Origin of the sequence: Rhodanobacter thiooxydans LCS2, from assembly GCF_000264375.1 — a bacterium.
GTDB classification, from domain to species: domain Bacteria; phylum Pseudomonadota; class Gammaproteobacteria; order Xanthomonadales; family Rhodanobacteraceae; genus Rhodanobacter; species Rhodanobacter thiooxydans.
Map to the genome: position 1 here is coordinate 1 of NZ_AJXW01000020.1, position 55,115 is coordinate 55,115.

General features: G+C 67.3%; 59 protein-coding genes (1 of these 59 running past the window's edge). 29 read left to right on the forward strand and 30 right to left on the reverse strand.

Going from position 1 to position 55,115, the window contains the following annotated elements:
* Nucleotides 1–47: 47 nt before the first annotated feature.
* The 15 genes from ccmE to UUA_RS04415 all read right to left on the reverse strand — a co-directional run bounded on the left by ccmE (nt 48) and on the right by UUA_RS04415 (nt 13,784).
* Complete coding sequence (gene ccmE / locus UUA_RS04345) at nt 48–497, reverse strand: cytochrome c maturation protein CcmE (RefSeq protein WP_193385122.1); 450 nt, start codon at nt 495–497, stop codon at nt 48–50.
* Nucleotides 498–521: 24 nt separating this feature from the next.
* Entirely contained in the window at nt 522–728 is a 207-nt protein-coding gene (gene ccmD, locus UUA_RS04350) for a heme exporter protein CcmD (protein ID WP_008434595.1), read from the reverse strand.
* Complete coding sequence (locus UUA_RS04355) at nt 725–1,483, reverse strand: heme ABC transporter permease (RefSeq protein WP_008434596.1); 759 nt, start codon at nt 1,481–1,483, stop codon at nt 725–727. The genes ccmD and UUA_RS04355 overlap by 4 nt, the downstream gene beginning before the upstream one ends.
* A gap of 6 nt (nt 1,484–1,489) precedes the next feature.
* Nucleotides 1,490–2,176, reverse strand: a complete 687-nt coding sequence (gene ccmB, locus UUA_RS04360) for a heme exporter protein CcmB (protein WP_008434598.1) — start codon at nt 2,174–2,176, stop codon at nt 1,490–1,492.
* Between the two features lie 75 nt (nt 2,177–2,251).
* Entirely contained in the window at nt 2,252–2,887 is a 636-nt protein-coding gene (gene ccmA, locus UUA_RS04365; RefSeq protein ID WP_008434599.1) for a cytochrome c biogenesis heme-transporting ATPase CcmA, read from the reverse strand.
* A 61-nt stretch (nt 2,888–2,948) separates the two neighbouring features.
* Complete coding sequence (locus UUA_RS04370) at nt 2,949–3,356, reverse strand: DUF3293 domain-containing protein (protein ID WP_008434601.1); 408 nt, start codon at nt 3,354–3,356, stop codon at nt 2,949–2,951.
* Complete coding sequence (locus UUA_RS04375) at nt 3,349–4,752, reverse strand: FAD-dependent oxidoreductase (RefSeq protein WP_008434603.1); 1,404 nt, start codon at nt 4,750–4,752, stop codon at nt 3,349–3,351. Before UUA_RS04375 ends, UUA_RS04370 begins: the two co-directional genes overlap by 8 nt.
* Before the next feature lie 192 nt (nt 4,753–4,944).
* Nucleotides 4,945–6,492, reverse strand: a complete 1,548-nt coding sequence (locus UUA_RS04380; protein WP_008434604.1) for a M4 family metallopeptidase — start codon at nt 6,490–6,492, stop codon at nt 4,945–4,947.
* Nucleotides 6,493–6,683: 191 nt separating this feature from the next.
* Nucleotides 6,684–7,445 (reverse strand): acetoacetyl-CoA reductase, encoded by a 762-nt coding sequence (gene phbB, locus UUA_RS04385; RefSeq protein WP_039953581.1) that lies wholly within the window; start codon nt 7,443–7,445, stop codon nt 6,684–6,686.
* A 112-nt stretch (nt 7,446–7,557) separates the two neighbouring features.
* On the reverse strand, nt 7,558–8,055 hold the full coding sequence (phaR, locus tag UUA_RS04390; RefSeq protein ID WP_008434607.1) for a polyhydroxyalkanoate synthesis repressor PhaR: 498 nt from the start codon (nt 8,053–8,055) through the stop codon (nt 7,558–7,560).
* 94 nt (nt 8,056–8,149) lie between these two features.
* On the reverse strand, nt 8,150–9,712 hold the full coding sequence (locus UUA_RS04395) for a DHA2 family efflux MFS transporter permease subunit (RefSeq protein ID WP_008434609.1): 1,563 nt from the start codon (nt 9,710–9,712) through the stop codon (nt 8,150–8,152).
* A gap of 11 nt (nt 9,713–9,723) precedes the next feature.
* On the reverse strand, nt 9,724–10,926 hold the full coding sequence (locus tag UUA_RS04400; protein ID WP_008434611.1) for an HlyD/EmrA/EmrK family protein: 1,203 nt from the start codon (nt 10,924–10,926) through the stop codon (nt 9,724–9,726).
* On the reverse strand, nt 10,913–12,385 hold the full coding sequence (locus UUA_RS04405; RefSeq protein WP_039953582.1) for an efflux transporter outer membrane subunit: 1,473 nt from the start codon (nt 12,383–12,385) through the stop codon (nt 10,913–10,915). The genes UUA_RS04400 and UUA_RS04405 overlap by 14 nt, the downstream gene beginning before the upstream one ends.
* An 11-nt stretch (nt 12,386–12,396) precedes the next feature.
* On the reverse strand, nt 12,397–12,921 hold the full coding sequence (locus tag UUA_RS04410) for a MarR family winged helix-turn-helix transcriptional regulator (RefSeq protein WP_008434614.1): 525 nt from the start codon (nt 12,919–12,921) through the stop codon (nt 12,397–12,399).
* Nucleotides 12,922–12,998: 77 nt separating this feature from the next.
* Entirely contained in the window at nt 12,999–13,784 is a 786-nt protein-coding gene (locus tag UUA_RS04415) for a TatD family hydrolase (protein ID WP_008434615.1), read from the reverse strand.
* A 157-nt stretch (nt 13,785–13,941) separates the two neighbouring features.
* On the opposite strand from UUA_RS04415, the gene UUA_RS04420 reads away from it, so the two are divergent.
* Complete coding sequence (locus UUA_RS04420; protein ID WP_008434617.1) at nt 13,942–14,529, forward strand: glycine zipper 2TM domain-containing protein; 588 nt, start codon at nt 13,942–13,944, stop codon at nt 14,527–14,529.
* A 29-nt stretch (nt 14,530–14,558) separates the two neighbouring features.
* Entirely contained in the window at nt 14,559–15,062 is a 504-nt protein-coding gene (locus tag UUA_RS04425; protein ID WP_008434619.1) for an outer membrane lipoprotein, read from the forward strand.
* Between the two features lie 155 nt (nt 15,063–15,217).
* Here the strand turns inward: UUA_RS04425 and UUA_RS04430 are convergent, their stop codons facing one another.
* The gene (locus tag UUA_RS04430) at nt 15,218–15,652 is read right to left on the reverse strand and encodes a cell wall hydrolase (protein ID WP_039953568.1); all 435 of its coding nucleotides are present in this window, start codon (nt 15,650–15,652) and stop codon (nt 15,218–15,220) included.
* 476 nt (nt 15,653–16,128) lie between these two features.
* Nucleotides 16,129–17,064, reverse strand: a complete 936-nt coding sequence (gene ygfZ, locus UUA_RS04435; protein WP_235605843.1) for a CAF17-like 4Fe-4S cluster assembly/insertion protein YgfZ — start codon at nt 17,062–17,064, stop codon at nt 16,129–16,131.
* Here ygfZ and UUA_RS18740 point away from each other — a divergent pair.
* The 14 genes from UUA_RS18740 to lpxK all read left to right on the forward strand — a co-directional run bounded on the left by UUA_RS18740 (nt 17,063) and on the right by lpxK (nt 30,039).
* Nucleotides 17,063–17,230, forward strand: coding sequence for a DUF1674 domain-containing protein (locus tag UUA_RS18740; RefSeq protein WP_008434622.1), 168 nt, complete (start codon nt 17,063–17,065; stop codon nt 17,228–17,230). The genes ygfZ and UUA_RS18740 overlap by 2 nt on opposite strands.
* An 86-nt stretch (nt 17,231–17,316) precedes the next feature.
* Complete coding sequence (sdhC, locus tag UUA_RS04440) at nt 17,317–17,709, forward strand: succinate dehydrogenase, cytochrome b556 subunit (RefSeq protein WP_039953570.1); 393 nt, start codon at nt 17,317–17,319, stop codon at nt 17,707–17,709.
* Nucleotides 17,706–18,119, forward strand: coding sequence for a succinate dehydrogenase, hydrophobic membrane anchor protein (gene sdhD / locus UUA_RS04445; protein ID WP_008434625.1), 414 nt, complete (start codon nt 17,706–17,708; stop codon nt 18,117–18,119). Before sdhC ends, sdhD begins: the two co-directional genes overlap by 4 nt.
* Nucleotides 18,120–18,123: 4 nt before the next feature.
* A complete protein-coding gene (gene sdhA / locus UUA_RS04450; protein WP_008434627.1) occupies nt 18,124–19,911 on the forward strand; it encodes a succinate dehydrogenase flavoprotein subunit in 1,788 nt (595 codons plus the stop codon).
* Nucleotides 19,912–19,931: 20 nt separating this feature from the next.
* Entirely contained in the window at nt 19,932–20,714 is a 783-nt protein-coding gene (locus UUA_RS04455) for a succinate dehydrogenase iron-sulfur subunit (RefSeq protein WP_008434630.1), read from the forward strand.
* A gap of 104 nt (nt 20,715–20,818) precedes the next feature.
* Nucleotides 20,819–21,067, forward strand: coding sequence for an FAD assembly factor SdhE (locus UUA_RS04460; protein WP_008434632.1), 249 nt, complete (start codon nt 20,819–20,821; stop codon nt 21,065–21,067).
* The gene (locus UUA_RS04465; protein WP_008434633.1) at nt 21,039–21,476 is read left to right on the forward strand and encodes a protein YgfX; all 438 of its coding nucleotides are present in this window, start codon (nt 21,039–21,041) and stop codon (nt 21,474–21,476) included. The genes UUA_RS04460 and UUA_RS04465 overlap by 29 nt, the downstream gene beginning before the upstream one ends.
* Before the next feature lie 96 nt (nt 21,477–21,572).
* Nucleotides 21,573–22,814 carry a lipoprotein-releasing ABC transporter permease subunit gene (locus tag UUA_RS04470; RefSeq protein WP_008434635.1) on the forward strand — a complete coding sequence of 414 codons (1,242 nt, stop codon included), beginning with the start codon at nt 21,573–21,575 and terminating at the stop codon, nt 22,812–22,814.
* Between the two features lie 7 nt (nt 22,815–22,821).
* Nucleotides 22,822–23,520, forward strand: coding sequence for a lipoprotein-releasing ABC transporter ATP-binding protein LolD (lolD, locus tag UUA_RS04475; RefSeq protein ID WP_039953572.1), 699 nt, complete (start codon nt 22,822–22,824; stop codon nt 23,518–23,520).
* A gap of 227 nt (nt 23,521–23,747) precedes the next feature.
* Complete coding sequence (locus UUA_RS04480; RefSeq protein WP_039953573.1) at nt 23,748–26,048, forward strand: DNA internalization-related competence protein ComEC/Rec2; 2,301 nt, start codon at nt 23,748–23,750, stop codon at nt 26,046–26,048.
* Between the two features lie 107 nt (nt 26,049–26,155).
* Entirely contained in the window at nt 26,156–26,809 is a 654-nt protein-coding gene (locus UUA_RS04485) for a MotA/TolQ/ExbB proton channel family protein (protein WP_008434640.1), read from the forward strand.
* 9 nt (nt 26,810–26,818) lie between these two features.
* A complete protein-coding gene (locus UUA_RS04490) occupies nt 26,819–27,250 on the forward strand; it encodes an ExbD/TolR family protein (protein WP_008434642.1) in 432 nt (143 codons plus the stop codon).
* The gene (msbA, locus tag UUA_RS04495) at nt 27,247–29,028 is read left to right on the forward strand and encodes a lipid A export permease/ATP-binding protein MsbA (protein ID WP_008434643.1); all 1,782 of its coding nucleotides are present in this window, start codon (nt 27,247–27,249) and stop codon (nt 29,026–29,028) included. The genes UUA_RS04490 and msbA overlap by 4 nt, the downstream gene beginning before the upstream one ends.
* 9 nt (nt 29,029–29,037) lie before the next feature.
* Nucleotides 29,038–30,039 (forward strand): tetraacyldisaccharide 4'-kinase, encoded by a 1,002-nt coding sequence (gene lpxK / locus UUA_RS04500; RefSeq protein WP_008434645.1) that lies wholly within the window; start codon nt 29,038–29,040, stop codon nt 30,037–30,039.
* Here lpxK and hutI read toward each other — a convergent pair.
* Nucleotides 29,976–31,238: an imidazolonepropionase gene (gene hutI, locus UUA_RS04505; protein WP_008434647.1), complete on the reverse strand. Its 1,263-nt coding sequence runs from the start codon at nt 31,236–31,238 to the stop codon at nt 29,976–29,978. The two genes, lpxK and hutI, sit on opposite strands and share 64 nt — an antisense overlap.
* A gap of 859 nt (nt 31,239–32,097) precedes the next feature.
* Nucleotides 32,098–33,657, reverse strand: a complete 1,560-nt coding sequence (locus tag UUA_RS04510; RefSeq protein ID WP_008434648.1) for a bifunctional GNAT family N-acetyltransferase/carbon-nitrogen hydrolase family protein — start codon at nt 33,655–33,657, stop codon at nt 32,098–32,100.
* Nucleotides 33,658–33,750: 93 nt separating this feature from the next.
* Here UUA_RS04510 and UUA_RS04515 point away from each other — a divergent pair, with 93 nt between their 5' ends.
* The 5 genes from UUA_RS04515 to UUA_RS04535 all read left to right on the forward strand — a co-directional run bounded on the left by UUA_RS04515 (nt 33,751) and on the right by UUA_RS04535 (nt 38,710).
* On the forward strand, nt 33,751–35,187 hold the full coding sequence (locus UUA_RS04515) for a formimidoylglutamate deiminase (protein WP_008434649.1): 1,437 nt from the start codon (nt 33,751–33,753) through the stop codon (nt 35,185–35,187).
* Between the two features lie 109 nt (nt 35,188–35,296).
* Nucleotides 35,297–35,701, forward strand: a complete 405-nt coding sequence (locus UUA_RS04520) for a DoxX family protein (protein WP_008434651.1) — start codon at nt 35,297–35,299, stop codon at nt 35,699–35,701.
* Nucleotides 35,702–35,842: 141 nt separating this feature from the next.
* A complete protein-coding gene (locus UUA_RS04525) occupies nt 35,843–36,829 on the forward strand; it encodes a DMT family transporter (protein ID WP_039953574.1) in 987 nt (328 codons plus the stop codon).
* Nucleotides 36,830–36,909: 80 nt separating this feature from the next.
* Nucleotides 36,910–37,380, forward strand: coding sequence for a hypothetical protein (locus UUA_RS04530; protein ID WP_008434654.1), 471 nt, complete (start codon nt 36,910–36,912; stop codon nt 37,378–37,380).
* Between the two features lie 82 nt (nt 37,381–37,462).
* The gene (locus UUA_RS04535) at nt 37,463–38,710 is read left to right on the forward strand and encodes an MFS transporter (protein WP_008434655.1); all 1,248 of its coding nucleotides are present in this window, start codon (nt 37,463–37,465) and stop codon (nt 38,708–38,710) included.
* Between the two features lie 169 nt (nt 38,711–38,879).
* Here the strand turns inward: UUA_RS04535 and UUA_RS04540 are convergent, their stop codons facing one another.
* A complete protein-coding gene (locus UUA_RS04540; protein WP_008434656.1) occupies nt 38,880–40,163 on the reverse strand; it encodes an alkaline phosphatase family protein in 1,284 nt (427 codons plus the stop codon).
* A gap of 51 nt (nt 40,164–40,214) precedes the next feature.
* Here UUA_RS04540 and UUA_RS04545 point away from each other — a divergent pair, with 51 nt between their 5' ends.
* Nucleotides 40,215–40,628, forward strand: a complete 414-nt coding sequence (locus UUA_RS04545) for a hypothetical protein (protein WP_008434659.1) — start codon at nt 40,215–40,217, stop codon at nt 40,626–40,628.
* Between the two features lie 110 nt (nt 40,629–40,738).
* Here the strand turns inward: UUA_RS04545 and UUA_RS04550 are convergent, their stop codons facing one another.
* The 4 genes from UUA_RS04550 to UUA_RS04565 form a co-directional block, all read right to left on the reverse strand.
* The gene (locus UUA_RS04550; RefSeq protein ID WP_008434661.1) at nt 40,739–41,251 is read right to left on the reverse strand and encodes a methylated-DNA--[protein]-cysteine S-methyltransferase; all 513 of its coding nucleotides are present in this window, start codon (nt 41,249–41,251) and stop codon (nt 40,739–40,741) included.
* On the reverse strand, nt 41,248–42,753 hold the full coding sequence (locus UUA_RS04555; protein WP_008434662.1) for a DNA-3-methyladenine glycosylase 2: 1,506 nt from the start codon (nt 42,751–42,753) through the stop codon (nt 41,248–41,250). Before UUA_RS04555 ends, UUA_RS04550 begins: the two co-directional genes overlap by 4 nt.
* 316 nt (nt 42,754–43,069) lie before the next feature.
* Nucleotides 43,070–43,396 carry a carboxymuconolactone decarboxylase family protein gene (locus UUA_RS04560; protein WP_008434664.1) on the reverse strand — a complete coding sequence of 109 codons (327 nt, stop codon included), beginning with the start codon at nt 43,394–43,396 and terminating at the stop codon, nt 43,070–43,072.
* A gap of 146 nt (nt 43,397–43,542) precedes the next feature.
* Nucleotides 43,543–43,959, reverse strand: a complete 417-nt coding sequence (locus UUA_RS04565; protein WP_008434666.1) for a cupin domain-containing protein — start codon at nt 43,957–43,959, stop codon at nt 43,543–43,545.
* A gap of 85 nt (nt 43,960–44,044) precedes the next feature.
* Between UUA_RS04565 and UUA_RS20290 the strand changes: the two genes are divergently transcribed.
* Genes UUA_RS20290 through UUA_RS19240 form a run of 4 tightly spaced genes read left to right on the forward strand, consistent with a single transcriptional unit; the run spans nt 44,045 to nt 48,637 of the window.
* The gene (locus tag UUA_RS20290) at nt 44,045–44,275 is read left to right on the forward strand and encodes a GntR family transcriptional regulator (RefSeq protein ID WP_201029846.1); all 231 of its coding nucleotides are present in this window, start codon (nt 44,045–44,047) and stop codon (nt 44,273–44,275) included.
* Nucleotides 44,272–44,979, forward strand: a complete 708-nt coding sequence (locus UUA_RS04570; RefSeq protein WP_050981803.1) for an aminotransferase-like domain-containing protein — start codon at nt 44,272–44,274, stop codon at nt 44,977–44,979. Before UUA_RS20290 ends, UUA_RS04570 begins: the two co-directional genes overlap by 4 nt.
* Entirely contained in the window at nt 44,979–46,649 is a 1,671-nt protein-coding gene (gene hutU, locus UUA_RS04575; RefSeq protein WP_008434668.1) for a urocanate hydratase, read from the forward strand. The genes UUA_RS04570 and hutU overlap by 1 nt, the downstream gene beginning before the upstream one ends.
* 44 nt (nt 46,650–46,693) lie before the next feature.
* On the forward strand, nt 46,694–48,637 hold the full coding sequence (locus UUA_RS19240) for an NACHT domain-containing protein (RefSeq protein WP_155943233.1): 1,944 nt from the start codon (nt 46,694–46,696) through the stop codon (nt 48,635–48,637).
* Between the two features lie 286 nt (nt 48,638–48,923).
* Here the strand turns inward: UUA_RS19240 and UUA_RS04580 are convergent, their stop codons facing one another.
* The 4 genes from UUA_RS04580 to UUA_RS04595 all read right to left on the reverse strand — a co-directional run bounded on the left by UUA_RS04580 (nt 48,924) and on the right by UUA_RS04595 (nt 51,388).
* Nucleotides 48,924–49,328, reverse strand: a complete 405-nt coding sequence (locus UUA_RS04580; protein ID WP_008434670.1) for a GFA family protein — start codon at nt 49,326–49,328, stop codon at nt 48,924–48,926.
* Between the two features lie 377 nt (nt 49,329–49,705).
* On the reverse strand, nt 49,706–50,458 hold the full coding sequence (locus UUA_RS04585; RefSeq protein ID WP_039953575.1) for a cytochrome b/b6 domain-containing protein: 753 nt from the start codon (nt 50,456–50,458) through the stop codon (nt 49,706–49,708).
* Entirely contained in the window at nt 50,430–50,921 is a 492-nt protein-coding gene (locus UUA_RS04590; RefSeq protein WP_202946892.1) for a diheme cytochrome c, read from the reverse strand. The genes UUA_RS04585 and UUA_RS04590 overlap by 29 nt, the downstream gene beginning before the upstream one ends.
* 38 nt (nt 50,922–50,959) lie before the next feature.
* Complete coding sequence (locus UUA_RS04595) at nt 50,960–51,388, reverse strand: DUF1924 domain-containing protein (protein WP_008434676.1); 429 nt, start codon at nt 51,386–51,388, stop codon at nt 50,960–50,962.
* A 157-nt stretch (nt 51,389–51,545) separates the two neighbouring features.
* Here UUA_RS04595 and UUA_RS19245 point away from each other — a divergent pair, with 157 nt between their 5' ends.
* From UUA_RS19245 to UUA_RS04605, 3 genes are all read left to right on the forward strand, one after another.
* On the forward strand, nt 51,546–51,686 hold the full coding sequence (locus UUA_RS19245; RefSeq protein ID WP_155943234.1) for a hypothetical protein: 141 nt from the start codon (nt 51,546–51,548) through the stop codon (nt 51,684–51,686).
* 103 nt (nt 51,687–51,789) lie between these two features.
* Entirely contained in the window at nt 51,790–52,749 is a 960-nt protein-coding gene (locus UUA_RS04600; protein WP_202946893.1) for a cation diffusion facilitator family transporter, read from the forward strand.
* Between the two features lie 193 nt (nt 52,750–52,942).
* Nucleotides 52,943–53,479 carry a GNAT family N-acetyltransferase gene (locus UUA_RS04605; RefSeq protein ID WP_039953576.1) on the forward strand — a complete coding sequence of 179 codons (537 nt, stop codon included), beginning with the start codon at nt 52,943–52,945 and terminating at the stop codon, nt 53,477–53,479.
* Between the two features lie 45 nt (nt 53,480–53,524).
* On the opposite strand, the gene UUA_RS04610 is transcribed toward UUA_RS04605, so the two are convergent.
* The gene (locus tag UUA_RS04610) at nt 53,525–54,913 is read right to left on the reverse strand and encodes a chloride channel protein (protein WP_008434681.1); all 1,389 of its coding nucleotides are present in this window, start codon (nt 54,911–54,913) and stop codon (nt 53,525–53,527) included.
* A gap of 137 nt (nt 54,914–55,050) precedes the next feature.
* Nucleotides 55,051–55,115: the 3' end of a glutathione S-transferase family protein gene (locus UUA_RS04615; RefSeq protein ID WP_008434683.1), read on the reverse strand. It continues 580 nt past the right edge of the window; 65 of the gene's 645 nt are visible here — the last part of the coding sequence; its start codon lies beyond the right edge, outside the window — the gene reads right to left on this strand; the stop codon is at nt 55,051–55,053.

A 55,115-nucleotide genomic window follows, 5' to 3' on the forward strand; every position in this document is an offset into this window, starting at 1 on the left:
GAAAGCATTAGACCAGTACAGATAGCGCGCATGGCTGTTCCGATTCCCTATTCGCGATTCTCGATGCCCTTCTGTTCGTGGGCCTTCGCCATGGCGTCCTTCAGTTCCTTCGGCATGTAGGTCTCGTCATGCTTGGCCAGCACCTCGGTGGCGACGAAGCGGGCGCCGTCCATGTGGCCGGTGGCGATCACCGACTGGTTGTCGCGGAACAGGTCGGGCAGGATCCCGGTGTATTCCACCGGCATCGCGCCGCCGGCGTCGACCACGGTGAAAGTGACCTTGAGCGAATCGCTGGAGCGCTGGATCGAGCCGGCCTTGACCATGCCGCCGAGCCGGAAGGTGTTGTAGCTGGCGGCCTCGCCCGACTGCACCTGGCTCGGGGTGAGCAGGTAGTTCATGTTGTTCTGCAGCGCCAGCACGACCAGCACGGCCGCGACGGCCGCCGCGGCGAGGATGGCCAGCACGATGGTGAGTCGGCGCTTGCGGGTGGGGTTCATGGGCATGGTGGTCGACCGCCCCGCTCAGGGGGACGCTGGAGTGGAAAGGGGTTTGCGTTCCTGTCGCGCGCTCTGACGCGCCAGGCGGGCACGAAGTTCCGCCAGCACGCGGCGGCGACGCAGGCGCGGCGCCAGGGTGTCGGCGAGCAGCACGGCGAAGAACAGCGCGTAGGCCGGCCACACGTAGGCCGCGTAGCCGCCCATCGCGAGAAATTGCTGCAGGGCATTCATCGGCTGGCCTCGTCTTCGGCGATCTTGCGCACCCAGTCCTTGCCGCCTTCCAGCGCCAGCAGGTCAGTGCGTGCACGACTGAACAGGCTGGCGAGGTAGTAGAACTTGGTCGCCAGGGTCATCGTCAGCAGCGGCCACAGCATGTCCGCGGAGATCTTCGACTGGCCGAACACGTTGACCGTGCTGCCCTGGTGCAGGGTGTTCCACCAGTTCACCGAGAAATGCACGATCGGCACGTTGATGATGCCGATGATGGCCAGGAACGCGGCGGCGCGCGCGCCCTGGCGGCGATCCTCGAACGCGTGGTACAGGCCGATCACACCCAGGAACAGGAACAGCAGCACCAGCTCGGAGGTGAGCCGCGCGTCCCAGGTCCACCAGGTGCCCCACATCGGCTTGCCCCACAGCGAGCCGGTGACCAGGGTGATGAAGGTGAACGCCGCGCCGATCGGCGCCGACTCCATCGCAACCACCTCGGCCAGCTTGATCCGCCACACCAGCGCGACGAACGAGGCCACGCCCATCACCGCATAGATGAACATGCTCATCCACGCGCTGGGCACGTGGATGAAGATGATCCGGTAGGCATCGGCCTGCTGGTAGTCGGCTGGCGCCAGCACCAGCCCGCCGTACAGCCCGATCGCGCCGAGCAGCAGCGCCAGCGCCATCGCCCACGGCTGCAGCGCGCCGGCGAAGCGGTAGAACGTCGGCGGCGAGCCGAGCTTGTGCAACCAGAGCGGAATCCAGCTAGCCATAACCGATCAAGCGTCCAGGGCAATACGAAGGGCCGCCGCGCAGGCCAACGGCGCCAGCACCACGGCCAGCACCAGCGCGGCCGCGAGCCAGGCGACCGGCGCGAGCCACGGCAAACCCTGTTGGGCGGCCGCCACGGCGCCGGCGGCAAAGATCACTGCCGGCACGCAAAGCGGCAGCAACATCAAGGCGAGCAGCATACCAGAGCGCCGGGTGCCGGCCGTCAGCGCGACCAGTACCGCACCGAGCAGGCTGAGCAGCGGCGTGGCCAGCACCAGCGCCAGCAGCAGCACCGGAATCACCACGCCGGGCAGGTGCAGCATCGCGGCCATCAGCGGCGCGATCACGATCAGCGGCAGCGCGGTGGCAAGCCAGTGGGCGAGGATCTTCATGCCCAGCATCAGCGCCAGCGGCTGCGGCGCCAGCACCAACTGCTCCAGCGAGCCGTCCTCGATGTCGCTGGCGAACATCGCATCCAGCGCCAGCAGCATCGCCAGCAGCACGGTGACCAGCACCACGCCGCCGGCGATCCGCTGCAGCAAGGTGTCTTCCGGCCCCAGCGCGAACGGGAACAGCATGGTCACGATCAGCGCGTACAGCACCGGCATCGCGATGTCACCGCGTCGGCGCCAGGCGAGGGTGAGGTCGCGGCGCAGCATCGCGGCGCAGGCGCTGGCGAGGCTGGGGCGGTTCATCATTGTGCTCCTCCACCTGCTTGTCCGAATTCCTTCGGTCGCAGGGGAGGGAGTCTACGCATGGAATTCCCGGCGTTAATCATGCATACGGATCCGTCGCGGCTCGCCGCCGTGGAAGCTCACCGTGCCGTGGCTGGTGACCATTGCCGCGCCGCCGGTGTCGGTGTGGCTTTCCAGCAAGTCGTTCACCAGGGCGATGCCGATGCGGTCGAGGTTCGCGTACGGCTCGTCGAGCAGCCACAGGCTGGCCGGCAGCAGCAGCAGGCGGGCCAGCGCGGCGCGCTTCTTCTGGCCGGCGGACAGCCGGCGCACCGGTTCGTCTTCGTAGCCGCGCAGGCCGATCCGCGCCAGTACCGAGGCCGCGCCGGCGCCTTCGCGCATCCCGTGCAGGCCGGCGGCGATACGCAGATTTTCCCGCGGGCTGAGATCGGCTTTCAGGCCGAGCTGGTGGCCGAGGAACAGGATCTCGCCGGCGCAGCGGTCGCGCTGCATCGGCTCGCCGCGCCAGTGCAACTCGCCGGCGCTGATGTGCAGCAACCCCGCCAGCATGCGCAGCAGGGTGGTCTTGCCGCTGCCGTTGTCGCCTTCGACCAGGGCCAGCTCGCCCGCATGCAGACGAAAATCCAGCGGTGCGAACACCGGCTCATCCTGGCGAAAGAAGCTCAAGGCCCGTGCTTCGAGCAGGGGCAGGGCGGTATCGGCGGCGGTCATCGCCTTGATTGTCCGCAATGCCGAGGGCGCTTGTCCATGCGGCGCACCGCCGCTGCGCAGGTCAGTCCAGCAGCCTCAGCCGGGCGACGCCACCGGCTTCGCCGTGCACGTAGGCCAATTGCCCGTGGATACGGGCCAGCCGGTCCAGGGTTAGGGCGTCCGCCCCGATGGCGAACAGGCTGGGTTCGCTCCAGCCGGAGGCGCCCACCCCGATGGCCGGGCGGACGTCGACGCCGGGCTGGGCCTGCAGCGCGGCCAGCAGTTCGCGCTGGGCGGCGAGGTTCTCCGTCGGCGGGCGCCGGCGCGCCTGCGGATTCCATGCCGTGATGAAGGCCCAGGGGCGCGAACCGACCGCGTCGGCGAGCTGGGCCGGCAACGGCAGGTCCACGCGAATCGTCGCCCACGTCACGGTGTCCAGGCAGACGTGGTAGGCGGTGGCGTGAAACGCCTCGAGCAGGGCCTCATCCATGGCGCAGCCTCGGCAGTGGCTCCAGCTTCGCCTGGAACAGCCGCGCCGCAGCGTCGAGGTCGACCTCCGCCGCGTTCGGCGTTTCGCGCAGCAGCTGTTCCAGCAACTGGTCTTGCGCACGACCGCGTTCGAGCGCGTAGGCGTAGGGCACGTGGGTGAAGGTGACCAGGCGATAGCGCGCCATGTAGTGGCCGGGGATGCGCTCGGCCAGCTTCGCGCCCAGCTCGCGCTTGGCCAGGTAGTGCGGATCGGCCACCGAGTCGCGCATCTCCACGTAGTTCTCCAGCGCCATCGCGGCGATCGCGTCGGCGTTCGGCTGGCGCACGCGCTGGAATTCGGCGAACACCCCGGCGCTGTCGTCCGGCGCCGCGGCCAGCAGGTCGGCCAACACCACGGTGTCCTCGAAGCCGCAGTTCATGCCCTGGCCGTGGAACGGCACGATAGCGTGCGCGGCGTCGCCGACCAGCAGCGCGCGGCCATCCAGGTGCCAGCGTTCGAGGTACAGCGTGGACAGCGTGCCCACTGGATGGCTGTCGAAATCCTCGTCGAAGCGCGGGATCAGCGGCAGCAGGTCGGGGAAGTCGGCGGCGAAGAAGGCGCGCGCCGCGGCGGCGTCGGGCAGGCTGGCGAAGCTCGGCGCGGCGCCCTGTGCTGGCAGGAACAAGGTGACGGTGAAACTGCCCTCGCTGTTCGGCAGCGCGATGCACATGTAGCCGCCGCGCGGCCAGATGTGCAGCGCGTGCGGCTCCAGCGCGAACTGCTCGCGGCCGCCGGTGCGCTGCGCCAGCCCGGGTGGCAGCTCGCCGGCCGGGGGGATCTCCAGTTCCTTGTAGCCGTGGCCGAGCGACTCGATGCGCTCGCCCAGCGGCACCTGCGCGTTCATCGCCGCGCGCAGCGCGGAGCCGGCGCCGTCGGCGCCGATCAGCAGGCCGCCGTCGCGTTCGCGGTGCACGCCGGCCTCGTCGGCAAGCCGGATGCGCTGGCGCCCGAAATTGGCGCCGACCAGCGACTGGCCGAAGTGGAAGCTTGCGCCGGCTGCCTCGGCGGCATCCAGCAGCAGCATGTTCAGCGCGCCGCGCGAGACCGACCAGATCACCTCGCTGTCGTCCACGCCGTAGCGCTGCAGGCCGCTGTGGCCACCCGGTGCGTGCACCATGCGCCCGCGCATCATCACCGCCTGCTGCAGCACGTCGTCGGCCAGGCCGGCACTGCGCAACGCCTGCAGGCCACGCTCGGCCAGCGCCAGGTTGATCGAGCGGCCGCCAAGGAAACCACTCAGCCGCGGGTCGGGTCGCTTCTCGAACACCTTGACCGCAAAACCGCGCCGGGCCAGTTGCTGCGCCAGCAACGCGCCGACCAGGCCGCCGCCGATGAGGGTGATGGTTTGCTGCGCCATGCTGCGGTCCGTAGAAGGAGTCCGCACACTGTTCCGCAAGCGCCGCGGGACTGCAATCCCGGGTAAACCACGAGTTGTGCCGGAGGAGTTCAGTCCGGGGGAGGGTGTCCGGATGAGCCGGCATGGCTGCCACGGCAACGAAAAGGGCCGGCCCTGGTGGGCCGGCCCTTCCTGGTCACACTTGCCGGTTGCTTACAGGCAGGTCACGCCGACGGCGTTGAACGCCGCCGCCACGTCGCTGCGGGAGTACGCGTAGTCGACTGCAGCGGTTTGCACGCCGCAGGCGCCGGAGTTGAACGTGGAAGTGGCCGTCCAGTACATCGCGTTGGCGCGCGCGAACACCTCGAAGGCCTTCTTCGTGTTCCAGTTGGCCGTCTTCGCCAGCGTGCAGAACGCCTTGTTGTACACGCCGCTGGAGTAGTGCACGTCCATGGTGGAGGTGAAGTTGGCGGCGTTGTCGATCGAGCGGCCGTCCTGGGTCGGCGTGCACATCCAGCGTAGCGCGGTGCCGGTTTTCATGATGTCGGCGCCGACCAGCCAGTCGTTGCCGCCGCGGTCGTAGTATTCGGCCGCTTCGCCGGCCATGTCCGAGAACGCCTCGTTGATGCCGCCGGACTGGCCGGAGTACTGCAGGTTGGAGTGCTGCTCGGTGAAGCCGTGGCTGACTTCATGGCTGGTCACGTCCAGCGAGGTCAGCGGGTAGAAGTAGCTGGCGCCGTCACCGAAGTTCATCGACGAGCCGTTCCAGAACGCGTTCTCGTAGTTGCGGCCGTAATGCACGTTCATCACCAGCGAGAAGGTCAGCGGCGGCGCGCCGAGCCAGGTATTGTACATGTCGTGCACGACGCCGCCGAAATGGTGTGCGTCGTTGATCGGCGAATAGGCGCCGTTCACGCCGTCGCCGCTGCTGTTCGGGCAGATGAAGCTCCACAACGTACCCGTGCGGGTGCTGCCGGCCATGTTGTTGGTCTTCACGTTCGCGTTCTGCATGTAGCAGGTGGAGCCGGACTGGGTGACCGCCAGCGAGGCGTAGTTGGTGCCGTAGAAATACTGGCCGGTCTTCAGGTTGCCGCCGGCGCCGGTGGCGAGCGCGGGAGTGCCGGTGACGGTGCCGCCGCCCGGCTTGCCCTTGGTGGTGAGCCCTTCCCAGGCCTGGATCACTTCGCCGGTGTTGGCGTCGATGATCGCCATCGGGCGCGTCGGGCCGTTGCCGCGGTCGACGAAGAACGAGCTGAGGTAGGCGAGGCGGGCGCGGTTGCCCTCGGCATAGACGTACAGATCGTTCTTCGCGTTCTGGATGTCGCTGTCCTGGATGCCGTTGACGCCGATGCCAAGCGGCAGCAGGCCGGCGTGTTCGCGCAGCAGGGCCGTGGCACGGGCACCATTGATGGCGGGGGCGACCGATGCGACGTCGCGGCCGATACCGCGAGAAATTTCGCCGCTGACGCCGAGCACGTTGCCGCTGCCGTCGCGCTCCACCACGACCTGGCGGCCGTACACGGGCACGCCGCGGAAAGTCTGTTGCTCGCGGGTCTTGAAGGTCCCGTGGGCGGTCCGCGCCTGCAGGCGCGGCGACAGCGAGGCATCGGCTTCCAGGCCGATGCGGCTGGCCAGGGCGGCAGGCGCGATCTGGCCCATGGATTGGGCCTGGACGCGGGCATGCGTGGCAGCGCCGGCGTCGGACATGGCGGCCAGGCCGACGGCGCCCAACAGCGCCGCGGCGAGTGGTTTGTGCATCATCTGTGTTTCCCCTCCTCATGATTGGAAAGACGCACCCGCTGGGTGCGTCTTGCGGTCCGGCGTGCGAGAAGTCCCCCCCAGGACGGCAACCGGATCGCAGGAAGTTACGGCCATGGCCGGTCCGAGTCAATGCAGCCGGTCGGCGTTGGCGGTGGCCGGCGGCGTGGCGGCGCGGGTTCCGACCGGCTGGCTCAGAAGCTCATGAAATAGCCGCCGTTCACCGGCAGGTTGACGCCGGTGAGGTAGCCGGCGTCGTCGGCGGCGAGGAAGGCCACGGCGCGGGCGATGTCGGCGGGCGAGCCGAGGCGGCCGACCGGAATGGCGGCAATGATCTGCGCGCGGATCTCGTCCGCTACCGCGGCCACCATCGGGGTGTCGCAGTAGCCGGGCGAGACGGTGTTGACGGTGACGCCCTTGCGCGCAGTCTCGCGCGCCAGCGCCATGCTGAAGCCGTGCACGCCGGCCTTGGCGGCGGAATAGTTGGTCTGGCCGAACTGGCCGGTCTGGCCGTTCACCGAGCTGATGTTGACGATGCGCCCGAAGCCGCGCGCGGTCATGTCCTCGACCACCTGGCGGCACATGTTGAACACGCCGTCCAGGTTCACCTGCAGCAGCTCGTGCCACTGCTGCGGAGTCATCTTGCGCAGGCTGGCGTCGCGGGTGATGCCGGCGGCGTTGACCAGGATGTCGATGCCGCCGTGCTGCTGTTCGACCCGTTCGACCAGTTGTCGGCAGCCGTCGAAGTCGCTGACGTCGACCGGCTCGAACGCGATGGCGCCGCCGAAGTCGGCGACCTCATCGTGGAAGGCGGCCACGCGCTCCGCGCGCGAAGCCAGGTCCAGCGCGATCACCTTGCGCCCGGCGCGGGCCAGCTGACGGCAGATTTCCGTGCCGAGGCCGCCGATGCCACCGGTGACCAGGGCGAGGCGTGAAGAAGGGTCGGTGCGAGTCATGTTCGGGGTCATCGGTGCGCTCATGCCGCATGGCAGCACGTGCTGTGCTGCAGCGACCAGAATGGGGTGCAAACGAACGGCGCGCCGAAGCGCGCCGTGGGAGTCAGGTGCCTCAGCCGGATTTCTTGCCGCTGCGGCTGGGCGCCGCCGGGGTGGGCATGACCTTGGCGGCGGTATCCATCAGCCCCCGCTGCAGCGCCTGGAACGCGGCGAGGTTGCGTTCGGTGAGATCGTTCAGCGTGTTCCAGGGGGTTTGCCCCATCAGGCTGTTGAGCTGGCTGCGGAACTGGTTCTGCTGGTCGAGGAAGACCTGCAGGCTGCGCTCCAGGTAAGGACCCATGAAACCCTGCAGCGAGTCGCCGTAGAAGCGGATGATCTGGCTGAGCAACTGTGGCGACAGCATCGGCTGTCCCTTGTCCTCGTGCTCGGAGATGATCTGCAGCAGCACCGAACGGGTCAGGTCCTCGCCGGTCTTGGCGTCGCGGACTTCAAAGTCCTCGTTGTCCAGGACCAGCTGGCGGACCTCCTCCAGCGTGATGTAGCTGGAGATCTCGGTGTCGTACAGACGCCGGTTTGGATACTTCTTGATAGTGCGCTTTGTTTGTGCCATGCGGCGAACGCTAGCAGAAGATATTGCGCCGCACCAGCCGGCGGCGATTTTTCATGCTGCGGCCGTTGGCCGCAGCATTTTCAGGGCAGGCACCTCAATGACCGACCGCGCCGCCAGCGCTGCCGAACGGCGGCCGGGCGAACCACAGCACCGGGATCAGCAGCATGAACAGGATCGCGCAGGCCCAGAACACGTCGTTCACCGCCAGGGTCAGCGCCTCGCGCGTCAGCAGCTGATCGATCAGGCCCAGGCTCTGCGTGTGCGACAGTCCGCCATGCGTCAGCTGGCCGAGGAACCCGGTGGTGGCCGGGTGGCCCGGGCTGACGTACTCGGTGAGGCTGGCGTGGTGCGAGTCGCCGCGGTGCTGCCACAGCGTCACCATGGCTGCGGTGGACACGCTGGAACCGATCGTGCGGCAGAAGTTGGCCAGGCCGGTGGCGCTGGCGATCTGCTCCATCGGCAGGCCGGACAAGTAGACCTGGTTCAGCGGGATGAAGAAGCACGGGATCGCCAGACCCATCACGAAGCGCGGCGCCACCAGGGCGGCGAACGAGGCCGAGCTGTCGAAGGTGGAGAACCAGTACGCGGTGCCGGCGAACACCAGGAACGAAAACGTCACCACCGCGCGCAGGTCCAGCCGGTGCATATTCTTGCCCAGCACCGGCGCGATCAGGAACGCCAGCACGCCAACCGGCGCGGTGGCCAGGCCGGCCCAGGTGGCGGTGTAGCCCAGGGTGATCTGCAGCCACAGCGGGAACACCACGTTGATGCCGAAGAACGCGAACATGCCCAGCGACAGGCTGACCACGCCGACGGTGAAGTTGCGCTGCTTGAACAGCGACAAATCCACCACCGGGTGCTTGGCGTGCAGTTCCCACACGATCAGGAAGGTGATGCAGACCAGCGCGACCAGGCCCAGCGTGAGGATCATCGGCGAGGCGAACCAGTCGTGGTCGTTGCCGTTGTCCAGCATGAACTGCAGGCAGCCCACGCCGACCACCAGCAGGGCCAGGCCGATCATGTCGATCGGTGCCTTGACCGTCTTCGTCTCGCGCTTGCGCAGCAGGCCCCAGGTGACCACCGCCGCCGCCAGTCCAACCGGCAGGTTGATGTAGAAGATCCACGGCCAGGAGAAGTTGTCGGTGAGCCAGCCGCCCAGGATCGGGCCGAAGATCGGCGCCACCACCACCGTCATCGCCCACAGCGCCAGCGCGATGCCTTGCTTTTCCTTCGGATAGTTCGCCAGCAGCAGGGTCAGCGACAGCGCCACCATCGGGCCGGAGCCGGCACCCTGCAGCAGGCGGCCGATCACCAGCACCGGCATGCTGGTGGCCATGCCGCACAGCATCGAGAAGATCACGAACAGCAGCACCGAGCCGACGAAAGTCTTCACTTCGCCGAAGCGGCGCGCCAGCCAGCCGGTCAGCGGCTGCATGATCGCGCTGGCCAGTGCGTAGGAGCTGATCGTCCAGGTGCCTTCGCTGGGGCTCACGCCAAGGCTGCCGGCGATGTGCGGCACGGAGACGTTGACGATCGTCATGTCCAGCACCTCCATGAAGGTGCTGAACGCGACGGCGACGGTGAGCAGCGCCAACGGTGCGCCGCGCAGCGGCTTCAGCGGGGCGTCGGGTGCGGCATCGTTCGGCGTGGCGGCCATGAGGGTGCGGCTCAGTTCGCGGCGGCGGGTTGGGGCAGGTTGGCGCGGATGATCTGCTCCGTTTCCACGTCGGCCTTGCTGGCCATCTGGTCATACACGTCGGTCTGCGCCACCGGTTGCTGCGCCGGCGCGTTCGCCAGCACGCCGCCGCGGTCGTTGCGGATGTCGACGGTGACGTCGGTGGACAGGCCGATGCGCAGCGGGTGCCGCTCCAGCTCCTGGTTGTCCAGCGCGATGCGCACGGGCACGCGCTGCACCACCTTGATCCAGTTGCCGGTGGCGTTCTGCGCCGGCAGCAGCGAGAACACGCTGCCGGTGCCGGCGCCCAGGCCGACCACCTTGCCGTGGTAGACGGCGTTGCCGCCGTACAGGTCGGAGACGATCTTCACCGGCTGGCCGATGCGGATGTGGCGCAGCTGGCCTTCCTTGAAGTTGGCGTCGATCCACAGATCGTGCAGCGGCACCACGGTCATCAGCTGCTGGCCCGGCTGCACGCTGTTGCCCAGTTGCACGCTGCGCTCGGCCACGTAGCCGGAGACCGGCGCATAGATCGCGTTGCGCTGCGCGGCGACCCAGGCGGCGCGGAAGTTCGCGCGGGCCTGCAGCACCACCGGGTTCTGTGCCACGTCGGTGCCTTCGATCGCGGCGTGCGCGGCGGCGGCCTGCGCCTCGGCGGCGTTCACCGCGGCGCGTGCCTGCTCCACCCCGTCGCGCAGGTGCTGCACGATCTCCGGCGATTCGGCCTGGGCGGCGATCAGCGGCAGGCGCCGCTGCAGGTCCGCCTCGGCCTTCTTCAGGTCGAGCTTGGCGGCGACCACCTGGGCGTCGGCGCTGCTGGCCGAGCTGGTCTGCTGGCGCACCCCGCGCACGGCCTGGGCCAGCGCGCTGCGTGCCTGCGCCAGGCGGGTGTCGGCGTCGGTGCTGTCCAGCTTCACCAGCACCTGGCCGGCCTCGACGTGCTGGGTGTCGTCGGCGAGGATCGCCACCACGGTGCCCGGCACCTGCGCCGAGATCGCCACCTGGTTGCCGCCGACGTAGGCGTTGTCGGTGGTCTCGCGGGTGGAGAGCACGAAGAACCACAGCAGAAACCAGGCCAGCGCGGCAAGGATGAACACGCCGGCCACGATCAGCAGCGTGCGCCGGCGCTTGGCCGGATCCTTCGCGGCCATGCCGCTGTCGTTGGCGGAGCTGGTGGCGGAATCAGTGGCGCTCATGGAGAGTGGCTCCGGCGGTAACAGAAGAGGAGGCGGCGGCATCGGCGACGCGGTAGCCGCCGCCAAGCGCCTTGATCAGGGCCAGGTCGGTGCTCACCGCCTGCGCCTGCAACTGGGCAGCGGCGTCGCGTTGCTGCAGCAGCGCGGCTTGTGCGGCCAGGCTTTCGCGCAGGTCGCGCACACCCTGGCGGGCCCGCGCCTGAGCATTCGTCAGCAGTTGCTGATCGGCGTCGAGCTGGGCCTGCTGTTCGCGCCGGCGCGCGGCGAGCTGTTCGGCGCCCAGCGCCTGCGCGGCCACTTCGCGTGCGGCGGCCAGCACGGCGCCGTCGTACTGAGCCACGGCGGCGTCGAGCTGGGCCTTGCTCACGCCGTGGTTCGCCTCGAGCGCGCCGCCAGTGAAGATCGGCAGATGCACCGCCGGGGTCAGTTCGAAGGCGCGGCTGCCGGCGGTGAACAGCTTGCCCATGTCGATGCTGGACAGGCCGGCCAGGACGGTAAGGCTGATGTCGGGGAAGAACTCGGCGCGCGCGGCGTCGGTCTGCTTCAGCGCGGCCTCGACCTGCCAGCGGCTGGCGGCGATGTCGGGGCGGCGCGCGATCAGGTCCAGGCCACCGTTCGCCGGCACGCCGCGTTCGATCGCCGGCAAGGGACGCGCCTGCAGTTCGGGCAGTTCGACCGGCGCCACGCCGAGCAGCGAGGCCAGCGCGGCGCGGCGGATCTGCGCCGAACCGTCGAGCGCCACGCGCATCTCGCGCACCGCGGCCAGCTGGGCGCGGGCCTTCTGCGCTTCGTCGGGCAGGTCCACGCCCTGCCGCACGCGCAGCTCGGCGATATGGGCGAACTGCTGCTGGGTGGCCAGCAACTGGTCGGCCAGTTGCAGCCGCACCTGGTCGGCCTGCCAGCCGAAGTAGGTGTCGGCGACGGCGTACTGGATCGCCAGCGCGGCGGCGCTGCGCTGCGCTTCGGCGGCGCGCGTCTGGTCCAGCGCGGCTTCCATCGTCGCGCGCTTCTTGCCCCACCAGTCGAAGTCGTACTGCAGCTGCACGCCGAGGTCGGCCTGGTTGTACCAGCTGAAACCGAGGAACTGGTTCGGGATCAGGCCGTGGTCGCTCAGCCGCTCGCGCATCACCTGCGCGCTGCCGTCGACCGTGAGCCCGAGTTGCGCGGCGGCCAGCTTTGCCGACTGCTCGGCACTGCGCACGCGGCTCTGCGCCAGCGCCAGGTCCGGCGACTGCCGCATGGCGCGCTCGATCAAGCCGTCCAGCTGCGGGTCGTCATACTGGCGCCACCATTCGGCGGCCGGCCAGCCGGCGCGTGCGGGAGCCTGCAGGCCTGCCAGCGGCACCTCGTCGCGCAGCGCGGGTTCGCCCAGCCGGGCCGGTGCGGCGGCACAACCGGCCAGCACCAGCGCCAACGCGGCGACCAGCACCGTGCGGGCGCGGAGCGGGGCATGCTTCATCGGGATGTCCTTCATGGGAGGCGACTTTCGTCCAACTGGTCGAGGTTGCCGGCCAGCTTGCGCAGCAGACGATCGAGATGGCGTTTGTCGGTGTCGCTGAAACCGGTGAACATGGTGGCGACGCGAGGAAATATCGGCGGCAGCATCTTCTGCACGAAACGCCGTCCGGCCGGCGTGATGCGGATCAGCACGCGGCGGCGGTCCTCCTCGCTGCCGCCGCGGATGATCAGCCCGCGCTTGACCAGCGCGTTCGCGATGCGGGTCATGTTGGTGGCGCCCTGCGAGGTGTACTCGCACAGCTCGCCCGGGGTCGAGCTGCCGTCCGGGCGGCTGTACAGGATCATCAGGGTCAGGAATTCGCTGTGGTTGAGCTTGTGCGGCTTCAGCTTGAATTCGAGCTCTTCCTCGATGTCCTCACCGAGCATCATCATCAGACGGCATAGCCGCGCTTCGAGCGCGGGTATCTGCGGGATGATCCGGCTCACCCGGTCGACGCCTTCGTCCATCATCGAGATGCAGTTGGTCAGACGCGCCATTTCACTGACTCATATTCCACCAATGAAATAAAAAGTAACAAGCCCGCGGCGAGGCTTGCAAGTGACGAATGGCACGGTCAGCCGAGCCCGAACAGGCGGCGGGCGTTGGCGCTGGTGGCGGCGGCGACGTCGGCCTCCGTTTCGCCGCGCAGCATGGCCACGCAGTGCAGCACCTCGGCGACGTGGGCCGGTTCGTTGCGCTCGCCCCGATGAGCGGCGCCGGGCTGGTCCGGGGCGTCGCTTTCCAGCAGCAGGTGCTCGATCGGCATGCCCGCCACGATCCGGCGCAGACGCTGCGCGCGTTCGTAGGTCACCGGACCGCCGATGCCGAGGTGGAAGCCCAGCTCCCACAACTGTCGTGCCTGCTGCTCGCTGCCGGAAAAACTGTGCACCACGCCGCGCCGGTTGCCGCTGCGGCGCAGGGTCAGGGTGACTTCCTCCAGTGCGCCGCGGGCATGCACGATCACCGGCAGGTCGTGCTCGCGGGCCAATTGCAGCTGGCGCGAGAAGTAGCGGCGCTGCAGCTCATGGTCGGGAGTGTCCAGGTGGAAATCCAGGCCGATCTCGCCGACCGCCACCGGATGGTTTTCGTTCAGCCAGGCGGCCAGCGCGTCGACCTGTTTTGGCGCGTGCGCGGTCAGGAACAGCGGGTGCAGCCCGTAGGCGGGGTAGGCACCGGGGTGGCGGGCGCAGAGCTGGCGGATCCGCGGCCAGCTTGGGGCATCGACGGCGGGCACCACCAGCGTGGTGACGCCGCTGCGCCGGGCGCGTTCGACGACCGCCTCCTGGTCGTTGGCAAACGCCTCGTCGTCGAGGTGCACGTGGCTGTCGACGAGCGGGCACGGGTTGCGTTTTTCGTGCACTGGCAGAGAGTCCCGCGTGGCTGGCGTGAAGATAATGTAACGAGCGTGAGCTAGCTGCGATTCAGTTGTATAACCGTTCAATGGCCACGCAGGTATTTGCGCCGGTGCCGAGGGGCATCCCGCCATGCCGCCAAACAAAACAGAGGAGAGGATCGTGATGAACAGGTTGACAGCCAATGTACTCAATGTCGCCATCGCGGCGGTACTCGCGACTGGCCTATCGGCCTGCAACCGCAATGCGGATGCGGGCGCTTCCAATGCCTCTGCCGACGCGGGCAGCAGTGCGGGTGCGGATGCCGGGGTGAAGTATGCCAAGGTGGTCAGCGTCGACCCGGTGCGTTCGACGGTGAACAATCCGAAGCAGGTCTGCCATGACGAGACGGTCACGCACACCGCGCCGCCGAAGGACGAGAACCGCATCGCGGGTACCGCGATCGGCGCCGTCGTTGGCGGCCTCGTCGGCAACCAGGTCGGTGGCGGCAAGGGCAAGACGCTGGCCACGGTGGCTGGTGCGGTCGGCGGCGGCTATGCCGGCAACCGCATCCAGGCCAGCCGCCAGCATGCCCAGGTCAGTTCGACGGTGGAGCGCAAGTGCGAAACCGTCAACAACACCAGCAGCAAGATCGTCGGTTACGACGTCCGTTATGAATACAACGGCGTCACCCGCACCGTGCGGATGGATCATGACCCGGGCGACCGGGTGCAGGTGCAGGAAGGCGTGACGGCTGTGTCCGACGCCCACTGAAGCAACCCATGACATAAGGAAGCGACCTCATGAATGCTCTGACCAGCAAGTTCGCCCTGGCTGCCGCGCTGACTGCCGGCCTCGCCCTCGCCGGCTGCGCCACCTCGCCGTATGGCACCAATGGCAACTACAACCGCGGCTACCAGGGGCAGCAGGGCAGCCAGGGTTACGGCGACCGCAACGCGCGCTGCCAGGTTTGCGGCGTGGTGCAGGAAGTGCAGCAGGTCTACCTCGACGGCAGCAGCGGCAACGGCGGCACGCTGGGCGCGATCATCGGCGCGGTGGCCGGCGGGGTGCTCGGCAACACGGTCGGCAAGGGCGATGGCCGCAAGGCCGCCACCGTGGCCGGCGCGGTGGCCGGCGGCGTCGTCGGCAACCAGGTCGGCAAGCGCAACAGCGGCAGCGACGTCGCCTGGCGCATTGTGGTACGACTGGACGACGGTCAGTACGCCACGGTGACCCAGCGCGAGAACCCCGGCGTCCGCAGTGGCGACTATGTCGAGGTGCGCGGCGATCATGTCTATGCGCGCTGAGTAGTTCACGTACGGACGTCTGGGCGTCCAAATGAAAAGGCCCTCGGAAGAGGGCCTTTTTTATTCACGGTTGATCGCAGGATTGTTGGGAGGTGCAGTCAGGGACGGCTGTCCGTTTGACTCTCGCGATCATGGGTGATCGCAAAGGCGAGTCCTCAGTTCACCGCGTAGAATGCATGCTCGCCGATGGTCACGCTGGGGCGGTTGTGCGACCAGGCCGGCGAGACTGCGGTCGTGGCGAAGTGGTCGGCGCGGGGCACCAGTATGCGGCGCTGCGCCACCGGCAGTTGCCAGTTCTGGATCGACATGCCGGCCACCTGCCACGCCTTGCCGAAGGCTTCCAGGTTGGTGATCTCGAACGAGCCTGGTGTGGTCGTGGTGGCGAACTGGTGAGGCGAGCTCACCACCTTGCACACGGTGTTGCCCCAGCGACCGCGGTCGCGGCGACGCAGCGCCACTTCCGCCACGGCGAGCTGACCGTTGGTCGACTCGCTGCGCGCCTCGAGGTAGACAGTGGTGGCCAGGCAAGCCTGGTCGGCGACGGGCTGGGGCATCAGGGTCGTCAGCCACAACAGCATGGAAAGTTTCATGGTTCTGCCTCCAACGTGCTGTACGCGCGAAGCAGACCGCGGCTTCGAACGCCGTTGCGGTGGACGGGCGGGCAGGCCGTTCCACCTGGATCAATCGCCATGGCCGAAACTTGTGGCCATGACGCTTTGCCACGGGACTGTGGCGGGTCGAGCGGCAGGTCATGCCGATCGGGGGAGCTTGATGTTGTCGGGCGTTGCGCGGCCGTTCGGCCGTGTTGCCTTCGACACGACGCACTCGTTGGCTGCGAGGCGATGTTCCATCCGGCGTTGTTTCTGCCGGGTCGCGCCGATTCGGATTCTTCCGGTTCGTCGCGTGTATCGGCACCCCGTGTTCCGGGTGCCGCGATATTCGATCGGCGGAGCCTAGTGGCGGAATTCGCTGCTGGCAAGTGCCGAGGAAGCGAAGTTCAGTCGACGCTCACGATCCGTTGACGAGTGCTGCACGCGCGATTCACCTGCGTCCACAGTTTCATCGCTCACGCTGGCCACGACGTGACGATGCCGAGTGCGAGATCATCGTCGAATGGCTGCGAATGCGCGTCGGAAAGCTGCGCCGCGATGTCGTCGGCAAGTACGACGAGTGCCTCGCTGCCGTCGTTCATCGCGACCACGTCGAGCACGCAACCGACCATGCGCCCGTCACGATGCAACGCGTTGCCGGCAGTCGTTGCTTGCGACAAAGTGACGCGATGCAGATGGCGTTTGTGTCCCCCGCGAAAATGCAGCCGCGCGACGATTTCCTGGCCCGGGTAACAACCCTTGTCGATGGCGACGGCCTGCAGGCGGTGCAACGACAGGGCCGGCGGCAACAGCTCGCCCAGCAAAGGCGTCGGCAGCCACGGCCAGCCAGCATGCAGTTGCATCAGGCGCCACGCGTCGTCGCCCGCACCGACGGCGCCGATGCGCAGGCTGTGCGTGTCGCCACCGAGCGACACGCTTTCGCCGTCGTCGATAACCGCATGCAGCGACAATGCCGGGCCGGTGGCGAGTGCGCGCGGCGGCAGCGCCGTCACGGCAAGTTTCGCGCGGAACACGAAGCGACGCAGTGCATCGGTCATCTCCGCGGCATCGCCTCCACGCAGCAGCAGCAGGTAGCGCTCGTCGGCGAGCCGGGCCAGATGGAACAGTGCGCGCACGCGTCCTTGCGGATCGAGCCATGCACTGAATTGCCAGTGGCCGGTGGCGAGTGAGTTGACGGCGCTGCTGAATTGCGCCTGCGCAAAAGCCGTCGCGTCGGGGCCTTCGAGCAGCAGGGTTTCGGCGGGAAGAAGTGTCGGCATGAGGTTGACGGAGTTGGGGGCAGGCGGATCGCGCCACAAGTGGTGACGCGATGGTTCGGTGTCGTCGATGCGGCGTGCATGGTTGTACTGCATTGCCGCAAGTATTAACCTTTGCCGGCTTTCAAAAACCATGTCCGATACCTCCTCTCCAGCCGAATCCACACCAGTTTCCGTTCCGGCGGAAACGACAGCCGTGCCTGCGGGCCCGGCAGCGGGCAAGGCGTCGGAGGAGCGACCGGCTCCGGATCCCACGCGTTACGGTGATTGGGAAAAGAACGGACGCTGTATCGACTTCTGAACGGTCGCGCGGCGCATGTCGCCGTCGCTATCAGGACAGGGGAAGGTGCGGCATGGGCACCAGCGATTCCACACAGGATAGCCGCCATGGCAGATACGCAACGACCGCTCTCCCCCCATATTCAGGTCTATCGCTGGCAAGTGCAGATGGTGAGTTCCATCCTGCATCGCGCCACCGGCATCGCGCTGGCCATCGGCACTGTGCTGGTGGTGTGGGGGATTCTGGCGCTGGCCTCCGGAGAGGCGGCTTTCGTGCAGTTCAGAACCTGCATCGGCAGCCCGCTTGGCCTGATCCTCCTGCTGGGTTGGAGCTGGGCGCTCAGCTATCACCTGTGCAACGGCATCCGCCACCTGGTGCAGGACACCGGCGCGGGCTACGCGATCCCGCAGTTCGTGCGTTCGAGCTGGTTGTCGGTGATTGGCAGCGTCGTGCTGACGGTCGTCATCTGGGCCTTCGTACTGATTGGAGGTGCGGCATGAACCTGCGCGTGGGTACCGACGACGTGCGCAGCCAGCTGCGCCATCCGATGAAGTTCGCGCGAGGCCTCGGCTCCGCGAAGCACGGCGTGGATCACTGGTGGGTGCAGCGCGTCACTGCCGCGGCGCTGATCGTGCTCGGCCTGTGGTTCCTCATCACAGTGCTGTCGCTGCTGCATGCCGACTACGCCGTGGCGAGGGCTGCGGTGGCGAAGCCGTGGAATGCATTGCTGCTGATTCTGTTCGTGGTCACCGCGTTCTGGCACGCCGTGCTCGGCCTGCAGGTGGTGATCGAGGATTACGTGCACACCCGCTGGAAGGAAGTGGTGCTGCTGGTGGCGATCAAGTTCCTCGCGGTGCTGGGCGCGCTTGCGGGCGTGCTGGCCGTGCTGCGCATCGCATTGGGAGTCTGAGACCGTGGAAAGCTACAAGATCCAGCAGCACAAGTATGACGTGGTGGTGGTCGGCGCCGGCGGCGCCGGTCTGCGCGCTACTTTCGGCCTTGCCGAGAAGGGCCTCAAGGCCGCCTGCGTCACCAAGGTGTTTCCCACCCGTTCGCACACCGTGGCGGCGCAGGGCGGCATCGCCGCCGCGCTCGGCAACATGGGCGAGGACGACTGGCGCTTCCACTTCTACGACACCGTGAAGGGCGGCGACTGGCTGGGCGACCAGGACGCGATCGAATACATGTGCAAGAACGCGCCGCAGTCGGTGATCGAGCTGGAGCATTACGGCGTGCCGTTCTCGCGCACCGAGGACGGTCACATCTACCAGCGCCCGTTCGGCGGCATGACCACGCATTATGGCAAGGGCACCGCGCAGCGCACCTGCGCGGCCGCAGACCGCACCGGCCACGCCATCCTGCACACGCTGTACCAGCAGGCACTGGCGCATGACGCCACGTTCTTCGTGGAGTACTTCGCCACCGACCTGATCTTCGACGAGGAAGGCGTGTGCCGCGGCGTGCTGGCGCTGGACATGAACGAGGGCACGCTGCACGTGTTCCGCGGCCAGGCCGTGGTGCTGGCCACCGGCGGCTATGGCCGCGCCTATTTCAGCGCCACTTCGGCGCACACCTGCACCGGCGACGGTGGCGGCATGGTGCTGCGCGCGGGCCTGGCGCTGCAGGACATGGAGTTCGTGCAGTTCCATCCCACCGGCATCTACGGTGCCGGGTGCCTGATCACCGAGGGCGTGCGCGGCGAAGGTGGCTACCTCACCAATTCCAACGGCGAGCGCTTCATGGAGCGCTATGCGCCCAGCGCCAAGGACCTGGCCTCGCGCGACGTGGTCAGCCGGGCCATCACCATCGAGATCCGCGAAGGCCGCGGCGTAGGCGAGCACAAGGACCACGCCTTCCTCAACCTGATGCATCTGGGCCCCGAGGTGATCCACGAGCGGCTGCCCGGCATCGCCGAATCGGCGCGCATCTTCGCCGGCGTGGACGTGACCCGCGAGCCGATCCCGATCCTGCCCACCGTGCACTACAACATGGGCGGCATCCCCACCAACTACCACGGCGAAGTGGTGCAGAAGAAGGGTGACGACGTCGACGCCGTGGTGCCGGGCCTGTTCGCCATCGGCGAGGCCGCCTGCGTGTCGGTGCACGGCGGCAACCGCCTCGGCTCCAACTCGCTGCTCGACCTGGTGGTGTTCGGCCGTGCGGTCGCGCACCGCTGCGCCGAACTGATCCAGCCCGGCGCCGCGCACAAGGACCTGCCGGCCAGCGCGCTGGACCAGGCGCTGGCGCGCTTCGACGGCCTGCGCCATGCCAACGGCGAGCTGCCCACCGCGCAGATCCGCCTCGACATGCAGCGCACCATGCAGGCGGACGCCGCGGTGTTCCGCACCGGCGAGACACTGAAGGAAGGCTGCACGAAGATCGACAAGGTGCATGACTCGTTCAAGCAGGTGAAGGTCAGCGACCGCTCGATGGTGTGGAACTCCGACCTGATCGAGACGCTGGAGCTGGCCAACCTGCTCGACCAGGCGGTGGCCACCATGCACTCGGCCGAGCAGCGCCCGGAGAGCCGCGGCGCCCATGCGCGCGAGGACTTCCCCGAGCGCAACGACGCCGAGTGGATGAAGCACACCCTGGTGAAGGTGGACGAACACGGCAAGACCAGCTTCGACTATCGCCCGGTACATATGTTCACCCTGACCGACGAGGTCGAGGTGGTGCCGCCGAAGAAGCGCGTTTACTGATACCGGACTGGAGAGCTACTGTGGCAGAGTTTTCGCTACCCAAGAATTCCAAGATCCAGCCGGGCAAGCACTGGCCGGCGAAGGACGCGAAGAAGCCGCGCACCTTCCGCGTCTACCGCTGGAGTCCGGACGACGACCAGAACCCGCGCATCGACACCTACGAGGTCGACCTGGCCGCGTGCGGCCCGATGGTGCTGGACGCGTTGCTGAAGATCAAGAACGAGATCGACCCCACGCTCACCTTGCGCCGCTCCTGCCGCGAGGGCATCTGCGGTTCGTGCGCGATGAACATCGACGGCACCAACACGCTGGCGTGCATCTGCGCGATCGACAAGATGGCCGCGGGCGACGTGAAGATCTACCCGCTGCCGCACATGCCGGTGGTGAAGGACCTGGTGCCCGACCTCACCCACTTCTACGCGCAGTACGCGTCGATCAAGCCGTGGATCCGCACGCAGAGCGCGGTGCCCGACAAGGAGCGCCTGCAGTCGCCGGAAGACCGCAAGAAGCTCGACGGCCTGTACGAGTGCATCCTGTGCGCGTGCTGCTCCACCAGCTGCCCGAGCTACTGGTGGAACGGCGACAAGTACCTGGGCCCGGCGATCCTGCTGCAGGCCCAGCGCTGGATCGTCGACTCGCGCGACGAAGCCACCGGCGAACGCCTGGACGACCTGGAAGACCCGTTCAAGCTGTACCGCTGCCACACCATCATGAACTGCACGCGCACCTGCCCGAAGGGCCTCAACCCGGCCAAGGCGATCGCGGAGATCAAGAAGCTGATGGTGGAGCGCCGCTCGGTCTGAGCGCGCTGCCCACGTTCCGCACGCGACAGGCCGCCAAGCGCGGCCTGTCGCGTTCTGGCGCAACGGCTACACTTCGCATGCATGGACAACGACCGAGCCTGGTGATGGATGAAGCACGCATCAAGCGCCTGCGCTGGCGCGCCCGCCGCGGCACCCGTGAGCTGGACGCCCTGTTTGGCGGCTGGCTGGACGATCGCTTTGCCGGTGCCGACGAAGCGCAGCGGCAGGCATTCGACGAACTGCTCGACGTGCAGGATCCGGACCTGTGGGACTGGGTGATGGGCCATGCGCGTCCGCAGCGGGCGGACTGGCAGGCGATCATCGATGACATCCGCGCCCGCCATCGGCTTTGAGTACCGGCCGTCGCGATGGCTGCGGCGCGCCCTCGTGCTGGTGGCAGCGCTGGCCCTGCTCGCAGTGGGGTTGAGCGCACTGCCGAGATGGCTGGAACTGCTGCTGGCGATGCTGGTGGTGCTGACGACCTGGCAGGCGCTGCGCCGCGTGGCCGGCAGCCCGGTTGTGGCGGCCGGCTGGAGCGCCGGGCATGCCTGGACCTTGCGCCTGCGCGATCATGCCGACGTCCCGGCCACGCTGTCCTCGTTCCGCGTGCTCGGCGTATTCGTGCTGCTGCGCCTGCATACGGCGGAGCGCGGCACGCAGGTGCTGCTGCTGGCGCCGGACAACAGCGACGCGGACATTCGCCGGCGCCTGCGCATGCGGCTGGCCACGATCCAGCCGGGCGAGGCGCTGCCGCGACTGTGAGCGGCCGGCAACTTTGCCGCTGCAGCACGGTCCGAGCGAATGCCCGATAATGGGTGACCGGGCAGCCGCCCTGCGATTCCCACCAGCGACCCGCCCATGTTCCGACCGCTCGAACTTTTCATCGGCCTGCGCTACACCCGCGCCAAGCGGCGCAACCAGTTCATCTCTTTCATCTCCACCGTGTCGATCGTGTGCATCGCGATCAGCGTGATCGCGCTGATCACGGTGATGTCGGTGATGAACGGCTTCGACTACCAGATGCGCTCGCGCATCCTCGGCGCGATCTCGCATGCCACCGTGTCCGGCGTCGGCGAGAGCGTGCAGGACTGGCCGCGCGCGCTGAAGATCGCCGAAGCCAACCCGCACGTGCTGGGCGCCGCGCCGTACGTGGAGAGCGAGGCGATGCTGCTGGCACGACGCTCCAGCGGCGCGCTGGTGCGCGGCGTCGAGCCGACGCAGGAACCGAAGGTCGTCGACATCGACAAGCACATGCTTGAAGGCAAGCTCGGCGAACTGACCCCGGGCAGCTGGAACATCGTGCTGGGCCGCGAACTGGCGATGACGCTCGGCGTCACCGTGGGCGACCGCGTCACCATGGCGGTACAGCAGCTGCGTGCCACGCCGATGGGCAGCGTGCCGCGGATGCGCAGCTTTCACGTGGTGGGCACCTTCGAGCTGGGCATGGAGCAGTTCGACTCCGGCCTGGCGCTGGTCAACATGAGCGACGCCGAGAAACTCAACGAATTGAGCGGCCCCACCGGCATCCGCCTGAAGCTCGACGACCTGTTCAACGCCCGTCCGGTCGCGCGCGAGCTGGCCGACCAGCTCGGCCAGGTCTACCGGGTGCAGACCTGGATGGACACCAACGCGAACCTGTTCGCCGCGCTGTCGATGGAAAAGATGGTGATGTTCATCATCCTGTCGCTGATCATCCTGGTGGCGGTGATCAACCTGATCTCGATGCTGATGATGCTGGTCACCGACAAGCAGGCCGACATCGCGATCCTGCGCACGCTCGGCGCCACGCCGCGCAGCATCATGGGCATCTTCATGGTGCAGGGCGTACTGGTCGGCTTCGTCGGCATCGGCTTCGGCGTGGGCTTCGGCTCGCTGCTGTCGTGGAAGCTGCCGGGCATCATCAAGTGGATCGAGCACACCTTCCACGTCACCTTCCTGTCGCCGGACGTCTACTACATCAGCGAGGTGCCAAGCCGGCTCCTTTGGCACGACGTAGGCTGGACCGCGCTGCTGACCTTCGCGTTCTCGCTGCTGGCCACCCTCTATCCCGCGTGGCGCGCTTCGCGCACGCAGCCGGCGCAGGCGCTGCGCTATGAATAAGGCCGTCATGAAACCCGCCACCGAACATGTGCTGCGCGCCAGCGGCGTTGCCAAGACCTACGCCGAGGGCGGCCTGCGCACCGAGGTGCTGAGTGACGTCAACTTCACCCTGAGGCGCGGCGAGACGATGGCGATCGTCGGTGCTTCCGGTTCGGGCAAGAGCACCCTGCTGCACATCATCGGCGGCCTGGATACGCTGACCGCCGGCGAGGTGGAAGTGGACGGCCGCGTGCTGTCGAAGCTGTCCGACGCGGAGCGCGGGCGCGTACGCAACCGCTCGCTCGGCTTCATCTACCAGTTCCACCATTTGCTGCCCGAGTTCACCGCGCTGGAGAACGTGTGCATGCCGCTGCTGATCCGCGGCACCGCGATCGCCGAGGCGCAGAAGCAGGCCGCAGCCTTGCTGGAACGTGTCGGGCTGGGTGGTCGCACGCACCACAAGCCGTCCGAACTGTCCGGCGGCGAGCGCCAGCGCTGTGCGGTGGCGCGCGCGCTGGTGACACGCCCCGCCTGCGTGCTCGGCGACGAGCCCACCGGCAACCTCGACGAGGGCAATGCCGCGCAGGTCTACGCGTTGATGCTGGAACTCAACCGCGAGATCGGCACCAGCTTCGTGCTGGTCACCCATGATCCGCACCTGGCGGCAAAGATGGATCGCACCCTGGTGCTGCACAACGGCGTGCTGCGGGAAAGCCCGGGGGCCTGACGCTGCGCTCCTCACCCTGTATGCAGGGGGAGGCTGGTTGGGGTAACCCGGGCTTGCGGCAGGATCAAGAGCCACCCCTCCCGGACCCTCCCCTGCTGGGCAGGGGAGGGGACCCATCCTGACGGGTTCGGCAAGTCGTCTGGGTGAGCGCCTACGCGTTTTTCATCCTCATCGTCGCGCGCGTCACGTTAGGCTCGGCTTCTTCCAGGAAGGGACGGGCCGGCGGCATGACGCGAACGACGGCAATCATGGCGGCGCCGGCCTTGCTGGCCGGCGTGCTGCTGGTGCAATGGTTGCCGCAATTGCCGCCGTCCTGGTGCCTGGGCTTGCTGTTGCTGATGGCCGGAGGGCTGGCCTGGCGCTACCCGCGCTGGCGCTGGCTGGCGTGGCTGCTGGCCGGCATCGCCTGGGCGGCCTGGCGTGGTGGTCTGGCGATGGAGGCACGCCTGCCGCGGGCGCTGGAAGGGCGCGATCTTGCGGTCATCGGCACGATCGCCGAGCTGCCGCTGGCGCAGCCGGACGCCAGCCGCTTCACGTTACAGGTGGAGCGGGCCACGCTGGATGGCCAGCCGGTTGCGCTGCGCGGCCGCGTCACGGTGGCCTGGTACGAGGATGCGCCGCCGCTGCAGCCGTGCTCGCGCTGGCGGCTGTCGCTGCGCCTGAAGCGGCCGCGCGGGCTGCTCGACCCCGGTGGCGCCGACAGCGAGCGCTCGGCGCTGGAGCGCGGCATCGTCGCCACCGGCTACGTCCGCGACGATCCGGACAACGCGCCGCTCGCTGGCGCACGCTGGTGCGTCGACGGCGTGCGCGACGCGGTGGCCCGTGGCATCGCGGCGCGCGTGCGCGACCGGCATGATGCCGCCTTGCTGCAAGCGTTCACGGTTGGCGACACGCGCGGGCTGCGGCAGCGCGACTGGGCGGTGGCGCGCGCGAATGGCGTATCGCATCTGATCGCGATTTCCGGCTTCCACGTCGGCGTGGCGGCGGTGTTCGGGGTGGGACTGGCCTGGCTGGTTTACGCGTTGTGGCCGCGGCTGGGCCTGCGCCTGCCGCGACCGCAGGCGCAGGCTGCCGCGGCGTTGCTGGTGGCCGCGCTGTACAGCGCGCTGGCCGGCTTCGGCTTGCCCACGGTGCGCACCCTGCTGATGATCGCGGTGGTGACGCTGGCGCGCTGCAGCCGCCGCGGCGCGAGCGGTGCGCATTCGCTGGCGCTGGCGCTGATTGCGATCCTGCTGGCCGATCCGCTGGCGGTGCTGGCGGCCGGATTCTGGCTGTCGTTCGTGGGCGTGGCGTTCCTGATGCTGTGCCTGCAGTCGCGCGGCCGCGGCCTGCGCGCGTTCCTGCACGAGTTGTCGGCGGGGCAACTGCTGATGACGGTGGCGCTGCTGCCGCTGACCCTGTGGTTCTTCGGTCAGGCCTCGCTGGTGGGCGCGTTGTCCAACCTGGTCGCGGTGCCGCTGGTCAGCTTCGTGATCGTGCCGTGCGCCTTGTCCGGCATGCTGCTGCTCGGCCTGTGCCCGCCGCTGGCCGCGCCGGTGCTGTGGCTGGCCGCGCGCATTGCGCACGCGCAATGGTGGCTGCTGGAGCAGATGGCAGGTTGGCCCGGCGCGCAGTGGTACCTGCCGGCGGTGCAGGCGCATGCGCTGCTGCTGGCCGTGCTCGGCGCGCTGTGGCTGTTCCTGCCGCGTGGCGTGCCACTGCGCTGGCTTGGCCTGCTGCTGTTCCTGCCGCTGCTGTGGCCGCCGAACCCGTCACCGCCGGAGGGGGCGTTCAAGGTCTGGGTGCTCGACGTGGGGCAGGGCCAGTCGGTGCTGCTGCGCACCCGCAGTCACCTGCTGGTGTACGACGCCGGCGCGCGCTACCCGTCCGGCTTCGACCTGGGCGAGGCGGTGGTGCTGCCGTCGATCCATGCGCTGGGCTTGGATCGGGTGGACATGCTGATGGTCAGCCACGGTGACAACGACCACGCCGGCGGTGCCGAGGCGGTGGCGAAGGCGTTTCCGCGGGCGTCGCGCTACGCCGGCGAGCCGTCGCGGCTGCAGGTGCCGATGCAGCAGTGCGTGGCCGGTCAGGCGTGGCAGTGGGACGGCGTGCGCTTTCGCGTGCTGAACCCGGTTCCCGGTGCGGGCGATCGCGACAACGACAGCTCCTGCGTGCTGCTGGTCGAGGGCGGCGGCGGACGCCTGCTGCTGACCGGCGACATCAGCGCCGCGGTGGAGCCGCAGGTGGCGGCGGCGCTCGGCCCGGGGCCGCCGACGGTGCTGCTGGTACCGCATCACGGCAGTGGGACCTCATCCGGCGCCGCCTTCATCGCCGCTGTGCAGCCGCGTCTGGCGCTGGTGTCGGCGGGTTGGCGCAACCGTTTCGGCCACCCCAGGGCGCAGGTGCTGGCGCGCTACGCCGACGCGCAGGTGCCGGTGTTCGACACGGCCCGGCAGGGTGCGATGGCGCTGGATTTCTCCGCCGACGCGCCGCCGCGGCGCGAGCCGGGCTGGCGTCAGCGACAGGCGCGCTACTGGCGCGAATGAGCCGCGGCGGGGAATGCCACGCATGCCGCAGTACGACGGGGCGACGCTGCTATCATGCGCGCTCCTGTCAGGTCGCGCGTCGGGGTCGAAAAGTGCTGGAAATTCTGATGGCTGGCGGGTGGGCGATGGTGCCCATCCTGATCTCCTCGGCGATTGCCCTGGCGATCGTGCTGGAGCGCTGGTGGACGCTGCGCCGCAAGTCGGTGCTGCCGCCGGGCCTGGGCGACGAGGTGCGCCAGTGGGCGCGCTCCGGCCAGCTCGACCCGCAGCATCTCGAGAACCTGGCCAACGGCTCGCCGCTGGGCGAACTGCTGGCCTCCGCCCTGGTGGTGCGCCGGCAGTCACGCGAGCTGATCAAGGAGCGCATCGAGGATACCGGCCGGCATGTGGTTCACCGGATGGAGCGCTACCTCAACACGCTCGGCACGATCGCGTTGATCGGCCCGCTGCTGGGCCTGTTCGGCACGGTGATCGGCCTGATCCGCATGTTCATGGAAGTAATGGCCGGCGGCATCGGTGATCCGGCCCGGATGGCCGGCGGCATCGGCGAGGCGCTGATCTGCACTGCCTCGGGCCTGACCGTGGCGATCCCCGCCTACGTGCTGCACCGCTACTTCCGCTCGCGCGTGGCTGGCTACCGCATAGAGATGGAAAAGCAGGCCACGGCGCTGCTCGACGACCTGACCCTGGCCCCCGCTGCAGCCACCGCACCGGTGCGGCCGCGGCGCACGCCGTCGACGACCGCACCGAGCGCGGGCTGAGGCGCACCGATGCGTATCGGCAACGACCGCCGCGGCGACGAGTTCGAGATCAACGTGATCCCGTTGATCGACGTGCTGCTGACCCTGCTGATGTTCTTCGTGCTGACCAGCACGTTCATCCAGCACTCGCGCATGCAGGTCACCCTGCCGCAGGCGAGCACACCGGACCGCGACCTGGATACGCAGGCACTCACCATCATGATCGACCGCGATGGTCGCTTCTACGTCGGCAGCGATGAGGTGATGGGCGAGGGCATCGAGGCGCTGAAGCAGACCATCGCGCGCAATGCGGGCGACGATCGCGCGCGGCCAGTGACGATCCGCGCCGACGCAATGACGCCCAACCAGAACGTGGTCACCGCGATGGACGCGTTGGGCCAGCTCGGCTTCACCCGGCTGTCGATTGCCACGACGCCGAGCAAGCCGGGTAACGGCCGGTGAGCAGCGGCAGGATCGGTGTGTGGGATGCCGAGAGTCGGCGCGTCTACAAGCGCCTGCTTGGCTACACCCGGCCTTACTGGGCAGTGGGCCTGATCGCACTGGTCGGCATGGCGGTGGACGGCGGTGGCCTGGCGGTTTTCACCAACCTGCTCAGGCCGATGTTCGACGAGCTGTTTCTGAACAAGGATCCGTACCTGATTTTCTGGATGCCGATCTGGATCCTGGCCATCTTCGCGATTCGCGGCATCGGCACTTTCGTCAGCAGCTACGGCATCTCCTACATCGGACGCAACATCGTGCAGGCGATACAGCACGACGTGTTTGCCTCCTATCTGCGCCTGCCGGCGACCTTCTTCGGCCGCGAGCCGTCCGGCCAGCAGATTTCCCGCATCACCTATACCAGCGAACAGGTCGCCTCGGCCTCGACCGATGCGGTGAAGATCGCGGTGACCGAAGGCGTCACCGTGATCGGCATGTTCTACGTGATGTTGCACAACAGTGCCTACCTCACGCTGGCGCTGCTGGTAATGATCCCGGCGATCATGCTGATCGCCACCGTGGTCAGTCGGCGCTACCGGCAGATCAGCCGGCGCATCCAGGGCAGCATGGGTTCGGTCACCGGTACGGTGGAGGAATCGGTCGGTGCCCATCGCGAGGTGCGCATCTACGGCGGCCAGCAGCATGAAGCGACCCGTTTCGACGAGGTCACCCATCGCGCGCGCCGGCTCAACCTGAAGATTGCGGCAACCAATGCCAGCTCGAGCACCGCGATCCAGACGGTGGCGGCGTTCGCGCTCGCGGTGCTGGTGTTCCTGGGCACGCGGCCGGGTGTCATCGATCAGATTTCTTCGGGCGTTTTCATCGCCGTGCTCACCGCGATGGGCGCCATGATGCCGTCACTGAAGCGTCTGGCCACCGTACAGGCGAACATCCAGCGAGGGATCTCCGCGGCGGAGGATCTGTTCGAGGTCATCGACATGCCACCGGAGCTCGACCAAGGCTCGCGCGAGCTGGTGCGTACGCGTGGCGATCTGCGCTTCCAGGATGTGCGCCTGACTTACCCGAGCAATGATTTCGAGGCGCTGCGTGGCGTCGACCTGCATTGCGCGCCCGGTACGGTGACCGCCCTGGTCGGCCGCTCCGGCAGCGGCAAGAGCAGCCTGGCCAGCCTGCTGCCGCGCTTCTACGAGCCCAGCGCCGGGCGCATCGTGCTGGACGGTGAGGACTACCGGGAGTACACGCTGGCCTCACTACGCCGGCAGATTGCCTGGGTCGGGCAAAGCGTGGTGCTGTTCGACGACACCGTGGCCAACAACATCGCCTACGGCGAGCTGGCAGGGGCCAGCGAGGCGGACATCGTGGCCGCCGCCGAGGCGGCGAACGCGATGGAGTTCATCGCGCGCCTGCCACAGGGCATCCACACGCCGATCGGGCAGAGCGGCAACACGCTATCCGGCGGACAGCGCCAGCGCATCGCGATCGCCCGCGCGATCCTCAAGAACGCGCCGATCCTGGTGCTGGACGAGGCCACCAGCGCGCTCGATACCGAATCGGAGCAGCTGATCCAGCAGGCGCTGCACCGACTGATGCGCGACCGCACCACGCTGGTGATCGCGCACCGCCTGTCCACCGTGGAAGGTGCCGACCAGATCGCGGTGATGGAGCAGGGCCGCATCATCGAGCGCGGCACGCACGCCGAGCTGGTCGCGCTGGACGGACAGTACGCTGCGCTGCACCGGATGCAGTTCCACGATGCGATCAACCAGGGCAGCGACTGAGGCCATTCCATGGCGCTGATCGACACGCTCGAATCGGCCTGGTACGGCAACGGCCGTGCCCCATGGTGGACGGCGCCGCTGGCAGCGCTGTACGGCGGCGTGATCCGCCTGCGCGGCACGCTTTACCGGCGCGGCTGGTTGCGCAGCGTGCGTCTGCCGGTGCCGGTGGTGGTCATCGGCAACCTCACGGTGGGGGGCACTGGCAAGACGCCGTTGACGATCGCGCTGGCCCGCGCCCTGCGCGAGCGCGGTTGCCGGCCCGGCGTGGTCAGTCGCGGCTACGGCGGCAGCCAGCGCGAACCGCAGCTGCTCGGCGATGCGCCTGACCCGGCGCAGGTCGGCGACGAACCCTGCCTGATCCGTGCCGGCGGCGTGGCGGTGGCGGTGGGACGCGACCGCCCCGCGGCGGCGCAGCTGCTGCTGGATGCCGGCTGCGACGTGCTGATCGCCGACGACGGCCTGCAGCATTACCACCTGGCGCGCGACGTGGAAGTCTGCGTGATCGACGGCGTGCGTCGTTTCGGCAACCGCCGGTTGCTGCCGGCCGGGCCGCTGCGCGAACCGCTGGACCGGCTGCGCTGCGTCGACCTGCGCGTGTGCAACGGCGGCGTGGCCGAAGCCGGCGAGTATCCGATGCAGTTGCGCGGCGGCGAGGCGGTGGCGCTGGACGGCGGCCGCACTCAGGCACTGGCGAACTTTGCCGGCCACCGCGTGCACGCGGTGGCGGCGATCGGCAATCCGCGGCGCTTCTTCGACAGCCTGCGCGGGCACGGCATCGAGGTGATCGGCCACGCGTTCGCCGACCATCACGATTTCGTCGCGGCCGAGCTGGATTTCGGCGATGGCCTGCCGCTGCTGATGACTGACAAGGATGCGGTCAAGTGCCGCCGTTTCGCCCGGCCGAACTGGTGGCGGGTGCCGGTGCAGGCGCAGCTGCCGGACGCGTTTTACGCGGAGTTGCTCGAACGGCTGGACGGTTTGCGCCGCGAAACGGGTTCGCCTGCCACGTAGACCCGGCGCGCCAGGCCGCCGCCGATCCAGTAGCACAGCTCGGCCGGCTGGCGCGCGTTCCACGCCACCAGGTCGGCGCGCTGGCCCACCGCCAGCGTGCCCCGATCGTGCAGCCCCAGGGCGCGGGCGGCGTTGACGGTGACCCCGCGCAGCGCTTCTTCCGGGGTGAGCCGGAACAGCGTGCAGGCCATGCCGGCGGCCAGCCGCAGCGACAGCAGCGGCGAGGTGCCGGGGTTGCAGTCGGTGGCGATCGCGATCGGTACGCGCTGTTCGCGCAGCGCCGCGACCGGCGGCAGTTGCGTCTCGCGCAGCGCGTAGAACGCGCCGGGCAGCAGCACCGCGACGGTGCCGGCCTGCGCCATGGCGGCGATGCCGACTGCGCTAAGGTGCTCCAGGTGATCGGCCGACAGCCCGCCGAATTCGGCGGCCAGGGCGGCGCCACCCCGGTCGGACAATTGCTCCGCGTGCAACTTCACCGGCAGGCCGAGCTGCGTCGCGCGCTCGAACACGCGACGGGTTTCCTCGCGGGTGAAGCCGATGCCTTCGCAGAACGCATCGACCGCATCGACCAGACCTTCGGCGGCGAGCGTGGGCAGCATGCTGTCTGTGACCAGCGCCACGTAGTCGTCGCGCCGCTCGCGGTATTCCGGCGGCAGCGCATGCAGGCCGAGGAAGCTGGTGCGTACCGTGAGGCCCAGCTCGCGGCCGAGCCGGCGCGCCACGCGCAGCATGCGGCGCTCGCTGTCCAGGTCCAGCCCGTAACCGGACTTGATCTCCAGCGTGGTCACACCGTCGGCGAGCAGTGCGCGGGCGCGTGGTAGCGATTGCGCGAACAACTGCTCCTCGCTGGCGGCGCGGGTGGCGTTGACGCTGGAGGTGATACCGCCGCCGGCGCGGGCGATGTCCTCGTAGCTGGCGCCGTTCAGGCGCAGCTCGAACTCGTGTGCGCGGTCGCCGCCAAATACCAGATGCGTGTGGCAGTCGACCAGCCCCGGCGTGACCAGCGCGCCGTCCAGCGATTCCACTTTCGCGGCGAGTGCGGCCGGGGCGTCCGGCAGATCGCCCTGCCGGCCGACCCAGGCGATACGGCCGTGGTGCAGCGCGATCGCACCTTGCTCGATCAGGCCGTATGGCGCGTCGCCGGCGAATGTGGCCAGGGTGGCGTTGAGCAGCAGTCGATCCCAGCGTGGTTCGTTCATGGCGTCCCGGTTCCGCGTGGGTGATGGAGTGATCGCGAGAGGCTTGCGGCCATGGCGCGATTATCGCAGACCGCGTATCCATCTGTAGAAGCCCGCCCGCGGGCGATGCTTTGGCTTGTCTTCGCGTCCGGAGCGAGGAGCTTTCAGAGCAAAAGCTTTCGTCCTCCTACGGAGGGCGAGTCACTTTCTCTCGCTTGCCCGAGAGAAAGTAACCAAAGAGAGGGCCCCCCCGCTCGGCGCTTGCCGCCCATCCATGGGCGGCAAGTCCGTGAGCCGGGGCCGGGCTTTTCGACAGCACATCCATGTGCTGTCGAAAAGGAACCGACATCCTGTCGGTTCCCGCTGCGCGGCCTGTCGTCCCCGACTCACCGCCGCGCAAGGGACCCCGGGTAGAGCAGCGGGCCATCCTGGCCCGCACTCGGTGGAAAAGCGGAAGGCCGAAGCAGCAGCAAGGCATTGCCTTGCGGTTGCTCTGCTCTTGATCTGGCTCTTCTGAAAAGTACGCGCAGGATGCGCGTCGCTCTACCCGGGGTCCCCTCTGCAGCGGCGGGCGGGCGGAGGAAAAGCCCGAAGGGTGGTTCGCATGGATGCGAACCAGTTTGGCGTCAGGGCAGGATGCCCTGTCGACAAACCCCGTAGCCCGACCGCGAACCTTGTGGGCAGGATGCCCACAAGGCGCGTAAGCGGGGTGGCCTTTCTCTTGGGTTACTTTCTCTTTGGCCACGCAAAGAGAAAGTAACTCGGTCGCCGAAGGCGATCGACCGCTTTTGATTTTGAATGCCGCGAGAGCAAGAGCATCGCGCACGACCGAAGGAGGTCCCTTGCGGACAAGGTGCGCCCTTGCAGCCACCACGTCGGGTCAGCGCGGCCGCCAGCGCGTCTCGTACAGGTCGAAGCGACGGTCCTTGAGGTTCTGTACCGCGCCGGCGTTGCGCGCGCTGGCCAGGCTTTCCAGGCGCAGGTCGGCGAACAGCACGGTCTCGATGTTCGGCGTGGAGTCCGCGGCGATGCCATCGCGTGCGAACGGGAAGTCGCTGGGCGTGAGGATGCAGCTCTGGCCGTACTGGATGTCGAAGTTGTTCACGCCGGGCAGGTTGCCCACGTTGCCCGACAGCACCACGTAGCACTGGTTCTCGATCGCCCGCGCCTGCGCGCAGTAGCGCACCCGCAGATAGCCCTCGCGCACGTCGGTGCAGAACGGCACGAACAGGATCAGCGCGCCCTGGTCGATCAGGTAGCGTGCCACCTCGGGGAACTCGGCGTCGTAGCAGATCATCACCCCGATCGGGCCACAGTCGGTCTGCACCGTGGCCGCGCTGTCGCCGCCGGTGATGTTCCACACGTTGCGCTCGCTCGGCGTGGGGTGCAGCTTCTCGCGCTCGTGGATGGAACCATCGCGCAGGCACACGTAGCAGACGTTGTGGATGTCACCGTTGGCCTGCTCGGTGGGATGCGTGCCGGCGATGATGTTGATGTTGTAATGGACGGCCAGACGGCTGAACAGTTCCTTCACCTGCGGCGTGTACTGGCTCAGCTTGCGGATCGACTCCACCGGCGACAGCTCGGTGTTCTCGATCGACAGCAGCTGCAACGTGATCAGCTCGGGGAAGGTGACGAAGTCGGCGCTGTAGTCGGCGGCGATGTCGGTGAAATACTCGACCTGGGTGGCGAATTCCTCGAACGACTTGATCCGCCGCTGCTGGTACTGCACCGAGGCCACCCGCACCGAGTCGGGCAGCAGCCGCGCCGAGGTGATCGACGGGATGTCGGGCTGATCGAGCAGTTGCGGATTGCGCCAGGCCAGGTGTACGGCGTAGCCCAGCGATTCGTGGTCGGACGGTACATAGGCGCGCAGCACGCCGATCACCTCGAAATCGTTGGCCAGCTGGAAGCTCAGCGTCTGGTCGCGGCGCCTGCCTTCTACCACGGCCTGCACGTAGGCCTCGGCGCTGCCGTAGCGCGCCATGTTCCGCGCCAGCCCCGGGATGCGCCCGCCGAACACGATGCCGCGCAGCTTGAGGTCGACGCACAGCCGCTTGCGCGCGCGGTACAGCCGCTGGCCGATGCGCATGCCGCGGTAGGCCGGGTGCACCACCACTTCCATGCCATACAGCCAGTTGCCGTCCGGCTTGTGGCGTGAGGCCATGCCGCCGCCGGTGATCTGCATCCAGGTGTGGGGACTGAGCGCGGCGGCCTCGTCGATGCGGAAGGTGGCGCAGTAGCCCACGATCACACCTTCGTACTCGACCACGAACTGGCCTTCCGGGAAGTGTGTCTGTTGCGAACGCAGCATCTCCGCCGAGTGGCCCCATTCGGGCGTGTAGATCCGCGCAGTGAGCTCCACCAGGGCCGGCACGTCGGTCGGAGTGGCCAGGCGCAGCCGCAGTTTCGGGGTGTTTTCGCTGGTCTTCCGGGTCATCGCCCGATTATGCCCGGCCCGGTCGATGGCGCAGGTGAAAGGGATTTCACGCGGCCGGTTACACTGCGCGCATCGTGCACGGGAGTCAGACCGATGAGTGACAGCGCCGCCATTGCCCAGTTCAAGGCCGACCACCTGTGGCAGGCGCATGGCTGGCAGGCCGATGCGACTTTCGGCGTGGCCGCCGACGGGCGCCTGCTGACGCCGACCGACGCGCCCGTCGAGACGCTGGGCCGCTGGGTGCTGCCGGGCATGCCGAACCTGCATTCGCACGCGTTCCAGCGCGCGATGGCCGGCCTGGCTGAGCGACGCGGACATGCTGGTGCGATCTTCCCTGATCGCGAAGATCAGAAAGCGGCGGCCCCTGGCCGCACTCCTCAAAAAAGCGAGGACAACTTCTGGAGCTGGCGCGAGACGATGTACGCATTCGCCGCCACGATCGGCCCGGACGAACTGCAGGCGATCGCCGCCCAGCTCTACGTGGAGATGCTCAAGGCTGGCTACACCAGCGTCTGCGAGTTCCACTATCTGCACCACCAGCCGGACGGCACACCGTACGCGCCGCCGGAGGCGATGTCGCTGGCGCTGATCGAGGCGGCGCGTGAGGCCGGCATCGGCCTGACCCTGCTGCCGGTGCTGTACATGAGCGGCGGTTTCGATGGCCGTGCGCTGAGTGCGCGCCAGCGCCGCTTCGGCCACGCGGTCGATGCCTGGCTGCGCCTGCTGGAAACGCTGCGCCGGCAGCAGAGCGATGAGGTGAGCGTGGGCATCGCGCTGCATTCGCTGCGCGCGGTGCCGGAGCCGGCGCTGCGCGAGGTGCTGGCCAGCGAGCTGGCGGCCAGCGGGCCGATCCACATCCACATCGCCGAGCAGGTCGGCGAAGTGCAGGACTGCCTGGCCACCCGCGGCGCGCGGCCGGTGGAATGGCTGTTCGATCACGCCGCGGTCGACGCGCGCTGGTGCCTGGTCCACGCCACCCACCTGACTGCGGCGGAAACCGCGCAGCTGGCGCGCAGCGGCGCGGTGGCCGGGCTGTGCCCGACCACCGAGGCGAACCTGGGCGACGGCCTGTTCCCGCTGGCCGACTACCTCGACGCCGGCGGCGCGCTCGGCATCGGCTCGGATTCGCACATCTCGATCTCGCCGGTGGAAGAACTGCGCTGGCTGGAATATGGCCAGCGCCTGGCCACCCGTCACCGCAACATCGCCGCGCGGCGCGAGGGCGACAGCGTGGGCGAGACGCTGTGGCGCGCCGCGCTGCGCGGCGGCGCCCGGGCCGCGGGGCGATCGCTCGGCGAACTGCGCGCCGACGCGCGCGCCGACCTGATCGTGCTGGACGACGCTTCGCCGCTGCTGGCCGCACGCGACGCCCGCTCGGCGCTGGACAGCTTCCTGTTCGCCGGCAACACGCCGCTGGTGCGCGACGTGATGGTGGGCGGGCGCTGGCAGGTGCGCGGTTTCCGCCATCGCGACGAGGAGCGCATCGCGGCGCGTTACCGCAGCGTGGTGGCGCGGCTGGCGGGCGGCTGATCCGGCCCGGTTCCGGCCTATGTCCCGGCACGCGCGATTGGGCTAGATTGCGCTGGCCGTACGCGCCGTCGCCGTCGGCGGTTTCCGAAACCACCAAGGGGAGAGTCCCATGCAAGCTTCTACCGATCTGGGCAAGCTGGTGCTTCGTGTCGTGCTGGGTGTGTTGATCCTGTTTCATGGGGTGTCCAAGCTGATCCACGGACCGGGCTACGTCATCGGCGTGGTGGCCGGAGCCGGCCTGCCGTCGTTCGTGGCCTACGGCGCATACGTGGGCGAGGTGGTGGCGCCGTTGCTGCTGCTGGTCGGGTACTGGACGCGGGCCGGTGCGCTGATCATCGTGGTCAACATGCTGTTTGCGATCGGACTGGTGCATATGGGCCAGCTCGCCACGCTGGCCGACACCGGCGGCTGGACGCTGGAACTGCAGGGCATGTTCCTCGGCACCGCGCTGGCGATCATGCTGCTCGGTGCGGGCCGCTACAGCCTCGGCGGCAATCACGGACGCTGGAACTGAGCGGACTTCCATCCGCCATCGTTTGACCGGAACGCCCGCCTGCAACGGCGGGCGTTTCGTATGCGCTCCCGTGGTCGTGCCCGGGTGCTTCGCAGGCGCGGCACGATTTGCCACACTCGACGTTTGGCCCGATGGCACCGCATGCGAACGAATGCCCTTGCCGCGGTGGGACTGGCGCTGTGCTCGGCGCTGTTCTTCACGCTCACCTACGTGCTCAACCGCAGCCTCGTCGCCGGCGGCGGGCATTGGGCGTGGGCGGTGATCCTGCGTTACCTGATCACGCTGCCGCTGCTGGCCATGGTGCTGCCGCTGCAGGGAGGGCTCGGCGAACTGCCGCGCGAACTGCGCCGGCATGCGCGGCCGTGGCTGCTGTGGAGCAGTGTGGGTTTCGTGCTGTTCGGCGTGCCGCTGACCTGGGCGGCCAGCAGCGGACCGTCGTGGCTGGTCGCCGGCAGCTTCCAGACCACCGTGCTGGCCGGGCCGCTGCTGGCGCCGCTGATCTATCGCGACGAGCGGCGCCGGCTGGCGTGGCGCACACTCGCGCTCGGGGCGCTGATCGTGGCCGGCGTGTTCGCGCTGCAGTGGGGCCATGCGCACGGGCAGCTGCGCGCTGGCGACTGGCTGGCGCTCGGCGCAGTGGTGCTGTCCGCGTTCGCCTATCCGCTGGGCAACCGCAAACTGCTGTTGCACCTGGAGCACTGCGACAGCCGGCTCAACGCGGTGCAGCGGGTGTTCGGCATGACGCTGTGCAGCTGGCCGTTGTGGCTGCTGTTCGCGCTGGCCGCGTGGTCCACCGTCGGGCCGCCCACGCTGCGCGAGGCGTTGCTGGCCGGCGGCGTGGCGTTGTCCTCGGGCACCATCGCCACGATCCTGTTCTTCCGCGCCACCGACATGGTGCGCCGCGAGCCGACCGCGCTGGCCGCGGTGGAAGCGATGCAGGCGGCGGAGCTGCTGTTCGCCACGCTGCTCGGCGTGCTGCTGCTCGGCGAGACGTGGCCGCACGGCTACGCTGCGTTCGGCGCGCTGGCGATCATCGTCGGCATCGCGCTGTTCGGCTGGGTCAGCGGGCGCGGCGCGGCCGGGCATGACGAGGAAGTGCGCGCGCTGCGCGGCGACCGCAGCGCCTGAAGGTGCATGACTGCCGGCACGTGCCGGCGCGATCACGACAGCGTATCCCTGAGCCCCCGAACCGCCTGCAGGAGAAGTCCGTGCCGACAGCCACCCCCGTTCCGCCGCGGCTCGCCCTCCTTTACGGCGGCTTCGTCGCCGGTTCACTCGACGTCCTTGCCGCGGCGCTGATCAACCGGGTCGATCCACTCATCATCCTGCGTGCGATCGCCAGCGGCCTGCTCGGCCGGCCCGCGTTCCAGGGCGGCTTGCCGGTCGCGGCGCTGGGCTTGCTGCTGCAGTGGGCAATGTCACTGCTGATTGCGGCGATCTTCGTGTTCGCCGCCCGGCGGATGGCCTGGCTGGGCCGGCGCTGGATCACGGCCGGCCTGCTTTATGGGGTGGTGGTGTTCGTGGTGATGGAGTACGTGGTGGTGCCGTTGTCCGCGGCGGCGAAACCGCATTTCACCGCGCTCTCGCTCGTCGAGAACCTGCTGGCGATGGGCCTGTTCGGCCTGATCGTGGCGTTCTTCGCCCGCGGGGTCGGGCGCCGTTCGCCGCAAGCCGCCTAGCCTGGCGACGCTGGAGCCGCCGGGCGCGAGCTACACTCGGCGTGATCGGGGCGTCGCGTGCTCCGGATTGAAAAGCGAGCCGATGACCGATCCTGCAGACGGGCTTGTCCACCATGGCACGCCCGCGTTCCGCCGCACCAACCTCGCGCTGTTCGCGGCGGGGCTGTCCACCTTCGGGCTGCTGTACTGCGTGCAGCCGCTGATGCCGCAGTTCAGCCACGACTACGCGGTGAGCGAAGCGGGGGCGGCGCTGTCGCTGTCGCTGACCACCGGTGTACTGGCGTTCGCGATGCTGTTTGCGGGCGGCGTGTCCGATACATTGGGGCGCAAGCCGGTGATGGTCGCCTCGCTGCTGGCGTCGGCGCTGCTGGTGCTGGTGAGCGCGCTGATGCCGGACTGGACCGCGCTGCTGGCGGTGCGCACGCTGCTCGGGCTCACCCTGAGCGGACTGCCGGCGGTGGCAATGACCTACCTCGGCGAGGAGATGGACGCCGAGTCGATCGGCCTGGGCATGGGCCTGTACATCAGCGGCAGCGCGGTCGGCGGCATGGGCGGGCGGCTGGTGTCCGGCGTGCTGGCCGACTTTTTCGGCTGGCGCATCGGCGTGGCGGTGGTGGGCGTGATCGGCCTCGCCTGCGCGCTGGCGTTCTGGCGCGCACTGCCTCCATCGCGGCATTTCACGGCGCGGCCGCTGCGCTGGCGCACGCTGCTGGGCCGCTTTGCCGGCATGTTCCGCGACCGCGGCCTGCCGTGGCTGTTCGTCGAGGGCTTCCTGCTGCTCGGCGCATTCGTCACCGTCTACAACTACCTCGGCTACCGGCTGATGGCGCCGCCGTACAAGCTGAGCCAGGCGGTGGTGGGGTCGATCTTCGCCATCTACCTGATCGGCACGTTCAGCTCGGCGTGGATGGGGCACCTGGCCGGCAAGCTCGGGCGGCGCAAGGTGTTGTGGACCGCGTTCGCGCTGATGCTGGCCGGCGTGGCGCTGACCGCGCTGCGGCCGTTGTCACTGATCATGCTCGGCATCGTGGCGATCACGTTCGGCTTCTTCGGCGGCCATTCCATCGTCAGCAGCTGGGTCGGCCGCCGCGCCGGCGCGGCGAAGGCGCAGGCCGCGTCGGTGTACCTGTTCTGCTACTACATGGGTTCAAGCATCGCCGGCGCCAGCGGCGGGTTGTTCTATGCATCGCACGGCTGGAACGGCGTGGCGCTGTTCACCGGCGTGCTGGTGCTGGCCGGCCTGGCGATCGCGCTGGGCCTGGTGCAGCTGAAGCCGCTGGTCGACGTGGCCACGCCGCCCACTCCGATGAGCAAGGGGGCGATGGGGTAGGAGCGCTATGCTCCTTCCCCTGCTGGCACCCCACCCCAATCCTCCCCTGCATGCAGGGGAGGGGGCAAGGGCTTCAACGCGTGGCTGGCTTCGTAGGGCGGGCACTGCCCGCCGCTGTTGTCGATAGCCGAAAGGCCGGCGGGCAGTGCCCGCTCTACGGCTGATGGTTTCAGTGCGCGGCGGGTTTCAGCATGCCTTTCACCGCCTCGTAGTCGCCGTCGTTCGCGGCGGCGGGAATGCCGAGGAGGTGGGTCATCAGCGGATAGACGTCCACGTTCGGAAATGCCGGCAGCTTCGCGTCGACGCGGAACGCGGGGCCGTATGCCACGAACAGCGCCTGCATCAGCGGCTCGGCATTGTCGTAGCCGTGCTCGCCCAGGCTCAGCCGGCCCTTGCGCTTCGCCGCGTAGTCGCTGGTGGTGATGCGCCAGTGCACGTTCGCCAGGCACAGCAGCTGCGGCACGCGCGGATTCCTGCCGTAGGCCAGCCGCGCCGGCATGCGGGTCTTGTCCCAGCACTGCATGTGCGGGTGCGGCTGCTCCAGGGTCTGCTCGACCTTCGCGAAATCCGCGCGCGCCTCGGCGCTGTCCGACGTCGGGTTGAAGCCGGCCAGGATGCCCATGCTCACCGTCTGTACCCGGTCGAGCGGGACCAGTTCGTCGATCATCACGCTGTTCGCCTCCGGCACCTCGGCCATGCCGTGGTCGGACAGCACGATAAGGTTGATCTGGTCGAACAGGCCGCGTTGCTTCAGCCCGTCGACCAGCTGCGCCAGCGCGGCGTCGGTGTCGCGCAGCGCGATGTTCACCTGCGCCGTGTCCGGGCCATAGACGTGGCCGGCGTGATCGACCTCGTCGAAGTACAGGGTGAGGAAGCCGGGCCGTTCGGCGGGCGGCAGGTCCAGCCACGCCAGCACCTGGTCCACCCGCTGCCCGGCCGTCACGCTGCCGTCGAACGGCTTCCAGTAGTCCGGGTGATGGCCGTGGATGTCCGCCTCCGAGCCCGGCCAGAACATGGTGGCGGTGCGCACGCCGTGCCGGTTCGCGGTCTCCCAGATCGGCGTACCCTCGGCCCACCAGCGGCCGTCGCTGACCGCCTTGCTGCTCAGCGAGAACTTGCCCAGCTGCGGATCGAACATGGAGTTGTTGACCACGCCGTGATGGTCGGGGGTGAGGCCGGTGACGAGGGTGTAGTGGTTCGGGAACGTCAGCGACGGGAACGCCGGCTGCATCGAGGCCGCCTGCACGCCGCCCTGCGCTAGCATCGCCAGCGCCGGGCTGAGCCCGCGTTGCAGGTAGTCGGGGCGATAGCCGTCGATCGAGATCAGCAGCAGCGACGCGGATTTGCCGGCCGGCGTCGCGATGGTGGTTGCCGGCGTGACCGGGCGTTGCGTGGCACAGCCGAAGCTGAATGCTGCCAGTGAACACAGCAGCAGGCGAAACAGGATTTTCATGCAGGGAACCTTACGATGGATTCAAGCCATCCTGCATGTTCGCTTACTGCCATGACCATTACACGTCTGTTCGGACACTTCCCGCTGCGGCACGTGTTGCTGGCCGGCGCTTGCGCGCTTGCCCCGCTGGGCGCGGCAAGCGCCTGGCAACAGTCCGGCACGCAGCCGGTGATTCAGCCGATACCGCCAAGCGTGCGGTTCCAGCAGGATGCACAACAGCAGCAGGTGCGCGACGAATTGCAGAAGAGCCAACAGCAGCAGCTGCTGCAGCAGGGCGTATCGGACAACGCAAAGCGCCCGATGACGGACGCCGCCCGCCGCCGACTCGACCGGGCCGATCGGGCACAACGCGATCGCGAGCGTGCCCGGCAACAGGACCTGCTCGACCGCGAACGCGATGCGTCGAGCCTGCCGCGGGTGGTGGTGCCGCAGTCGTTGCCGGCAGCGGCGCACAGCGGCGGCTGATCGAGCGCTTTGACGGCTGGCGGTTTGTAAGAGCGCACCCTGTGCGCGATGCTCTTCGTCACATGACGGAAAGCATCGCGCACAGGGTGCGCTCCTACAGGGATTTCGCTTCAGCCGAACAGGTCGCCGTGCGCGATGCGACGTTCCAGATCCAGCAGATAGCGCTTCGTCGGCAGGCCGCCGCCGAAGCCGGTGAGGCTGCCGTTCGCGCCGATCACCCGATGGCACGGCAGCACGATCGGCAACGGATTGCGCCCGTTCGCGGCGCCGACCGCGCGCACCGCCAGTGGCTTGTCGATGCGCCGGGCCAGTTCGCCGTAGCTGATCGTGACGCCGTACGGAATCCGCCCCAGCTCGTGCCATACCTCCAGCTGGAACGGCGTGCCGACCGGATGCAGCGGCAGTTCGAAGTGCTGCCGCTCGCCGGCGAAGTATTCCTGCAGTTGCACGCGGGCGAACTTCAGCGGCGCAACTGAGCGGACCCAGTCCGGGTACGGCCGCTTCGGGTGGCGTTCGCGCTCGAACCAGACCTCGCGCAGGCCGCGGCTGTCCGCGACCAGGCGCAGCGTGCCGACCGGGCTGTCCATCTCGTCGTAGTAAATCGTGTCGGGCATGTTCGTCATGCCATCGCCTCCGTTTTTTTTCGGCGTGCCGGCGACAACGTTTCCGATGCGCCGCGCCACAAATGGATGACGGCGTACGCGCGCCACGGGCGCCACGCGTTCGCGCGTTCGGTCAGCGCTTTCGTGCTGAGCGGTGCGGCGTCCGTCGCCGCCTCGCGGCGCAGAATCAGGTCCGCCGCCGGGAACGCATCCGGCGCGCTCAGCGCGCGCATCGCGATGTAGTGCGCCGTCCATGCGCCGATGCCGGGCAGCGCGACCCAGCGCGCCGCGAACTCGTCCAGCGACTGCTCCGCACGGAAGTCCACGCGGCCATCCAGCAGCGCCTGCGCCATGGTGTTGATCGTCGTCGCGCGCGCCGTGGTCAGGCCGATCTCGCGCAGGTCCGCCTGCGCCAGCGCAGCCGGCGTCGGGAACAGCCGCTCCAGCCCCGGCAACGGCCCGGCCGTCAACGGTTCGCCCCAGCGCTGCACGATGCGCGTCGCCAGCGTGCGTGCGGCCGCCACGCTGATCTGCTGGCCGAGGATCGCGCGCACCGCGATCTCGAAACCGTCCCAGCCGCCGGGCAGGCGCAGGCCGGGGTGGCGCGCCACCAGCGGGCCGAGCACGGCGTCGTGGCGGAACGTATCCGCGATCGCCTGCGGGTTCGCGTCCAGGTCGAACATCCGCCGCAGCGTCGTCACCACGCCGAGCAGCCGCGTTGGCTGCGGGCAGTGCAGTTGCAGCTGCAACGCGTGCTCGCCGCCCGGCCACGCACTGAGCCACAACCAGCCCGGTGCATCCGCCGGGCCGAACACGCGCGCGTAGCTGCGCGCATCGACAAGTTCCACGCCTGGCAGCGCGCGCGTACGCAGGAATGCGAGCAGGCCCGGAAAATCGTACGGCGGCCGATAGCCGAGCCGCAGCACCAGCGCCGCACCGGCCGCCGTGCGCGGATGCCGGCGCAGCTCGCGCGGCGCGATGCGGTTCGCCTGCGCGAACGCCGCGTTGAACCGGCGCAGGCTGCGGAAGCCGGACGCGAGCGCGACTTCCGTCACCGGCAGCGCGGTCTCCGTCAGCAGTTGTTTCGCGAACAGCAGCCGCCGCGTCGTGTGCACGCTGACCGGCGTTGCGCCGAGGCGCTCGACGAACAGCCGGCGCAGCTGCCGCGCACCGATGCCGACGCGTGCCGCCAGGGTGTCCAGCGACTGTTCCGCCAGCGTGCCGGCTTCGATCAGCTTCAGCGCACGCGCTACCACATGATCGCCGTGCTGCCACTGCTCGTTGCCCGGCGCCAGTTCCGGTCGGCAGCGCAGGCACGGCCGGAAGCCGGCCGCTTCCGCGGCGGCCGCATTCGGGTAGTAATGCACGTTCTCGCGCTTCGGCGCCGGCGCCGGGCATACCGGCCGGCAGTAGATGCCGGTGCTGCTCACCGCGGTGAAGAACAGCCCGTCGAAGCGGGCGTCGCGGCTGAGCCGGGCCTGTTCGCAGACATGCGGGGCGGGCAGGGTAGGCGGTTCGTTCATGGGCGCAGGCTAGCACCGCGGCGACAGCGTGACTCGCCGTTTTCGGACATCCATGCTGCGCGACGAGCCGGTCGGGGCGGCGGTTTCAACGGGCCAGGACATCAGTTCGCATGGGCGATCCACGCAAGCGTCGCGCGTGCTTCGGTGCAGTGCCTCACTTGACCGGCGCCATCAGGTGCTCGTACGGCGTGCCGGCCCGCATCAAGTACGGCGCGGCCGTGGCCGGATCCGCGCGGGTACCTCGGATCTGATGTTGGCCTGACAGCCTCCACCATGACTTGCGTCGGTCGTACCGGACTCCCACGGCGCGAGTCGATCAATCGCCCGCCATGCGGGCTGCTTCAGGCGGCCTGCGAAAACTTATGGCGAGCCGGTTGTAGGCATTCATCAGGCCGATGGCGATAGTCAGGTCGACCAGCTCCTTCTCGCCGAGTATTTCGGCCGCCCTCTGGAAGTCGTCGTCGGGCACCCCCGTTCGCGCCACTTGCGTTACCGACTCGGCCCAGGCGAGGGCCGCTCTTTCCTTCACGTCGAACAGCTCGCCGGCTTTGCGCCAGGCCTGGAGCAGCGCAAGTTTCTCGCCGGTCACCTCCCCCTTGATCAGGGCGCGTGCATGCAGATCCAGGCAGTAATGCGCAGCCATTGATCTGGCTCACCCGCAGGTAGACCAGATCGATCAGCCGCGTACCCACGCCGGACTTGCGCAACGTAGCCGTAGACGCCGCCGAGCACCTTGACTCCGGCCGGGGAGACCTTCATGTAATCGATGCGTTGTGACATGGAGCCCGCCTATTCTTGCGGGGTTGTCAGGGGCGTGTCGCCGGTGTCGACGATGAACACGGCGAGCAATTTGGCAGGGACGGACTTGCTCGCATTGCGGCTTATCCGATGATGCGCGCCGGGCTCTTCATAGAAACTCTGGCCCGCCGTGTAGACCCGCGCGGGCCCATCGTCGACCTGGCTTTCGATCGCACCCGATACGACATAGGCGTAGATGAAGGCCGACTTCGCGTGGATATGCGGTTGCGAGGCGCCGCCCGGGCGGTAGAGCACTTCGACGGCGACGAGGGACTTGCCAGGGATATTGGAGATCGCGTGCGAAAAGTTCGGCGCGACGGTTTCGCCCGGCGCATGTGCACTCGCCGGGGCCGTGAGCGACAGCGCGGTGATGGCGAGCAGGGTGGCGAAAATGGCCTTGGTTCTCATGGGGGACTCCTGGTGAATGCGACGCATCCTGCGCTTCATTTAGTCCACAAAAAAGAACCAAGAAGGGCATTTTTCGATATAGACCATGCGGCATGACCGCCGCGGTGCATATCAGGGTCGACGCCAGGATCACGCTGGCGAGCAGATTCGCCGCGGTGTCCTCGCCGCGATCAGCAGCGGCGCGCTCGCGCCGGGCGCAAGGCTTCCCTCGTGGATCGCCCTGGCGACCCAACTCGGAGTGGCCAGGGGCACGGTCAAATCCGCCTACAAGCGATTGGCCGGCGAACAAGTCATCGGCTCGTCGCGGGTGGCATGAAGGTGGCCGAGCATCCTGAAGGAGCGGGGCGGGTCGTTCCTCCGGCGGAAGCCGATGCGCCGCCGGCGCTATACGAGCATTTGCTCGCCGGTCCGGCCATCTTCCAGATGGCATACCCGCCCGCGATGGTTTTCCGACGGGCCTGCTTGCCCGCTTGCGTGCGCAAGCCGCCCGCGCCGAGGCCACTGCGCGCGCGGTCTATCCCGATCCGCGCGGTGAAATCGAACTGCGGCGTGAGAGCGCCGCGCATCTTGTGCTGGCCCCGGGGCGTCGAATGCCGCCCATCGCGGATCTTCATCACGGCGGGCTTCGCCGGTGCTCCCGGTACGACCCTGAGGGTGTTGGGCGCGGAAGGGCGCGAGGCCTGGAAGGGAAATCCCGGCTTCTTCCAGAGCCGCAAGGCGCTCGAGCTTGCCCGGCTCATTCCCGTCCCCATCCCGGTGGACGAGGATGGCGTCGACGTCTCCTGCGGCATGGAGAAGGCGCCCGCCGCCGCGCTGGCCCAGGTAACGCCGGGCCAGCAGGCGCCGCTCGGCACGACGCTGTCGCTCAAGAGGCGGATCAAATTGCTCGTCGGGGCTACCCGCACGGGAGCATGGATCACACCGGCATCGACGTACGGCCCACGGCGTCGTGAACCGCCTCCGGCCTGTGCCGGCCGCTGGCCTATACTCGGCGGTCTGACTTACCGGAGCCCTTCGTGATGAACGCCCCCACCCGCATCGACACCACCCGCACCGTCCGCGCACCGCGCGGCAGCGAGCTTTCCTGCAAGAGCTGGCTCAGCGAGGCGCCGTTCCGCATGCTGCAGAACAACCTCGATCCGGAGGTGGCGGAAAACCCGGCTGAGCTGGTGGTGTACGGCGGCATCGGGCGGGCGGCGCGCAACTGGGAGTGCTTCGACGCGATCCTGAAATCGTTGCGCGAACTGGAGGACGACGAGACCCTGCTGGTGCAGTCCGGCAAGCCGGTCGGCGTATTCCGCACGCACGCCGACGCGCCGCGCGTGCTGATCGCCAACTCCAACCTGGTGCCGCACTGGGCCACCTGGGAGCACTTCAACGAGCTCGATAAAAAGGGCCTGATGATGTACGGCCAGATGACCGCCGGCAGCTGGATCTACATCGGCTCGCAGGGCATCATCCAGGGCACCTACGAAACCTTCGTCGAGATGGGCCGCCAGCACTACGGCGGCAACCTGAAAGGGAAGTGGCTGCTCACCGCCGGCCTCGGCGGCATGGGCGCGGCGCAGCCGCTGGCCGCCTCGCTGGCCGGCATGTGCAGCCTCAACATCGAATGCCAGCAGAGCCGCATCGACTTCCGCCTGAAGACCCGCTACGTCGACGAGCAGGCCAGCAGCCTCGACGACGCGCTGGCGCGCATCGAGAAGTACACGAAAGCCGGCGAGGCGAAATCCGTCGCGCTGCTCGGCAACGCCGCCGACATCCTGCCGGAACTGGTCAAGCGCGGCGTGCGCCCCGACGCCGTCACCGACCAGACCAGCGCGCACGACCCGGTCAACGGCTACCTGCCGCAGGGCTGGACGCTGGAGCAGTGGTTCGAGCGCCGCAAGGCCGACCCGGTCGGCACCGCGCGCGCCGCCAAGCTGTCGATGAAGACCCACGTGGAGGCGATGCTCGCGTTCCACGCGCAGGGCATCCCCACCTTCGACTACGGCAACAACATCCGCCAGATGGCGCAGGACGTCGGCTGCGACAACGCGTTCGCATTCCCCGGCTTCGTGCCCGCCTACGTGCGCCCGCTGTTCTGCCGCGGCATCGGCCCGTTCCGCTGGGTCGCGCTGTCCGGCGATCCGGAAGACATCTACAAGACCGACCAGAAAGTGAAGGAGCTGATCCCCGACGACGAGCACCTGCACCGCTGGCTGGACATGGCGAAGGAGCGCATCAGTTTCCAGGGCCTGCCGGCACGGATCTGCTGGGTCGGGCTGGGGCTGCGCGACAAGCTCGGCCTGGCGTTCAACGAGATGGTGCGCAACGGCGAGTTGAAGGCGCCGGTGGTGATTGGGCGCGACCACCTCGACTCGGGCTCGGTGGCGTCACCGAATCGGGAGACCGAGGCGATGAAGGATGGCTCCGATGCGGTGTCGGATTGGCCGCTGCTCAATGCGATGCTGAATGTGGCGGGTGGGGCGACGTGGGTTTCGTTGCATCATGGCGGTGGGGTGGGGATGGGGTATTCGCAGCATTCGGGGGTGGTGATCGTGTGCGACGGCACGGCCGAGGCGGACAAGCGGATTGCGCGGGTGTTGTGGAACGATCCGGGGACTGGGGTGATGCGGCATGCGGATGCGGGGTATGACATCGCTGTCGAGTGTGCGAGGGAGCAGGGGTTGAAGTTGCCGATGGTTTGATCGCTAGGTAGTGCGCGAAATAAGAATTAGGGAGCGACAACAACATGAGTCTCACTGCCGCAAAAATATTAACAACCCTGAGCAAGCCTGCGATAACGTGGGTTGGTGGAATTCTGTCGAAATGGATAGATCGAAAATTAGAAAAATCGCAAGCTGAAAGGAAGGCTTGGGGGCAGATAACGACACGAGTTATCAATCAGACCAAGACGATGGCTGCTAGGTATATGAAGGTAACGACGGTTGCCTTCCCCAAGTTGGCGGTTCCTTTGCTGAAAATCTACGTTCCTCTTACGATTGAAGAGTCTGACCGAAAAAGTTTCAGGGTCGAGACCTTTCCTAATGAGCTTTTCGGTGGCGAGGGAAAAATTCTGCTGGTTGACTCTGCCGGAATGGGTAAGTCGACGATAGCAAAAATTATTTATATACATTCACTGGAAGAAGAAGAATTCCTTCCATTATTGATTGATCTCCGTAGGTTAACTGACGAGTCGATAGAAAAGGCATTACGAATCCAATTTGGTATTACTGCGAAGAACGAGGAGATTTTTTCTGAGTTTCTTCATGAGCAGCCGTTGCTGTACATTTTCGATGGCTTCGATGAGGTTATGGATGATTTTAAAGTAAAGGTGGCTAGAAATATCCGGGACTTCGTTGACCATGCGCCTTTAGCCAAATTTTTGCTGACGAGTAGACAAGAGACAATTTTTAGTAGTTTTACTGATTTTAGTCTATGTCATATCAGGGAATTAGAAAAAAGAGAGGCTTTTTCTCTAATTCAAAAATACGGTGACGCCTTTGATGCGAAAGATCCCGCAAAGGAGCTTTTGAATGAGCTCGATGCGAATCACAGCGAAGCGGTTGAGAGCTTCCTGAAGAACCCGCTTTTGACTTCACTTTTATTCAGGGCCTTTGAGTATCGTTCGGTAATTCCCGTTAAGCGTGGTGTTTTCTATCGCCAGGTATTTGATTCCCTTTTTGATACTCATGATCTAAATAAGGAAACGGGTTACGTCAGGGGGAAAAAAACTGGTTTGCATCATGATGATTTTCACAGGTCACTTCGCGGCATGGCTTCATTATTTCGTCAGAAGCGAGTTGTAGAAGTAAAAGAGGAGGATTTTCTTCAGATGGCAAGGCAAGTGCCATCGAATTTGTGCCCGGATCTGATATTTACTCCGAGCGACTTCTTGCATGATGCTCTACATGCTGTGCCAGTATTCGTTAGGGACGGTGCCTATGTGCGTTGGTCCCATAAGTCACTTCTTGATTATTTTCTGGCTGAATTTCTCCTTCGTGATTTTTCGGGCTCCAAGGAGGGAGCTCTCGAGAAAGTAGCGTTTAGCTTAGAGAGTTTCGCTAGTGAAAATTTCCTGACGCTGGTGCAGGAGGCTGACCCTTCGTTATTTGCCAAGGCGGTCACTGTTCCAGCGATAAAAGAAGTTCTGCAGCGTTATGAACGAATTAGGAAATTGGTGCCCAGTAGTATTAATCCAGATGCGGCCAATGAGGTGGCCAACCTTTTTATGGGTTATGAGGCCTGCTGCTTATCTGAAAGCTCGGATGTCAACTGGACGGACGATGGATTTGTAGCTTATGAAGGCATTGAGCGTGACGAATACTTTCCTCGAGTAAGCTTTCTTCTTGGTGCTAGGGGGCAAATCGTATTCCTGATACACAAGTCAATGGCAGCATTGCGTGTTCCTATGAAAATGGGTGCTCTTGCTCACGTTGCAAGGTTTATTCATCAACGTCCTGTCCGGATGGGGCGCCAAGATCAATACCGAGTACCAAATAACCCTGTCCCCTTGCTACATGGCTACTTAAAAAATGGCTTCGAGGGTGCGGATGAGGAGGTAAAGGATGTTTTAGACCTTACCGGTACGCAAGCGTTGGACATTCCGCTAGTTAAATCTTTGAGAGTTGCGCTACAAACACTTGAAGATACGGTTAATAGATCTGTTGGTGCTCGTGGCGGAGATATATTCTGAGTTGAGTGCGAAAAAGGTATCAGGGTGGAGGCTAACTGGGTCAGGGCCCAAAAACAGGGTTAGGTTCATTTATCCTTATCGGATGGGGAACAAGAAAAGGGGTCACCATTTCGCCGTCCGGGTCAATAGGCACGCACTTGCTCTTCCTCGGCGATGCCGAGGGCAAAAAAGGTGTCAGGGACAATTTTCGCCCGGCTACACACAAACAGGCAAATAAGGGGACGGAGGCAATTAAATCGCGATAATGGCCTCCGTCCCCCTTTAGCGTTCTTTGGTTCGGTCGATTTCAGTCCGGGTCCCTGTCGTAGTGCGCGATGCCCTTGGGCAACTGCACCCACGCGTGCCGGCGGCACTCGTAGACCGAGTCCTGCGGCGGCGGAAAGTTGGGGTCGGCGAAGGCGCCCACAGCCACCATCACGAAGGCGTCATTGCCTTCCTCGGTGTGGAACACCTGGCTGCCGCACACCGGGCAGAAGCGGAAACGGAAGGCCGCGCCCTGGTCGCCCGTGCGCACGAACTCGGTGGCCACGCCTTCGATCTTCCATGGCGCTGCATAGGCAGCCAGCGCCGCGAATACGCTGCCGGTGCGCTGCTGACAAGCCAGGCAGTGGCAGACGCCGGTGCCCAGCGTCTGACCTTGGACTTCGATACGCAGTTGTCCGCAATAGCAGGAGGCGGTGCGGCTTTCCATCGGACACCTCGGCGACGGCTTCGGGATGCTTCACGCACCGCGAGCGGTGGCGAAGCTATCACCTTGTAGTCTTGGCATCACGTCGCCGACAGGGCCGAAAGGCACCCTCGACCAGACCTCAGGGTCAGGTTCACTTATCCTCCGCTCGGAAGTGAACCTGCCCCCGTTCGGTTGCTGCTTCCACCCCCATCCGGGCTACCGCTTGGAAAATCAGGGGTCGGAGCGCACTTTCTTCGTTGAACGAGTCTTGAAAGGGCGACCCTGACTCCTGTTTCAGTTCCAACGTACCGCCAAGCGCAGGAGGCGGCGACAGGAGTTTTCAGAGTGCACTTTTAAAGTCGACTCTGACCCCGGTTTTCGGTCGTACGAATGGACGCTCAATCGGCGTCGCCGTCGCCGTCACCGCCGTGTTCCTGCACGGCTGCCGCAGAGGGGCTGGCAGCGCCGCTGCCCGTGGGGGCGCCTTGCCATTGCAGCCACCAGAATCCCAGCACACCCGCCAGCAGCAGGATGGCTACCGTCCGCCACGGGCTGCGCACGCCGTCCGCGGGCTGGCCGGACTTGCGCCCGGTGATCATGGCGCGCACCAGGTTTTCGCGATGCAGCCAGCTGGCCAGCACCACGCCGGCAATGTGCACGCCCACGATCAGCAGCATCAGGTTGGCCGCCACCTCATGGGTTTCCGCCACCCATTCGCCGGCGAGGTCGTTGTACGTGGTCCAGCCCGACGCCGCGACGACCACGGTCAGGCCCAGCAGGGCCAGAATGGCCAGCGCACCGGCCGGGTTGTGTCCGGTGTGGTGTTCCGGCCGACCTTGCAGCAGGGCGCGCACGTAGCGGGCAATGGCCCGGGGGCCGCGCACGAAGGTGGAAAAGCGCGCGTAGCGCGTGCCCAGCAAGCCCCAAACGATGCGAAAGGCCACCAGGCCGGCCATGGTGTAGCCCAGGGAGACGTGCAGCAGGCGCCAGCGTTCGCTCTCGGCCGACAGGTAGGCGCCGGCAAAACTCAGCACCATGAGCCAGTGGAAGACGCGAACCGGTGCGTCCCAGACCAGGATCGGGGCGGCAGCCGGCGTGTGCGCGGCGGCGGGCACGGCGTCCTCAACGGGGGATGCGGACATTGTCTTCATCGAAGTCTCCCTGGTCGGCCGTGGTGTGGCAGGCGATGCAGTTCGATGCGCTCTTGATGGAGGCGCGTTTCCAGGTGGCGGCAGATACCTCGTCGTGCTTGTGGATGAACCAGGCGGTGCGCGTGATGCGATCCTGTGGTGGCTCTTCGCGAACGCGCTTGTAGGTGCCGGCGTGCGCGTTGATCCAGCCCGACAGTTCCTTGACCGTAGCCGGATCCAGCGAGGCGTCCGTACCGAAGTGGTTGGGCAGGTTGTTCATGATCCGGTTCCACGACGCCGCCGGCATCAGGCTGGGGGGATAGGCAACGTGGCAGGCGGAGCATTCTTCCTTGTATTTGGGCGTCAGGGGCACCATGCGACCGTTGCCGTCCGCCAGGGCCGGCAGGGTCGGCAGGGCAAGGCCACTGGCGGCGAGCAGCCCCAGGGCAAGTCGGCCCATCCGGGTGTGTCGTGGGTGTGGCATGGGAAATCCTCCGTGAGAGTGAATGGAAATGCGGGTCTTCAGGGCTTGAGCGTCATCAGCCAGCTCAGCACATCGGCTTTTTCGCCGGCGGTGCATTCACGGCTCAGCACGTCTTTGCAGTTGCGGCGGAACCATTTCTCGGTTTTGGCCGGATCGGTAAAGCGCTCGGGATTGAAGGCCGGCGCCATGGCGCCTATGGGCTTGCCGGTGGAGGCGTGCTTGCCGGCCTGGGTGGGGACGGCGCCGTGGCAGGAGGAGCAGCTCCACTCGCCACCGTGCTTGCTGGTGAACAGTTGCTGCCCGCGGGCGGGCGAGGCGGGAGCCCCGGCCTGGGCCGTATAACCGGCCAATTGCTCGGCGGGCGTGGCGGCCTGGGCGGCCTGGGCGGCGGGCGCGAGGGCGGCACAGGCCAGCGTCAGGGCGGCGAGCGCGCGCGGAAAAGTGGCGGACAGAGAGAACAGGTTCATGGCAACTCCTTTTTTGACAAGGGTGCCGCCGGGTTCTTAGGGTTTTCTTAAGCGGCCATGGGCACCCTCAGCCGCGCTTAAGCCGGGAGGGCCAATATCCAGGCATTCACCAGCAACCCCAGGGAACTCCCTATGCACACCTGCCCTCGATCGCTTCATGTGCCAGAATTTCAACGTGGTTTGCGCCGCGTTGGTGCCGGTTGTCCTGGCGACCTTGCTGTCGGTGCCGGTCAGCCTGGACGGCCATCCGGGCGAGTTCCCGGTAGTTGCCGCACAGAGTGATCGCTACATGAGCTGATCGGCGCCGCGTCTCGTAGCGCCGTGGAGTCCGCACGGCTGGGTCGCGTGTCCATTTGTCCTTGATCCGGGGCGCAAACTCGGCGTGAACACCGAATGCGCGTTTGCCTACCCACTGCCTTGTTGCCATGAATTTCATTGAACTTCCTGATGATCCCGAAGACACGCAACACAGCCCCGAGGAGCGCGCAGCGGCGGCGTCGCGCAGCACCTGGGTCAGCGTCGGCGTAAATCTGGTGCTGACCGCCACGCAGATCGTGGTGGGCGTGTTCGCCAAGTCGCAGGGCCTGATCGCCGACGGTATCCATTCGCTGTCCGATCTGGTGGCGGACTTCGTCGTGCTGTTCGCTGGCCACTACAGCAAGAAGGACGCTGACGAGGACTACCCTTACGGCCACCAGCGTTTTGAGACGGCGGCGTCGCTCGTGCTGGGCAGCCTGCTGCTGGCCGTGGGTCTGGGCATGCTGTGGTCGGCCTTTCGCAAGCTGGAGGCGCCGGAAACTGTGCAGCAGGTGCGTGTGGTTGCCCTGTGGGTGGCCGCGGGTGCCCTGGTGGCGAAGGAAACGCTGTTTCGCTACATGCTGTCCGTGGCCAAGCGCGTGAAGTCCAGCATGCTGGTGGCCAATGCCTGGCACGCCCGTTCCGACGCGGCATCGTCACTGGTGGTGGGCGTGGGCATTGCCGGCAACCTGGCGGGCTACCCCATTCTTGACCCCCTTGCCGCGCTGATCGTGGGTCTCATGGTGACCAAAATGGGCTGGGAGTTTGCCCGGGATGCCCTGCATGACCTGATGGATCGGGCAGTGGACGAGCAGGAAGTGCAGGCCATTCGCCAGACGCTGCTGGAAACCCCCGGTATCAGCGGCGTGCACGACGTGCGTACGCGCAAGATGGGAGACATGATCGTGGTGGATGCGCACCTGGAGGTGGAGGCGTCCATCAGCGTGGAAGCAGGGCACGACATTGCGGTGGCGGCCCGCCAGCGGGTGCTGCAGCGCCACCGGGTCCTCAACCTGATGACCCACGTGGACCCGTGGAAGCGCCCTGAATCGCCCAGGGGATAAGGGCGGGGGGATAAGGGGACGGAGGTAATTAAATCCGGAGAACTACCCCGATCCCTTTTCTTCAACGATAGCGAGATCGCCCGATGGATGATCCCTGGCCGCCTGCCGGCAACGCCCGATCCCTTGATGCTGGTCAATTGACGCCCGAAGGCAACTGATACGCTGAAGCACCTGGTTGATGGCGGAGCATGCCATGGCACAGACCCATGCACCCCCGGGCGAGGGCTGGAACGAGAAGCTGCCGGACGGCACGACCGTGCGGATCCGCTCGATCAGCGAGCAGGATGCGGAGCTTGAGCTGGAGTTCCTCACCCATCTGTCGCCCGCATTTCGCAGTTCGCGCTTTCTCGGCCTGGTCCGCGACCCGACGCCGGAGGTGGCGCGCGAGCTCACCCGTCTCGACCCGGCCTGTGCCGTGGGCTTCATCGCGCTGGTCCCGCACGAGGGGCGCGAGCGGGAGATCGGCGCCGCGCAGTTTCATGTCAATGCCGCGGGCGACCGCTGCGATGCTTCGCTCACGGTGAGCGGCGAGTGGCGACAGCGCGGCGTCGGTTCGCTCTTGATGCGCCATCTGATCGCCGCGGCAAGGGCACGCGGCATGCGGCACATGCGCGCCTATGCCCCGAGCCGATCCGGCGGCGGCGATCGCCTTGCGGCGAACATCGGATTCCAGCGCCGCCTGGATCCGCGGGATCCGGCCACGGTGATCTACGACCTGAGCCTGGAATAGCAAGCGATCAGAAGGGACGCGGCCGATTGCCGGTGGTCCGCGGCATCATCGGTCACGTTCCCCTTTCGCCGTTCCCGGCCGCCCTGGGCCTTGCAGGGCGCGGCGGCGCTTGCTCCACCAGCGCAGCAAGCCGTACGACAGGCGGGTCTTTTCCTGGCCGACCGGCAGGTCGGTGTGGGCGAAGATCCACGACGATTTGCTGAACGCGATCTGCTGGGCGGGGTAGACGCTGCGGTGGCCGATGATGAGATAGGCGGCGACGCAGGCGCCGGCGACGTACAGCGTCGAATCGGCGCCGAACAGCTCGATGCCCATCAGGATGGCGGCGATCGGCGCGTTGGATGCCGAGGCGACCACGGCCACCAGCCCCACCGCCGCACCCAGCGCCGGCGCCAGCCCCAGCAGGTGCGCGAGCGCGCCGCCCAGCACGGCGCCGATCACGAACTGCGGGGTCACGATGCCGCCATAGAAGCCCGAGCCCAGCGTGATCGCCACCAGCAGGGCTTTCCACAGGAAACCCAGGTACGGCATCGTCTCGCCGTGCAGGGCGCGTTCCATGATCGGCAGGCTCAGCCCGAGGTAATCGGACGGCACGACCATGACCAGCAGGGCCAGCACCACGCCACCCAGCAGCGGCACCAGCGGCGGCCACAGCGCGTAGCGATCGCGCAGACGCCCGAACAGCCGCCTCGCCTGCTGCAGCAGCTCGACGAACACCCACGCGGCCGCGCCGCACAGGATGCCGATCAGCACGGTTTTCAGGAACAGCAGCTCGGTGAAGTCGCTGATGAAGGCGATGTGGTAGTGGGGGTAGGGCACGCCCAGGTATTTGCTGACCTGGAACGCGGTGACGCCGGCCACGATGCCGGGGAACAGGAAGTCGTGGCGGATGCGGCCGATCGCCAGCATCTCCACGCCGTAGATGGCGCCGGCGATCGGGGTACCGAACACGCTGGCGAAGCCGGCACTTACCCCGCACGCCAGCAGCCGTTTGCGCAGCTCGGGGTTCAGGTGCAGCACCCGGCCGATGCCGGCCGCCAGACTGGCGCCGATGTGCGAGCACGGCCCTTCCTTGCCGGCCGAGCCGCCGCAACCCAGGGTGATCAGCGCGGCGACCGGCTTCACCCACAGGGTGCGAAACGGCATCCTGCCGTGTTGCTCGTTCACCGCCACGATCGGCGAGTCGCTGTAGCCGCTGCGGCTCAGCCGATAGCCGTAATGCAGCAGCAGGCCGTTGGCGAAGCCGCCCACGACCAGCAGGCTCATCTGCACCCCCAGCGGCACGGCGTAGACGTGGCCCTCGGTGGCGAACAGCAGGTGGAGAAAGATGCTGCAACCCACGCCGACCACGACGCCGGTCAGCATCGACAGCACCAGCCACTGCACCACGGTTGCCAGCATCACGAGCGGTTCGGCGAGGCGTAGGCGTGGCATGGGCGTGGCACCGGACCGGGTGATGGCGGGGCTGCAAGTATAGAGAGGCGCCCCCGGCTTGATCAGAAGCAGGGAAGGCCGGGGCCGGACGGTGCAGGGAAGCCGAGTCGATTTTTTCTTGTAACCGGACGCAGGCCCTAGTTGTTCCCGGTGAACACCGCCAGCTGCGCGGCGAAGGCGCGCTGGTAGGCCGGCCGCGCTT

Bases quoted from the DNA above. Each gene is read 5' to 3' on its own strand.
- ccmE (WP_193385122.1), bottom strand. From the start codon at position 497: ATGAACCCCACCCGCAAGCGCCGACTCACCATCGTGCTGGCCATCCTC.
- ccmD (WP_008434595.1), bottom strand. From the start codon at position 728: ATGAATGCCCTGCAGCAATTTCTCGCGATGGGCGGCTACGCGGCCTAC.
- UUA_RS04355 (WP_008434596.1), bottom strand. From the start codon at position 1,483: ATGGCTAGCTGGATTCCGCTCTGGTTGCACAAGCTCGGCTCGCCGCCG.
- ccmB (WP_008434598.1), bottom strand. From the start codon at position 2,176: ATGAACCGCCCCAGCCTCGCCAGCGCCTGCGCCGCGATGCTGCGCCGC.
- ccmA (WP_008434599.1), bottom strand. From the start codon at position 2,887: ATGACCGCCGCCGATACCGCCCTGCCCCTGCTCGAAGCACGGGCCTTG.
- UUA_RS04370 (WP_008434601.1), bottom strand. From the start codon at position 3,356: ATGGATGAGGCCCTGCTCGAGGCGTTTCACGCCACCGCCTACCACGTC.
- UUA_RS04375 (WP_008434603.1), bottom strand. From the start codon at position 4,752: ATGGCGCAGCAAACCATCACCCTCATCGGCGGCGGCCTGGTCGGCGCG.
- UUA_RS04380 (WP_008434604.1), bottom strand. From the start codon at position 6,492: ATGATGCACAAACCACTCGCCGCGGCGCTGTTGGGCGCCGTCGGCCTG.
- phbB (WP_039953581.1), bottom strand. From the start codon at position 7,445: ATGACTCGCACCGACCCTTCTTCACGCCTCGCCCTGGTCACCGGTGGC.
- phaR (WP_008434607.1), bottom strand. From the start codon at position 8,055: ATGGCACAAACAAAGCGCACTATCAAGAAGTATCCAAACCGGCGTCTG.
- UUA_RS04395 (WP_008434609.1), bottom strand. From the start codon at position 9,712: ATGGCCGCCACGCCGAACGATGCCGCACCCGACGCCCCGCTGAAGCCG.
- UUA_RS04400 (WP_008434611.1), bottom strand. From the start codon at position 10,926: ATGAGCGCCACTGATTCCGCCACCAGCTCCGCCAACGACAGCGGCATG.
- UUA_RS04405 (WP_039953582.1), bottom strand. From the start codon at position 12,385: ATGAAGCATGCCCCGCTCCGCGCCCGCACGGTGCTGGTCGCCGCGTTG.
- UUA_RS04410 (WP_008434614.1), bottom strand. From the start codon at position 12,921: ATGGCGCGTCTGACCAACTGCATCTCGATGATGGACGAAGGCGTCGAC.
- UUA_RS04420 (WP_008434617.1), top strand. From the start codon at position 13,942: ATGAACAGGTTGACAGCCAATGTACTCAATGTCGCCATCGCGGCGGTA.
- UUA_RS04425 (WP_008434619.1), top strand. From the start codon at position 14,559: ATGAATGCTCTGACCAGCAAGTTCGCCCTGGCTGCCGCGCTGACTGCC.
- UUA_RS04430 (WP_039953568.1), bottom strand. From the start codon at position 15,652: ATGAAACTTTCCATGCTGTTGTGGCTGACGACCCTGATGCCCCAGCCC.
- UUA_RS18740 (WP_008434622.1), top strand. From the start codon at position 17,063: ATGTCCGATACCTCCTCTCCAGCCGAATCCACACCAGTTTCCGTTCCG.
- ygfZ (WP_235605843.1), bottom strand. From the start codon at position 17,064: ATGGTTTTTGAAAGCCGGCAAAGGTTAATACTTGCGGCAATGCAGTAC.
- sdhC (WP_039953570.1), top strand. From the start codon at position 17,317: ATGGCAGATACGCAACGACCGCTCTCCCCCCATATTCAGGTCTATCGC.
- sdhD (WP_008434625.1), top strand. From the start codon at position 17,706: ATGAACCTGCGCGTGGGTACCGACGACGTGCGCAGCCAGCTGCGCCAT.
- UUA_RS04460 (WP_008434632.1), top strand. From the start codon at position 20,819: ATGGATGAAGCACGCATCAAGCGCCTGCGCTGGCGCGCCCGCCGCGGC.
- UUA_RS04465 (WP_008434633.1), top strand. From the start codon at position 21,039: ATGACATCCGCGCCCGCCATCGGCTTTGAGTACCGGCCGTCGCGATGG.
- UUA_RS04470 (WP_008434635.1), top strand. From the start codon at position 21,573: ATGTTCCGACCGCTCGAACTTTTCATCGGCCTGCGCTACACCCGCGCC.
- lolD (WP_039953572.1), top strand. From the start codon at position 22,822: ATGAAACCCGCCACCGAACATGTGCTGCGCGCCAGCGGCGTTGCCAAG.
- UUA_RS04480 (WP_039953573.1), top strand. From the start codon at position 23,748: ATGACGCGAACGACGGCAATCATGGCGGCGCCGGCCTTGCTGGCCGGC.
- UUA_RS04485 (WP_008434640.1), top strand. From the start codon at position 26,156: ATGGCTGGCGGGTGGGCGATGGTGCCCATCCTGATCTCCTCGGCGATT.
- UUA_RS04490 (WP_008434642.1), top strand. From the start codon at position 26,819: ATGCGTATCGGCAACGACCGCCGCGGCGACGAGTTCGAGATCAACGTG.
- lpxK (WP_008434645.1), top strand. From the start codon at position 29,038: ATGGCGCTGATCGACACGCTCGAATCGGCCTGGTACGGCAACGGCCGT.
- hutI (WP_008434647.1), bottom strand. From the start codon at position 31,238: ATGAACGAACCACGCTGGGATCGACTGCTGCTCAACGCCACCCTGGCC.
- UUA_RS04510 (WP_008434648.1), bottom strand. From the start codon at position 33,657: ATGACCCGGAAGACCAGCGAAAACACCCCGAAACTGCGGCTGCGCCTG.
- UUA_RS04515 (WP_008434649.1), top strand. From the start codon at position 33,751: ATGAGTGACAGCGCCGCCATTGCCCAGTTCAAGGCCGACCACCTGTGG.
- UUA_RS04520 (WP_008434651.1), top strand. From the start codon at position 35,297: ATGCAAGCTTCTACCGATCTGGGCAAGCTGGTGCTTCGTGTCGTGCTG.
- UUA_RS04525 (WP_039953574.1), top strand. From the start codon at position 35,843: ATGCGAACGAATGCCCTTGCCGCGGTGGGACTGGCGCTGTGCTCGGCG.
- UUA_RS04535 (WP_008434655.1), top strand. From the start codon at position 37,463: ATGACCGATCCTGCAGACGGGCTTGTCCACCATGGCACGCCCGCGTTC.
- UUA_RS04540 (WP_008434656.1), bottom strand. From the start codon at position 40,163: ATGAAAATCCTGTTTCGCCTGCTGCTGTGTTCACTGGCAGCATTCAGC.
- UUA_RS04545 (WP_008434659.1), top strand. From the start codon at position 40,215: ATGACCATTACACGTCTGTTCGGACACTTCCCGCTGCGGCACGTGTTG.
- UUA_RS04550 (WP_008434661.1), bottom strand. From the start codon at position 41,251: ATGACGAACATGCCCGACACGATTTACTACGACGAGATGGACAGCCCG.
- UUA_RS04555 (WP_008434662.1), bottom strand. From the start codon at position 42,753: ATGAACGAACCGCCTACCCTGCCCGCCCCGCATGTCTGCGAACAGGCC.
- UUA_RS04560 (WP_008434664.1), bottom strand. From the start codon at position 43,396: ATGGCTGCGCATTACTGCCTGGATCTGCATGCACGCGCCCTGATCAAG.
- UUA_RS04565 (WP_008434666.1), bottom strand. From the start codon at position 43,959: ATGAGAACCAAGGCCATTTTCGCCACCCTGCTCGCCATCACCGCGCTG.
- UUA_RS20290 (WP_201029846.1), top strand. From the start codon at position 44,045: ATGCGGCATGACCGCCGCGGTGCATATCAGGGTCGACGCCAGGATCAC.
- UUA_RS04570 (WP_050981803.1), top strand. From the start codon at position 44,272: ATGAAGGTGGCCGAGCATCCTGAAGGAGCGGGGCGGGTCGTTCCTCCG.
- hutU (WP_008434668.1), top strand. From the start codon at position 44,979: ATGAACGCCCCCACCCGCATCGACACCACCCGCACCGTCCGCGCACCG.
- UUA_RS19240 (WP_155943233.1), top strand. From the start codon at position 46,694: ATGAGTCTCACTGCCGCAAAAATATTAACAACCCTGAGCAAGCCTGCG.
- UUA_RS04580 (WP_008434670.1), bottom strand. From the start codon at position 49,328: ATGGAAAGCCGCACCGCCTCCTGCTATTGCGGACAACTGCGTATCGAA.
- UUA_RS04585 (WP_039953575.1), bottom strand. From the start codon at position 50,458: ATGAAGACAATGTCCGCATCCCCCGTTGAGGACGCCGTGCCCGCCGCC.
- UUA_RS04590 (WP_202946892.1), bottom strand. From the start codon at position 50,921: ATGCCACACCCACGACACACCCGGATGGGCCGACTTGCCCTGGGGCTG.
- UUA_RS04595 (WP_008434676.1), bottom strand. From the start codon at position 51,388: ATGAACCTGTTCTCTCTGTCCGCCACTTTTCCGCGCGCGCTCGCCGCC.
- UUA_RS19245 (WP_155943234.1), top strand. From the start codon at position 51,546: ATGTGCCAGAATTTCAACGTGGTTTGCGCCGCGTTGGTGCCGGTTGTC.
- UUA_RS04605 (WP_039953576.1), top strand. From the start codon at position 52,943: ATGGCACAGACCCATGCACCCCCGGGCGAGGGCTGGAACGAGAAGCTG.
- UUA_RS04610 (WP_008434681.1), bottom strand. From the start codon at position 54,913: ATGCCACGCCTACGCCTCGCCGAACCGCTCGTGATGCTGGCAACCGTG.